Below are 57,671 nucleotides of genomic sequence, written 5' to 3' on the forward strand. Positions count from 1 at the left end.
TCGAACAGGCGGTAGCAGTACTCGATTCCAAAAAGGCAGCGCTTGCTAGCTCCTACCAACAGGAGGAATCGGCAAAGGCCGATATACGTTCGGCAGAAGCAGCCTTCACCAAATCGGAACTCAATTGGAAACGCGTCGAGCCATTAACGCAACGAGGCGTGTCATCGCAAAGCAGCGAAGATTCTGCCCGTGCCGACCGTGACCAGAAAAGTGCGGAACTGGAAGTCAGAGTGCAAGCTTTGAAAAAAATCCTTGTTGATCGGGAAGGTTTGAAAGCCGATGTTGAAAGCGCCGAAGCGGCCGTCGAACTTGCAAAAATAGATCTTGATCATACCAAAATCTATTCTCCACGCGATGGACGGGTTGGTGAAGTGGGTGCCAAACTTGGCCAATATGTCACAGCCGGAACCCAGCTTCTGGCCGTCGTCCCCGATGATGTCTGGATTGTCGCCAATTACAAGGAAACGCAATGCGCCAATATGAAAATCGGCCAACCTGTGGTGTTTTCGGTTGACGCTTTGGACGGATACAAAATGAAGGGGCATGTTGTCCGTTTTTCACCGGCTGCCGGTTCGGAATTTGCGGTTTTGAAACCGGATAATGCTACAGGAAATTTCACCAAGGTTGCCCAGCGTATTCCTGTCCGTATCGAGGTTGATCCCGACCAGAAATATATCGACCGGCTGATCCCCGGCATGTCGGTTATTCCTCACGTCGATACATCTGTCGATCCGGTAAAAGATAAGAAATAATATGCCACATTGAAGCACATTCCATAGATTCATTGATTGAAAACTTTAGAAAAATTAAAAAATGCTATGAAAGCGCGCACGATTGCGTTAATTCGTATTCCTGCCATTTGCTTTCAGCTTGACAGTTGGTATTGTGAAATCAGAAAAATAACATAGGGGACACACACTCAATGGATTATTTTTTTCAGCAACTGATAAACGGAGTTGCTCTGGGAGCTATTTATGGGCTGATCGCTATTGGCTACACCATGGTTTATGGCATTTTGGGCATGATCAATTTTGCTCATGGTGATGTTTTCATGATCGGCGCCTTTATTGCAATGATCGTTTTCATGATGTTGCTGACATTGCCTGCGGCGGTACCTATTGCCTTGGCACTGCTTATCATGCTGATTGTTTCAATGGTTTTCACATCTGTCTGGGCTTGGGTTATTGAACGGGTTGCCTATCGGCCGTTGCGCGGCTCTTTTCGTCTTGCACCATTGATCACAGCTATCGGAATGTCTTTTGTTTTGCGTAATTTTGTTCAGGTCGAGCAGGGCCCACGTAACAAGCCTATTCCTGAAATGATCAGTGGCGGTTTTGTAATCCCCGGAACAGATGTTTTTGTTTTGAACAAGCAGCTTCTTGTTGTTGTGGTGACCGCAGTTCTGCTTTTCATTTTTTCGCATATTGTCAGCAAAACACCTCTCGGACGTGCCCAACGCGCGGTCGAGCAGGATGGTAAAATGGCGGCTCTTTTGGGAATCAACGTGGATCGGATTATTTCGGTGACCTTCATTATGGGGGCAGCCCTTGCAGCAATTGCAGGCACACTTTATCTGATGAATTACGGCCAGATTCATTTTGCAGACGGTTTTATTCCCGGCATCAAGGCCTTTACTGCAGCAGTTCTTGGCGGAATTGGTTCTTTGCCCGGTGCTGTTTTAGGCGGTCTCCTTATCGGTTTGACCGAAGCCTTATGGCAAACCTATTTTCCTCCTGAATATAAAGACGTCGCAGTCTTTCTCATTCTTGCAATCGTTCTTGTGTTTATGCCATCCGGTATTCTTGGACGGCCCGAAGTTGAAAAGGTCTAGACTGCGGCTATGAACCAGATAAATTCCTTGCCAAACGCCGGAAGAGTTGACATCAAACGCGCTTGTCGCGAAGGTGTCGTCACGGCTTTCATCGCGTTTTTGCTCTTCGCCTTTATCGTCGGTTTCAGGGCTGATCTCAATTTAAGAAACGAGATGACGCTGACTCCACAAATCGGTTATCTCATCAATTATGTAATCATTGCCGGTGTCGGGCGTTTTACATGGTGCCTTTTCGGTGGTGGTACAAAAGGGGCGGTTTTTGCGCTTGTCCCTTCTGTCATATTGTTTATTGCCTATCGTGCATGGCTTTATTACGAAGAAGCCACGGCGCAATCGACCTATAATTTGTCGGCCCAAGCCCATCAGCTATTGATTGCCGGAATTGTTGTTGTTGTTTTTGTACTGCTTGCCATTGTTTTTCTTTATGCCAAAGGTCTCCAGCAAGCGATCAGAATAACGGTAAGGGAAGTAACGCCGGGTTTTCAGAAATATGCTCCGGGGTGCATTCTCGCCTTGTTGCTTGTATATCCGTTTTTTGTCACGACCTTTCTCGTTGATAATCTCGCCCAGTCACAAAAATGGATCGACAATTATGCGATCCAGATATTGATTTACGTCATGCTCGCTTGGGGACTCAATATCGTTGTCGGTCTTGCCGGCTTGCTTGATTTGGGATACGTCGCTTTTTATGCAGTGGGTGCCTATACGGTTGCACTTCTCGGCAATCATTTCGGGTTTTCATTCTGGTTGTGTTTGCCTCTGGCCGGTATTTTTGCAGCTCTTTGGGGAATGATGCTCGGCTTTCCTGTATTAAGACTGCGTGGTGATTATCTTGCGATCGTCACTTTGGCTTTCGGTGAAATCATCCGCACAATCTTGCAAAACTGGACACCGGTTACCGGCGGCGCTGCAGGCCTGTCGGTTCAAAAGGCAACCTTTTTCGGCATTCCCTTCACAAGGGGCGAAGGTGGATTTGCCGCACTCTTCGGATTAAATTTCCAGGCCGCCCATTATAAAATATTCCTTTATTACGTCATTCTTGTCATGGTTGTGATAACCGCCTGGGTCGTTATGCGGTTGCGTCGCCTGCCTATCGGGCGTGCATGGGAAGCCCTGCGGGAAGATGAAATTGCCTGTCGGTCACTCGGTATCAATACTGTTACAACGAAATTGACAGCATTTTCTATCGGCGCCATGTTCGGCGGATTTGCAGGAGCATTTTTTGCGGCAAGACAGGGGCGCGCCGATTATACCAGTTTCATTTTTGATGAATCGGCCATTATTCTGGCAATTGTTGTACTGGGTGGCATGGGGTCACTCGGCGGGATCGCTGTTGCTGCTGCTGTCATGATTGGTGGTACGGAACTGCTTCGCGATGTTCCGGCTTTGCAAATGATATTCGGTCCTGATTTCGACCCACCACAATATCGCATGTTATGGTTCGGTCTTGCCATGGTGTTTGTTATGGTCTGGAAGCCGCGCGGCTTTGTCGGAAAACGTGAGCCAAGTGCTTTTCTGAAAGTGAAGAAAGCTGTTTCAGGCGATTTTACCAAAGAAGGAAACGGCTGATGGCTGACGATAATACCCTTCTCCAAATCGAGCACCTCAGGATGCAATTTGGTGGCCTCGTCGCCGTTGATGATTTGAGCTTCAATGTCGAGCGGGGAAAAATTACGGCTTTGATCGGACCGAACGGTGCAGGTAAAACAACTGTTTTTAACTGTATTACCGGCTTTTATCGGCCAACCGGAGGGATGCTTTCTCTTCACACGAAAGGGGGAAAAACCTTTTTGTTGGAACGGCTTGCCGATTACGAAATCACCAAGAAAGCAAAAGTTGCCCGTACTTTCCAGAATATACGTTTGTTCACCGGTTTGACGGTTCTCGAAAATCTGCTTGTTGCCCAGCATAATGAATTGATGCGCGCTTCCGGAATGACTGTGCTTGGTCTATTCGGTCTTCCGTCTTATAAGCGGGCTGCCAAAGAGGCGATCAAAAAGGCCGAAACCTGGCTTGAAAAAATAAATCTTGTCCATCGCGCCGATGATCCGGCTGGAGATCTTCCTTATGGTGATCAAAGACGTCTCGAGATTGCGCGCGCAATGTGTACCGATCCGCAACTTTTATGTCTCGATGAACCGGCTGCCGGTCTCAACCCGAAAGAATCGCTTGAACTTAACGATCTTCTTTTGAACATACGGGATGTGGAGCATACGTCTGTGTTGCTTATCGAACATGATATGTCGGTGGTGATGGAAATATCCGATCATGTTGTTGTTCTCGAATACGGATCGAAAATTGCTGACGGAACGCCCGAAATGGTCAAGAACGATCCGAAGGTGATTGCAGCCTATCTCGGCGTTGACGAGGATGACGAAACCTCGGAAGCGGGGCTTCCGGACGATGTTGTTTCAAGTTCGGTCCAAATATCCGAAACGGAAATCATTACTGCCGACTCGAAAGAACAAGAGGGAAAGCGTTCATGAGTAGCGAAGCACCAGCACTTCTTAAAGTCGAAAATATTGAAACTTATTACGGTGCTATTCAAGCTCTCCGCGGCGTCAGTGTCGAAGTCCGGCAAGGCGAGATTGTCACTCTTATTGGTGCCAATGGTGCCGGTAAATCGACATTGATGATGACCATATTCGGCAAACCGCGCGTAAGGTCAGGTCGTATATTCTTTGATGGTCATGACATTACCTATATGGAAACGCACGAAATTGCGCGATTACGTATTGCCCAATCACCGGAAGGGCGGCGAATCTTTCCGCGCATGACCGTCCTTGAAAACCTGCAAATGGGCGCAAGCATTGATAACCTCAAATATTTTGATGAGGATGTCGAGAAAATGTTTACGCTATTTCCGCGCCTGAAAGAACGTTTGCAGCAACGTGGCGGTACATTGTCCGGAGGTGAACAGCAAATGCTTGCTATAGCGCGCGCCCTGATGTCGCGTCCGCGGCTATTGTTGCTTGATGAACCCTCGTTGGGCTTGGCACCTTTGATCGTCAAACAGATATTCGATGCTATCAAAGTCCTGAACGAGGAAACCGGTTTGACCGTTTTTCTGGTTGAACAGAACGCTTTTGGTGCATTGAAACTTGCCCATCGCGGCTATGTTCTTGTGAACGGTGTTGTTACAATGAGCGGAACAGGTGCAGAACTTCTGGCCAATCCGAAAGTTAGGGCAGCCTATCTTGAAGGTGGTCGACATTAATCAGGATCTTCAAAACTGTTGTGGGTGTTTCAAGCTTTAGGGAGAAAAAATGCAAGGTATCCTTTATGAAGAGTCTTCACTTTTTGTCTTTGTTCTGGTGACCTTAATCCTCGGTGGCTGGGCAGCGTGGATGACGGGGCGTGCTTGCGCGCTGACGTGGCACGGATTGAAAGTCGCTCTGATTTCAATGGTTCCGCTTGCCGCAGCTATCCGTTTTATCCATTATATTCCGCCCTTTAACGGCACATTATTGTCGCTCCACTATTATCTTGTCGATCTTGTCGTTTTGTTGATTTTCGCAAGTCTCGGTTTCCAGTTTACGAGGACGAACCAGATGGTTCGCCAATATAGTTGGCTTTACAAGAAATCTTCACCTTTTACCTGGCACAAGAAATAACAATTTCTTCTATGTTGTCTGGAAAAAATACTTTAGATGTTTTACAACTGGTGAAGAAAAAAGAGGAGAACGAATATGAAGAAGGCATTATTGGCAACAGTTGCAGCAATTGGTCTTGGCGCATTCATGAATAGTGCCTGGGCTGATATCAAAATCGGCGTTGCAATTCCGGCTACCGGACCGAGTGCAGCAATCGGGGCACAGATTCAGCATGGCGCCGAGATGGCCGTCAAAAATATCAATGACAAGGGCGGAATCAAGGGAGAAAAACTGGTCATTGAAATTGTCGATGATGCGTCAGACCCCAAACAAGCTGTTTCGGGTGCCAACAAGCTTGCCGGTGATGGCGTGCAATTTGTTGTAGCCCACTATAATTCGGGTGCTGCTCTTCCGGCTGCAACGGTTTACGATGAAAACGGCATGCTGGCAATTTCAGCCGGTGTTACCAATCCTAAATTGACTGAATCGGGATATCCGATGCAGTTTCGCGTTTGCGGACGCGATGACCAGCAAGGTTCCTTTGCCGGTGAATTCATAAAAAAACATGTCCCTGATCCGAAGGTCATGATTATCCATGATAAAACCGCTTATGGCATAGGAATTGCCGAAGAGGTTAAAAAGACGCTGAACAAGCTTGGCGTTACCGAATTGAGCTTTGACGGCGTTAATGTGGAGGACAAAGATTTTTCGGCCATTATTGCAAAAATGAAACAAAGTGGCGCAAATGTTGTCTATTTTGGCGGGCTTTATACGCCGGCCGGATTGATGTTGCGCCAAATGGCGGAACAGAAAGTTAAACCCGTCTATATCGGTGGGGATGCCTTTGCCAGCAACGAACTTGCGGCAACGGCACAAGATGCCGTTATCGGCGTCATGAATACGTTTAACGCCGATCCTCGTGGCAATAAGGACAATGAGGAATTGGTAAAATCTTTCCGGGCGAACGGATTTGAACCGGAAGCATTCACACTTTATTCCTATGCAGTTGTGCAGCTTATGGCCGAAGGCATTACTGCCGAAGGACAGAATCCGCAAAAAGTGGCTCAATACTTAAAAACAAAAGGGCCGTTCAAAACCGTTCTCGGACCCTTGGATTTCACCGAGAAGGGAGATCCCAAGGAAGGGGGTTTCGTTATGAACCGCTGGTACAAGGCTCCGGACGGAAGCTATAATTATTCGGAAGTTAAAGACTGAAGAAGAGGGTGAACGGGCAAATAAAAGGCCCATTCCGGTTTTGAAGGAAAATAAAAAGCGCGTCTAACGCGCTTTTTATTTTTATCAGTCAATCAATTTCTAACTCTATTGCAATTTTCAATTATATTAATTGACCGGATATTTGCAAAACGATGTGAAACCTCATTTTGCGGATTTTAAAAAACTTGCGTTCAGCGTTTTTTTCCGCGTGAACGCATATTGGAAGCTCTTAAATCGAGCCCGTTATTTGCGGCGTAACAAAAAATAAGCTGCCAGTCCCAAAACGCCAACCACGGCCAACGCAGTCTTCGGATAGTTCTTTGTCTGCCGTGTGATGTAGTGAGCTTGCTCACCGACGACATCAAGTGCCTGACGGCCTTTGTCTTTTATGGTTTCGGCAATTTCACCGGTATTTTCAAGGAAACCGTCGCCTTTTGTAAGTGATTGGGTAAGCGATTGGATTTCACTTTTAAGATCCTGAATGCGTTTTTCAATTTTTTCTTTTGCGTCGCCGCTGTTGAGAAGATTAAACATTGTTTTTTCCTTGCGCTAGAAGCCCCGTATAAGTCGAACACAAGGCTGTAACTACACCATATAGTAGAATAGATAATGCGCAGAAAAATTCCTTCCAGTACCAAAGATATTTTGTCAGCTGACGATTTTTAAGTGAAACAGGTTTTTAATTCGCGGCAAAAGATTGATTGTCAGACAGTTTATAGAAATATCGGGTGGAGGTTTAATTCTTTTGTTGTCCAGTTCTCACGTCGATCACACGATCGAAATCTTGATTGCGCGCCTGCGTTGCGAGCCTGAATTGTGAACATGGATTGTCAACTCGAAAAAGTGACAAGCTTTTTTAATTTCCGGTTGGGAAAATATCATTATAATAGTTATAACAATTGATGCGTTTATGTCGATCAGACAATAAAAGAGACACTATCCGAAAATGACCAAGCACGAATATTTTTCCAAACCGTTTCCTCGCCGCAAGTCTGTTGCCGTCAATGTTGGCGGTGTTATGGTGGGGGGGAATAATCCGGTTGTCGTGCAATCAATGACCAATACGGATACGGCAGATGTTGATGCAACAGTTGCGCAGGTTGCAGCGCTTGCCAAGGCAGGTTCGGAGCTCGTACGCATTACTGTCGATCGTGATGAATCGGCAGCCGCCGTGCCAAGAATAAGGGAGCGGCTCGACAATCTTGGTATTACAGTTCCGCTCATTGGCGATTTTCATTATATCGGCCATAAATTATTGGCCGAATTTCCCGACTGTGCGAAAGCCTTGGCAAAATACCGCATCAATCCGGGCAATGTCGGGTTTCGCGAAAAACGTGACAAACAATTCAGTGAAATTATCGAATTTGCGATTCGCTATGACAAGCCGGTCCGAATCGGCGTGAACTGGGGTTCGCTTGATCAGGAATTGCTTACGCGTCTGATGGATGAGAATGCTGAAAAAGGGGGGCCGCTTTCAACCGATGAAGTCATGCATGAAGCGGTGGTGCAGTCTGCACTTATTTCTGCGCATCTTGCTGAAGAAATCGGCCTTGGACGGGATAAAATTATTCTGTCGGCAAAAGTCAGTCAGGTACAGGATCTCGTTGCGGTCTATACCATGTTGGCCGAGCGCTGCGATTATGCTCTTCATCTGGGGCTCACCGAAGCCGGTATGGGAACGAAGGGCATTGTTGCATCGTCGGCAGCTCTCGGCATTTTGCTTGAACAGGGGATTGGCGATACTATCCGCATTTCCTTGACACCCGAACCGGGTGGCGATCGCCGCCGCGAAGTGCAGGTTGCAGAAGAACTTTTGCAGGTCATGGGATTCAGGCAATTTATACCCACTGTTGCTGCTTGTCCCGGTTGCGGGCGCACCACTTCTACGGTGTTTCAGGAACTTGCACAGAAAATTCAGGGTGATATTCGCAAAAACATGCCTGTCTGGCGGAAAAAATATCCTGGTGTAGAAGCACTCAATGTTGCGGTCATGGGCTGTATTGTTAATGGACCGGGGGAATCGAAACATGCCGATATCGGTATTTCACTTCCAGGTACTGGCGAGATGCCGGCTGCACCGGTTTTCATTGAGGGCAAAAAGGTCAAGATATTGCGTGGCGCGAATATTGCGGCTGAATTCGAGCAGATGGTAGCCGAATATATAGAAGAGCGTTTCAAATAGGTTTGGCTTCGATAATTTAAAAACCAAAGCGATGAAATTGACTCTTGAAATAAGCCTGCAGCTTTGAATGGCGCGTTTTGCTCTCGCGGTTTCACACAAGTAATGTGTATCTGTGCTTTTCAGTTGCCACCGAAAAACTTTAAAAATTCATGTAGCCTTACGGCAGGATTGCAAAAGCTTCGAAGTGTTTAAAGATTTAACCCGTGTTAAAAGCGTTGTTTCACTTCAGAGGATATTTTTTCTCATAAAACAGAAATAAAACAGATCAGAGGCAGATTGCAGAACAACCGGAACGGTTGTCTTTCAAGCGGAAGTAATCATCTTTCAAAGTGTTTTCTGATAGGTTTTTCTTCGATTGAGTGAAACCGGACAAAAGGTTGAAGCCACATTGGCGGAAATCTTGTCTTCGGCAAGAGCTTCTATAAAGATGTATCCGAGCAGGAGTTTTCGCACTCAATCAGGATTTTGCCGTTGCTCAGGTCTTTTATCCGGTCAATAAAGTTTTGTCGTTCAGCTTTTGGCAAACGGAGTGTCAGTTCACATCCTTTATCGTCAAAATGTCGATTTTCAATTTGTGCAAGGAAATTTTGAAGTTCATTTTCGATAATGGGTAAAAGATTGAAAGGGCAGTGAAAAGTCAAAATCTGCCAATCAACAAGTTCGACAAGTTCGGCCTTTTGGAGCGCTCTTGTTGCACCGCCCCCATAAGCACGAACAAGGCCACCAGTGCCAAGTTTTATCCCTCCGAACCAGCGCGTAACAATAACGAGAACACAATCGCAGTCTCTGCCTTCAATGGCATTAAGTATCGGTTTACCGGCAGTCCCTGTCGGTTCACCATCATCATTGAAGCGGTAATTTAAATGGAATTTCCACGCATAGCAGTGATGTGTCGCTTCTTCTTTGCGGATCGTTTCAATTATTGCTTCGGCTTCGGTTACGGAATTGATCGGAAAAGCACGCGTTAAAAAACGGCTTTTTTTAATTTCTTCCATAAGCTCGGTTGCAGAAGCAATGGTAAAGGCCATGAGTATTTTCCAAAGTCGTTAGTCTTGACAAAGTGGGTATATCGACAAATTTGGCGTTTTCAAAACATTGGGCTTTTTAGTGTTTAAAATGACAAATCGTTTGCGAAAGACGAATGCCGTTCTTGCAAATGTTTCGTTGTCATTAGCTTCTTTTCAGGCCACTTTTTCCGTCCCGTCAGTTTTTCCCCTTGTCAATTCTTTTGTTCACCTCTCAATTCTTCCGTTCTATGACAAATCTTGCTGTCGCCCTTAAAATATCGGCCTTGTTTCCGAATGGCTCAAGCAGGCCATCAGCCTGTTCCATCAGGCCTTCCAGTTGGTGTTTTGCCCAATCTACACCGTGCAGGGCTACCAAAGTTGCTTTATTGGCTGCAATATCTTTGCCGGCCGTCTTGCCGAGTGCGTTGGTATCGGAAGTTACGTCAAGGACATCGTCGGCAAGCTGAAAAGCAAGGCCAATTGCCGCGCCGAATTCGGAAAGTCTTTCGCGATCTTCTCGGGTTGCATTGGAAAGAATAGCACCGGCTTCACAGGCATAGCGGATAAGTGCACCGGTTTTCATCGCTTCCAATGTGATAATGCCGCTTTCATCAGGTTTTTTCGTCTCCGCTTCGAGGTCGAGAACTTGCCCGCCAACCATGCCACCAAGACCGGCACTGCGGGCAAGACCGTTTATCAGTTGAAGCCGGATTTTTGCATCAAGCTCGAGTTTTTCGTCGGAAAGAAAATCAAAAGCAATTGTCAATAATGCGTCACCGGCAAGTATCGCTGTCGCTTCGTCAAATGCTTTGTGGACAGTGGGCTTGCCACGTCGCAAATCATCATTATCCATGGCCGGTAAATCATCGTGTATCAATGAATAGCAATGGATTGCTTCAAGTGCTGCGCCAACGCATCGTGCCGCTTCGATATTGGCATCAAAAAGTCGCGCTGTCTCGATAACAAGAAAAGGCCGCAATCTCTTGCCACCATTCAAAACACCATGCCGCATTGCAGCGAGAAGACGTGGTGGGCGGGCAATTTCTCCGGACTCGATATGATTAGAGAGTTTTGCATCCAGCATTTCACCAATCTGGCGGGCATTTTTGGCAAGTAAATTGGTAAAATCTTCCATTGAGAATTCCTCTGATCTTTGCAAGATGGAAATGAAACATTCCAACGTCGCCGTCAACGCTTATGAGTTTGACACTATTGATATAAACGAAGGTTGTTTATTAAACGAGGCATAATTGTTGATTGAAAGCGAAAATCGGCAAATCCGCTCTGATAAAATGCGTTCAGGAAAACTGCGCTTGACGCTTTACATATTGGTGTTTTTGCTAGCTTTGCCGTTTTTAATGATGCTTCTTTATAAGCTGCCTTTTATTCACCCGCTTTCGACCTTGATGTTGCGCGATAAAATCACTCAGACACCTTATGAACGCCAGTGGACGCCTATCGAAGATATTTCTCCCCATCTTGTCAATGCGGTGATTATGTCGGAGGACGGGCAATTTTGTTTTCATAATGGCGTCGACTGGGGTGCTTTAAAAACAGTTATAACGCGCGATGGCGGGCCAAAAAGAGGTGCATCGACTGTTACTATGCAAATGGTGAAGAATTTGTTTTTGTGGCATGGTCGGTCTTACCTTCGAAAAGGTCTCGAGATTCCTTATGCCACAGTCGCCGATGCTTTTTTGTCAAAACGGCGGATTATGGAAATTTATCTCAATATTGCAGAATGGGGTCCCGGTATTTATGGTGCAGAAGCTGCTTCACGACATTTCTTTAAACGTTCGGCAAAAAATCTCACGCAAAGACAGGCCATCTATCTTGCAGTAGCATTGCCCAATCCGAAATTGCGCAACCCTGCGCGCCCTTCGATGAATATGACAAGACTTGGACGGTTGATCGAAAAACGCTTGCAGCAAGCGGGTACTTACACGCAATGTTTGCATGAATAAAGGCAGGTTTTGTAAAAATTAAAGGGAAGTTTGCTTAAAAACAAAAAGCCGGATGATGCTTGAGTCGGTGCGATCAGTCGTGTCGTTTTCACGTGGCAGAGTGACATTTATAATTTTTAAAAAAATTATGACTGAACCGTTTATTTTAAAATTTTTCCGCTCATAATGGGCACAATATCGGCCTATTTCATAAAAAATGCTGATTTCAGTCTGGTCAAAGCCTGATAATCAGTGTATAGGCACGCCAAACCTTCTATTATTTTGTCTGCCGATATAGCTTCGGGTTATGGTGGCAGATACGTTTTAAGCAAATTTGGAGTATATTTCCATGGCTGTACCTAAACGAAAAACGACCCCGTCAAAGCGCGGTATGCGTCGTTCTGCCGATGCCCTCAAGGCTCCGACCTATGTTGAAGACAAAACTTCCGGTGAGCTTCGCCGCCCGCATCATATCGATCTTAAAACCGGTATGTATCGTGGCCGTCAGGTTTTGACACCGAAAGACTGAAGTCTTTTTTGAATTTAAAGAAAAACCGGTCTATTGGCCGGTTTTTTTGTGTCCGGATTATACAAAGATTTTTACGATTGCGGTGAGCCGGTTTTGTGAAAATTTCTGTAACCGGTTTTTGTGAAGCTTTATTATTCGAGTGGCTTCAAATGTTATTGACAGCGTCGCCAAGTCATGGCCATCCGGATTAATCATAAAGGCTTTCCGGTAAAAATCGTCCGGTAGCCGGCGTTCGTCTTATGTTATTTTATTTCAGTCTTGACTGAAGTTAATTTCTTCAATGACCCGAATGATTTTCCTTGATAGGCTTTTTCTGTTTTCAAGCTTTTTAAGCTGACCAATCTTCAAAACTTCGACGCCGGTTATCGTTGGGCTCTCATCTCCCAAACACCTTGTTTTTAAAACCTGTCACAAAACCTTATTGCCCATATCGGAATATATTGCCAAAAACCATTTGCCGGCGACAAGCGCGGTTAGAGACACTGTAAGCGGGAGACAATTGAGCGGAGACACTTTACACTCGCGACATTCTAATCCGGCGTGCCAAAAAATCTATGGGTAGCTCGACTGGCCAACTTGCGATTCATCCAATATTACCGGTCTTGAACGGATATAGTGTGCCATTAAAGGAAACCTTTGGTGATTATAGGATATTTTGAGGCTTGATAGAATTATGACTGTTGAAGCTTCGTTGTGTTGCCGGATTATGGTTAATCGGAATGGCCCCGTTTTTCCGATTTAATCTTGACCTTATTGCTATATTTTGTTTTCTCATCTTGTAAGGACACAGTATCTGGTTAGAACATATCAAGAACATGATAATGTCAGCGATTCGTCGCTGATTCGTTCCGGTACTGTTCCAAAGGTTAAGAATTATGGTTAATGTTTTGTAAATGACGAAGCTTGCTTGTCGTTCGATAAGGCGTTAAGGCGTATTTTGGCGGCTATGTCCGGCAAAATTTGATAATTTGGAGTAGACGATGGCTAAAGCCCCTCTCATCCTTTCGGGGCGTGATGTAACAGCTGTTCTGGGGCCGACAAATACTGGCAAAACCCATTTGGCAATCGAGCGTATGCTTGCCCATGACAGCGGAATGATCGGGCTACCGTTACGACTTCTTGCACGGGAAGTTTATAATCGTATCAGCGAAAAAATTGGCCCCGACCGGGTTTCTCTCATTACGGGGGAAGAAAAGATTATCCCTCTTGGTGCCCCATATTCTGTTTGCACTGTCGAAGCTTTGCCACGTGAAACCAAAGCATCTTTTGTTGCCATAGATGAAGTGCAGCTTGCCGGTGATCTGGCGCGTGGCCATATTTTTACCGATCGGATTTTGCATTTACGTGGCACTCAGGAAACAATGCTGCTGGGTGCTTCGACGATGCAAGGGATTTTGCAAAAACTTTTGCCCGGTCTTAATGTTATTAGTCGTCCTCGTTTTTCCCAACTGCTCTATGCCGGTTCAAAAAAGTTGACCCGTTTGCCGAGTCGCACGGCAATAGTCGCTTTTTCTGCCGATGATGTCTATTCCATTGCCGAGCTCATCAAACGGCAGCGTGGCGGGGCAGCGGTGGTTATGGGGGCACTTTCGCCACGCACAAGAAATGCGCAAGTTGCCCTTTATCAATCGGGCGATGTGGATTTTCTTGTCGCGACCGATGCGATCGGCATGGGACTTAATCTTGATGTCGATCATGTGGCTTTTGCCCAGACAAGAAAATTCGATGGCTATCAGTTTCGCGATTTGACAGCAGCAGAAATGGCACAAATTGCCGGACGCGCCGGTCGTCACATGCGTGACGGTACTTTCGGCGTTACCGGTCGGGTAGCCGATCTCGACAAGGGTCTTGTCGAGCGGATCGAATCACATCACTTCGATCCTGTAAAAGTTTTGCAGTGGCGCAGCGAAGACCTCGATTTTACAACGCTTGACAGTTTAAGAAAATCACTGGAAGCGGCTGCCCCTGTAGAAGGGCTTGCCCGTGCTTTACCAGCTGTGGATGCACAAGCTCTGGATAATCTCTCACATGATTATGATATCGCCCGTCTTGCTGACCGGCCAGAACGCGTCGCATTGCTTTGGGACGCATGTGCACTTCCCGATTATCGCAAAATTGCACCGGCACAACACGCAGAAATTATTGCCAATATCTATCGTGATCTTGTAAAACGTGGCAGCGTCAATGAAAACTATTTGGCCGAGCAGGTATCCCAAGCCGATCGAGTCGATGGCAATATTGACACTTTATCGCACCGGATTGCCCAGATAAGAACCTGGACATTCGTGTCACATCGACCCGGATGGCTTACCAATCCGCAACACTGGCAAGAAAAGACGCGAGAAATTGAAGATAGATTGTCGGATGCGCTACATGAGAGGTTGACGAAACGATTTGTAGACCGCAGAACAAGCGTACTTATGAGGCGGCTTAGAGAGAATGTGATGATGGATGCCGAAATAGTTCAAACTGGCGATGTTCTTGTTGAAGGACATCATGTTGGAAAACTTGATGGGTTTCGTTTTATTGCCGATGTCAATGGCGAGGGTGCCGATGCAAAAGCTCTAAGGGCTGCTGCAGATAAAATATTGGCCGGTGAATTCGAAAAAAAGGCAGATCGTCTGGCCGCTTCGGCCAATAGCGATTTTGCGATCGGGTCGGATGGTGTGGTTCGCTGGATTGGCCAACCTTTGGCAAGTCTTGCTGCAACCGACGACATTTTAAAACCGCGGGCAGTGTTACTTGCCGATGAACAGTTGACCGGGCAGGCGCGTGAAACAGTTGCCGAGCGGGTTGACCGTTTTGTCAGCTTCCATTTTGAAACAGCATTGAAGCCGCTTTTTGATCTCATCAATGCGGATGCGCTTGTGGGTATGACACGCGGACTTGCGTTCCGTCTGGTTGAACATCTCGGGGTTCTGCCGCGCCGCGATGTCGCCGAAGAAGTCAAAAGCCTTGACCAGATTTCACGTGCAGCCTTAAGAAGGCTTGGTACGCGTTTTGGTGCTTTCCATATTTTTCTGCCGATGATGTTAAAACCGGCACCGGCACAAGCTATTACACTTCTATGGGCTTTGAAAAACCATGCACGGGATTTGCCGGGCTATGGCGATGTTCTGCAAGTATTGGCAGCCGGTCGAACTTCGGTTGTTGTCGACCCGACTTTCAACCCGACCTTTTATCAACTTGCCGGTTATCGGATTCTGGGCCGTCGCGCCGTACGTGTCGATATTCTTGAACGTCTGGCAGACCTTATTCGCAATGCAGTGAACTGGAAGCCTGGTAGCGGGCCGCGTCCGGACGGTGCTTATGACGGGCGCCATTTTCTGGTTACTCCGGCAATGATGTCGATACTTGGTGCAACAGCCGAGGATATGGAAGAAATTCTGAAAAGCCTGGGTTACCGTTTTGATAAAAAAGACAAGGCAGAGATTGACGCCAAGCTTCAGGAGCTTGATGCAACAAAAGATGAAGCAAAGCCTGCTGCAGTCGTCGAACGTCCGGCCGAACCGGTAGGTGATTTTGCAACTACGTCGGTGGTTGAAGAAGCCGCAGCAACGGAAGAAGTAAAAACACCGGATGCAGAACCGGTCGGGCCTCATTTCGGTAAGAAGACTACTGAAGAAGAGGAAAAACCTGTATTGCTTTGGCATTATCAGGGCCGTCACGATTACCGTCAGTCAAGGCAGAATGGTGACAAAAAGAAGCGTTCTGCACAGCGGTTTGAAAAAGCCGGTGAACGAACAGATAAATCGGGCGAACCACGGCGAGACAAACAGCGTCCGCGTAAAAATTCGTCTTTCAACAATCCGAAAGCGGATGCGTCTTACAGACAGCATAAATCGAAGTCGCAACCGAAGCCGATTGATCCTGATTCGCCTTTTGCAAAGCTTGCTGCTTTGCGCGACCAATTGAAAAAATGAACGAAGAGACCGTTTCGAGACAGCGTCTGGACAAGTGGCTGTTTTTTTCGCGAACGGTCAAAACGCGTAGCCTTGCTGCCAAACTCGTCGAGGGCAGCAAGGTCAGAGTTAATCGTGTGAAGATTGACAAGTCGAGCTATCCGATAAAAGTCGGAGATGTTCTGACTATCCGGCTGGAACGGTCAGTCGTTGTTTATAAGGTAGCTGGATTTGGCGTGCGTCGGGGGCCGGCAGCTGAAGCCCGATTGCTTTATGAAGATTTGACTCCGGACGAAGTTGTAACAGACAGGCAGAACATCATTTCATCGGGACCTCGACCGACAAAACGCGACAGACGGCAATTAATGCATTTTTTAAAACAGGAAATGTGAACAAATTGGTTCAAATGCGGGGTTGAAACCGCCCGTCAAAAACGTTAACTCATTGCTGTTATCGTTTCATTTCCGTTTAAAAGTGTGACAGGCTTTTGTCGGAATGCGCTTGACGTGAACACTGGAGATTGAACAATGACCTATGTTGTGACCGACAATTGCATTCGCTGCAAATACACTGACTGCGTTGAAGTTTGCCCAGTTGACTGTTTCTATGAGGGGGAGAACATGCTTGTTATCCACCCCGATGAATGCATTGATTGTGGTGTCTGTGAGCCGGAATGTCCGGCTGAAGCAATTAAGCCTGATACTGAACCCGGACTTGAAAAGTGGCTTGAACTTAACATGGAATATTCGGCCAAATGGCCAAATATAACGGTCAAGAAGGATCAGCTTCCTGAAGCAACCGAAATGGATGGCGTGACGGGAAAACTTGAGAAATACTTTTCTCCAAAGCCGGGAACCGGTGACTAGCCATATAAACAGTTGAACTTGACTGGCCAATGATTGATTTCTTTGGTTTTTTGTGTTATGGTTTTTTCGTTAAACCGATAACCGGATGTCATTGGCGTTTCTTTTTCTCATCGAAAGGTGTCTTAATCTGACGTAATTCGTGTCGAATAGTGGACGGCTTTATTGCGTCCAATTGAATTATGTCGAGGTTTGCGGATTTATTATCGCATTTGCTTTGCATTTGCGAAGAGGTGAAGTCCTCTTCTGCACCTTGAATCAAAAGTAACGTCCATTCTTCCGGAAATCGGATAAGGCTCTCTGTTTGCAGAGCTTTCAACCTGTGTTTGTCGGCAACAGTGCCGAGCACAAATGGAGTTGGTTAAGAATATGTCATCCCCCAAGAAAAAATCCCCGGCTCGGCAGGGGTTCAAGGCTCAAGAATACATCGTTTATCCCGCTCACGGTGTTGGCCAGATTGTTGCTATTGAAGAACAGGAAGTGGCCGGCGTAAAACTCGAGCTGTTTGTTATCCATTTCGAAAAAGACAAGATGCACGTCAAAGTGCCGGTTGCCAAGGCTATTTCTATTGGTATGCGCAAATTGTCAGAGACAGATTTTGTCGAACGTGCCTTGAAAGTTCTACAAGGCCGGGCTCGTATCAAGCGGACAATGTGGTCGCGTCGGGCTCAGGAATATGATGCAAAAATCAATTCGGGCGATTTGATTTCTATTGCAGAAGTCGTTCGTGATCTTTTCCGCGCTGAAAATCAGCCGGAGCAATCTTATTCGGAACGTCAGCTTTATGAGGCTGCGCTTGACCGGATGGCACGTGAAATTGCTGTTGTTAATAAAATTTCGGAAACCGAGGCTGTCCGTGCGATCGAGATCAATCTTGCCAAAAGCCCCAAGCGGAGCGTTAAAAGTGAGGCTGAAGGGGATAGCGAAATCGAAAGTGATGTTGATGGCGAAGACAGCGAAAACGTTGCTGCTTGATTAAAGTAAACAAACCGGATTTTATTTGTTAATCCCTTTTTTCAAAAGCCCGCTTTTATAGCGGGTTTTTGTTTTTTGACACTATACATTTATCAATCAGGTCAAAAATGGTCGTTAAAAAATATATCAAAAGTTGAAAAAATAAAACTTTTAGTTGTTTTTTACGGAACCAACCTTCGCGATGTGCGTTTCCCAATCTGAAAGCAACATAGGTGTTGCTCTTTAAGATTAACGAGTTTCTCATCGAGGGGGCAGATCATGGCCAGCATACCGACGTCAACGCAGTTAACGACAAATTTCAATGCCGGCACGGACAACACACTTGGCCGTAATATGATGCGTTCAGCAATGAAGGCACCCTATCTCGAGCGCAATGACGAACACGATCTGGCACTGCGCTGGAGAGACAAAAAAGATAGTGTGGCAATGCATCAGATTGCAGTTGCACACATGCGGCTTGTCATTTCAATCGCGGGGCGATTCAAACATTTCAAACTACCGCTGAGCGATCTTGTTCAGGAAGGCTATGTCGGACTCCTAGAAGCGGCAGCACGCTTTGATCCCGAGCGCGAGGTGCGTTTTTCTACCTATGCCACATGGTGGATCAGGGCTTCCATACAGGACTATATTTTGCGCAACTGGTCAATCGTACGTGGTGGTACCAGTTCGGCACAGAAAGCGCTTTTCTTCAATTTGAGACGGTTGCGTGCAAAGCTTGCCAGCGAAGACAGAAATATGAGCAAGCAGGATATATTCCGCAGCATTTCGGAAAAACTTGGTGTCTCTGTTTCTGATGTCGAAACAATGGATTTCCGTTTTTCGACGAGTGATAATTCCTTGAGTGCTCCGATGATTGCCGATGACGAGAGTTCGGGCAGTAAAATGGATACGCTGGTCGACGATCATCCTCTTCAAGACACGCTTGTCGAAGATGAAATCGACGGAAATCGGCGTTCGAAGTGGTTGCATGATGCGCTTCAAATATTGAACGACAGAGAGCTCCAAATTATTCGTTGCCGTCGTCTGAACGATGACGGGGCTACTCTTGAAGCATTGGGAGAAAAAATGGGAATTTCCAAGGAACGTGTACGCCAGATCGAAGCACGTGCCATGGAAAAATTGCGAAATTATCTTCTTTCTGTTAATAGTGTCGATGCTTATCAGGTTTAATCGCCAAGGGAATATGTGACGATTGCGTTTCGTTTTTTCGGGCGGTCGTGCCGGTAGCTAAAACCAATACCTAAAAGGCTTGCCCCGAAAAATTGGCCACGAGAACTGGCCTGGAGAAGTTGTTTGTCACCGTTTGATAGAAACGCACATATCGAACAAAAAATACTTGCATATTCAATTCTGGCTACAATCCTTCTGGCTGTTGCAGGTATTATTACCGGAATTCTGACAGGTGCATCATCTATTATTTTCGACGGAATGTATTCGTCGATTGATTGTGTCTTCAGCATTGCAGCGCTTCTTGTTGTTCGACTGATCGAAATCGACGTCAACCGGCGAAGCCGCAAAGCACCGAAATTTGTCGAGCGTTTTCAATATGGTTTCTGGCATCTCGAACCGATGCTTTTGGCAATCAACGGGTTATCCCTGATGATTGCCGTTATCTATGCGTTGTTCGAGGCTGTAGGAAAAATTTTGAACGGCGGCAAACTTCCGCATTTTGATGCTGCAATCTGGTTTTCGGTTTTCGCAGTCATCCTGTGTTTCGGAATGGCGTTTTACGAGCATTATTTCAATCGCCGTATAAAATCGGCCTTTATTACCATTGATGCGAAAAGCTGGATCGTATCGGGCGGAATAGGATTGGCTCTCTTATGCGCTTTCAGTTTTGCCACCCTCATTGAAGGTACAATTTATGAATGGGTTTTGCCTTATATCGATCCGGTTGTTTTGGCTTTTATTGCGATAATCATGTTGCCAATGCCGGTAAAAACGGTTCTGCATGCCATGCGGGATATTCTGATGATAACGCCCGTTGATTTGGACGAACATGTCAATGGTGTAGTTGACGAAATTGTCGAAAAATACGGCTTTGTCGGTTCCCAAAACTATCTTGCAAGGGTCGGCCGCTCCACAATGATTGAAATTCATCTCATTTTGCCGGAACATTACAAAATTGCCGAGGTCGAGGAGCTTGATAAAATCCGCACCGAAATTGGTGACCGAATAGGCCACGCAGGGCCGGATCGGTGGCTCACTGTTTCTTTCACATCAAGTCCGCATTGGGCGTTTTAATCGACCTCATTACGTTATCCCGATCAGGCTATTCCGAGATAATCTTGATTCTGTCACCTGCCGATAAATTTGCGGTTGGTGGCAAGGCATTGATGATACGCAACAGTTTTTCTTTTGCGTTGGTGCCTTGCATCCGTAGAGCAAGTGATGCGACAGTATCGCCCGAGCGAACATTGACAACGCGAATGCGCAAAGGTTTGAGAGAAGAAATCTCGCGCGACGATAATGTTTTGAATGACGAGGTTGTTGCATTCGACACAGCATCAAGTTCGTTCGAATTTTTGGGGGCTGCTGTTAAAAATCTGAAGACACGGTCTTTAACAAAAATAACCACGACATCGAATTGCCAACGATCATTGGCAGCATGGGCACGTGCAGCTTGAAGGCCGTTGATAGTGACAGGCACAATCGAAGTTTGGTCAAGTCCACTTACCCAGCCGCTTTTGATGTAGTCGACCGGAGTTAGTCCGCGGGGAAGTGCCACACCGTCGAAGCGCACAGCAATGTCATTATTGCCGCTTGCAATAACAGCATTTGACGAATTATCGATTGTGAAATTCTGCGGAACAGAAAAAGTAATCCCGAGTTTTGGGTGAATGAACTGGTTACCACGAATGTAACCTTCGTCGGCTGTATCACCAAAAATCATTCCGTCAATACCGTTGAGAAAATCATCTCGGTCGGTCTTTCCTACACCTGGAGCTCCCACTTTGCGTGCCTGATCGGTTGCGAGCTGGATCCGCTGCGGCGTGGAAGGATGGCTGGCCAGAAAGTCCAGGGTTGCATCGGTTGCTCCTGAAACATTGCGATAGGATGCATAAGCTTCCATTGATTGTAAAAAGCGTGGCGAGGCGAACGGGTCATACCCCGCCTGTCCTAACATTTTTATGCCGATTGCATCCGCCTGCAATTCCTGATTGCGCGAAAATTGGGCAAGGCGCAGTTTACCGCGAATAGCTGTTTCCCGCTCGGCCGAATGGTCTTCCAGAACTTCGCTAACAACCTGATTTGTAAGTTCTACCTCTGCCTCTTTCTGTTGACGCAAAATACCGTGATTGGCTGTGACGTGTGCCATTTCATGAGCAAGAACAGCCGCCACTTCGGACGAATCATTGGCGAGCGCAAGAAGCCCGCGCGTTACATAAACGTAGCCACCGGGAAGTGCGAAAGCGTTTACATTGGGCGAGTTTAAAATCGTAATCCTATAGGTCTGGGCGGGGTTATCGGAAACCGCTGTGAGCCTTCCGACAATTTTGGCAACCATGCGTTCAAGCTTCGGATCACTATATTCGCCGCCATAGGTTTGTAAAATTCGCGGATGCTGGGACGCACCCAATTGTGCAAGAGAATCCCCTTTGCTCACCTTGTCGACAGTGACCGGTGCGCCGGAAGGCATAAGGCCTCCATCGGGCTTATTGTAATCGACAAGTTGGCAAGCTGTTAAGCCGGAAAAAATAAAGCTTAAAAAAATGGTAAAACCTGTCGTTTTGACCACACGCTTGGAAACATGTGGCACTGAATGCAGGTCTGAAATGGCCATTGTTTTGCATTTACTCATCGCGACCGATGTTTGATCCTCATTGCGGCAAAATATAATCCCGTACTATAAGGCTGAAAAACTTTGAAAATAACAAGCTTTTTCAAAATTTCCCCTATAATAGAACGAATAGAAGCGAGTTGTTGTGACATATCAATGATCACAGAACAATCAAATAGATACCGATTAAAAATTAAAATGGGCTATTTACGTAAAAAAGCAAATTCGGGGTGGTCATGAAAACCTACACTATTCTTCTTGACGGTGATCTTCAGGTAACCCCGCGGCTTTTGGCAGAGATAAGAAAAAGCAATGTCATTGTTGCTGATGGTGCGATACGTTATGTCGGACCCCTTGGTGTAACACCCGAATTATGGGTCGGGGACTTCGATTCGGCCGATCCGGCGCTGATGGTAAAATATCGGAATATTGAGCGGCGGTCTTTTCCTGTTGCCAAAGATAAAACCGACGGTGAACTTGCAATCGACTTCGCTTTGGAAAGAGGGGCAAACCGTATTATTTTATGCGGTGCATTGGGGGGAAAACGGTCCGATCATGCATTTTTCCATTTCGTACACGCTTTGGCGATGAAACAGAACGACATTGATGTGCTACTCACAAGTGGTAACGAGGAAGGATATGCTATTCTTCCGGGTCACTATTCATTCGATTTTCCTGCAGGCACAATTTTCAGTATCATCGGTTTCGATGACCTTGGGGGCTTGACAATCGAAGGGGCAAAGTGGCCACTTTGTCGCAAAAACGTGCCCTTCGGCTCTTCATTGACACTTTCCAATGAAGTCGTTGGTCAATTGCATTTAACTCTTTCCTCGGGACGAGCAATTCTCGTTGCTCAATTCAATGCTCATTGACGGGCTTTAGAAGACATTCAAGGGTAGCTTTGTGAAAATAATTTTCTATATCCATATGTAATAGTAAGGATGAGGTCGAGTGTTCGTTTCCGCCTTATCTTGGTTTCGCCTTATTATTACGACACAGTATCGGGAAAATCATAAGAGAAAGAGTGAGGACATGTTTAAACGAATTTCTGTAATAGCCATGGTTTCGGCTTTGGGGTTGGCGACCGTTGCCTGTTCGCCGAATGAACAGCGTACTGCCGGATATGGCGTTGGTGGTGCAGCCTTGGGTGCACTTGCAGGTGGTGCTATCAAGGGGAATGGCAAAGGCGCTTTGAGGGGTGCTGCAATCGGTGCAGCTGCAGGGACACTGGTTGGCGTCGCAACAAAACGCAATGGCGTCCAGTATTGTAATTATCGCGATGCTTATGGTCAGATGTATCAGGCACCTTGCAATCAATACCAATAAGGTTTTAAAGACCTGAAAAATGAAGGGGTCGGTTCTGCTGGCCCTTTTTTATTTTTACGTGTTTTAAAGTTATATTTTGCTATTAAACTGATCAATAGCTACATGGAATCATAATGGCGCCTCCTCTTTTACGTCTTGATCATATTTCACTCACCTTTGGTGGTACACCATTACTCACCGACGCCGCACTATCCGTATCGAATGGCGATCGTATTGCGCTTGTTGGTCGTAACGGTTCGGGTAAATCGACACTTCTTAAAATTGCAGCCGGACTTGTCGAACCGACAGATGGCGAGATTTTCCGGCATCCCTCGGCAACAATCCGTTATTTGCCGCAAACACCCGATCTTGAGGGTTTTAAAAATGTGCGTGCCTATGTCGAAGCGGGCCTCGGGCCTTTGGATGATGTCCACCGTGTGAGCTATATGCTTGATCATCTGGGTTTGACGGGAGAAGAAAAGCCCGACCAGCTTTCCGGTGGTGAAGCGCGCCGCGCCGCGTTGGCACGCGTTATTGCACCCGCTCCCGACATTCTGCTTCTTGACGAACCCACCAACCACCTTGATCTCACGACAATCGAATGGCTCGAAGGTGAACTCAAAACAATACGTTCAAGCATCGTGTTGATTTCGCATGATCGCCGTTTTCTGGAAAACGTCTCGCAATCGACAATCTGGCTTGATCGGGGGGAAACAAAGCGTCTTGGTAAAGGATTTGCTTTTTTCGAGGAATGGCGTGACAAACTTCTTGAAGAAGAAGAAATGGAGCAACAAAAACTCGGCCGCCAGATTGTGCGTGAAGAGCATTGGTTGCGTTATGGCGTGACAGCACGGCGCAAACGCAATGTGCGTCGTCTTGATGAATTGCAGAAATTGCGGCAGAAATACAAGAGTTATCGCGGGCCGCAAGGCAATGCTGTCATGGAGTTAAGCGATTCACAGGAATCCGGAAAACTGGTGATCGAAGCCAAAAATATCAGCAAAGCCTATGGCGAACATGTGCTTGTCGATCATTTTTCAACCCGTATCCATCGTGGTGATCGGGTAGGACTGGTTGGTCCCAATGGCATTGGCAAGACGACATTGTTATCCATGTTGAGCGGGGTTTTGACACCCGATAGCGGAACAGTGAAACTTGGCGTCAATCTCGAAATCGCCACGCTTGATCAAAAACGTTCGCTTGATGAAAGTGAAACGCTTGCCCATTATTTGACTGATGGGCGAGGCGACAGTGTTATCGTCAATGGCGAACAACGTCATGTTGTCTCTTATATGAAGGATTTTCTGTTTTCGCCTGAACAAGCGCGCACACCGATCAAAGAATTGTCGGGTGGTGAACGTGCGCGGTTGATGCTGGCGCGCGTATTATCGCGTCCTGCAAACCTGTTAATACTCGACGAGCCTACAAATGACCTTGATATGGAAACGCTTGATCTTTTGCAGGAACTTGTAAGCAATTTTCCGGGAACTGTTTTGCTTGTCAGCCACGATCGTGATTTTCTTGATCGTACGGTTACCAGTATTATCGCTCCTGAAGGTAATGGTCGTTGGCTCGAATATGCCGGTGGCTATAGCGATATGATTGCACAACGAAAAGGTCGGGAAATCGAACAGAAAAAACTTGTGAAATCGTCTTCGCCGCAAACATCCGGCACAGCTGAACGGGGCAAACGGGAAACAAAACAGAAGCTATCCTATAAACAGAAATATGCTTTGGAAAAATTGCCATCGGAAATTGATGCGCTGCATCAGGAGATTGCAAAGATGGAACACGAATTTTCCGATCCTGACCTTTATTCCAAGGATGCCAAAAGATTCGAGGAACTTTCGCGCCTTCTCGAACAAAAACGCAAAGACCTTGAAACAAAGGAAAACGAGTGGCTGGAGCTTGAAATGCTGAAAGAAGAACTCGAAAAATAGCTTTATTTTTTAAAGCTATAAGATGAGCTTCAACGCGAATTTTTTGGCATTGATAAATGGGTTGAACCGTAAAATACAGATAGTGGTTTTAAGTGCCATATAATACCGGTAATCAGCAATAGATAACAAAAAGCCTTCCGGAAATGGAAGGCTTTCGAGTTTTTGGAAATTTAGAAATCAGCTCATGCCAAGCGCATCTTTATAGAGCTGGATCATGGCCTCTTCTTCCTGACGCTCATGGTCTTCCTTTTTACGCAAACGGATAATCGTGCGTACGGCCTTGCTGTCGAAGCCACTTCCTTTAAGCTCGGCATAAACCTCTTTGATGTCGTCGGAAATTGTTTTCTTTTCTTCTTCAAGGCGTTCAATACGCTCGATGAAAGAACGCAACTGGCCAACAGCCACTGCTTGTTTTTCGTCTGTCACTTCACTCATGGAAATGGCCTCCAGATAAATCGTGTTCGAACGAGTCGTTTAGTCGATCGTCCAGTTTCCTGTTGATGTCCGAGTCCTGCCCTCGGAGTCAAGATGGCGGCTTTAATTTTTCGCATCCGTCTTGCAGCGTCAATATCGCGCTTTAAGTGTGATGAAGTAAAATTACTTGTCCGCACGCGAGGGAAAAACCTGTTTCATGTGAATCATCGGCGCTGCATTTATTTTACGAAACAGGGGTTCCAGATAGTCAGCCCATTCGGTCACACCTTTTTCATTCCCGATCAAATCCTGCCTGACTTCAATCAGAATATGCGCAATGCCTTTTTTTGTACAATGGCGATACATTGTATCGCCTTTCAGCGCACCATCATAAGGTTCATTATCACCGACCTTGATATGTCCAATCCTGTTCAATCCTTCAAAAAGCGGATCGAATACGCGTCTGTCGCTATCCCATAAAAGGCCGATATGCCAAGGGCGGGCTTTGCCGCGCCAAACCGGTGTGAAAGAATGGACAGAAACCACAAAAGGGCTTTTTCCGCTTGCTTGCCCGACATTGGCAATGAGCTTGCCGATTGCCGTGTCATAGGGCTTGTAATAATTGTCAATGCGGCGTTGTCTTTCGTTTTCGCTCATCGGATAATTTTGTGCAATCACCGCGCCGTCGGATAATTGCATGATAAGTGTCGGGTCATCTTCACCCCTGTTAGGGTCAATCAAAAGTCGTGAAAAATGGCTGATAACTGCCGGTGCATCAAGGCGTCTTGCCAATTCACGGGTAAGTAGCTCCGCACCTATATCATAAGCGATGTGGCGTTTGAACTCGGCCGGGTCGAGCCCGAGTGAACCGTATTCAGCCGGCAGAACATTGCTTGCGTGATCACAGATTAATGCAAGACCCGTCTCCATATTGCCGGGGATTTCTTCAAAAGAATAGAAATTTTCTTTCTGTTTCATTTTTCTATCATCACTTTATAATATGAGCTGATTTGAAAGTCTCTGACATTGACAAAATTTACGAAACTAAACAAAACACAATTCAAGTGCAAAAGATGAACGGTCGCAACGAAATAAACCGAAGGTGCCAGAAATGTTGTTGAAAAAGATTCTGATTGTTCTCTTCGGTGGTATGTTTGCGTTCACCTTTCAAAACGCAACGAAAGCGGATTTTCGTGTCTGCAACACAACTCAGGAAGTTATTGGTGTGTCTATCGGATACCGTGCGAAAACCGGCTGGGTTTCCGAAGGCTGGTGGGTCGTCGGTCCCACGCGTTGCAAGACGATTATTGATGGGGCTCTGGCATCGCGCTTTTATTATCTTCATGCGGAAGATGCCAAAAATCACGGGCGTTGGGATGGGCCTATCAATATGTGTGTGAAAGATTCCGAATTTACGATTAATGGCGTGAACGACTGTTTTGCACGCGGCTTTCAAAAAGCTGGTTTTCAAGAAATCGATACAGGTACCCAGACAAGCTGGATGGTGCAGCTTACGGAACCGGTATCCAATAATCCGGCGTTGAATACGCCGCTTGTTACAGGAGCTCCTACAAAATGAAACGTAACCGTAAAGTAAAGATTGTTGCTACGCTCGGGCCTGCTTCGTCTGACGAAAAAATGATCGAAAAACTTTTTCTAGCGGGCGTCGACGTTTTTCGCATCAATATGAGCCATGCCGACCATGACACGATGCGTAATCTCGTAAAAATTATTCGTAATATCGAAAAAAAGCAGGGGCGGCCGATCGGTATTCTTGCCGATTTGCAGGGACCGAAGTTACGTGTAGGGGAATTTGCAAATGGTAAAGTCGATCTTGTAGCTGGTCAGACTTTTACGCTCGACAATAAAGATGTTCCGGGCGACAATACGCGTGTTTACTTGCCTCATAAGGAAATTTTCGATGCGGTCAAGCCGGGAGAACGGCTGCTCATTGATGATGGCAAATTGGAGCTTCTGGCACAGAAATGCTCGCATACCGCTATTGAATGCAAGGTTGTTGCGGGAACGCACATTTCCGATCGTAAGGGCGTAAGCCTGCCCGACACGCTGCTTGGCGTGGGTGCAATGACAGAAAAAGATCACAAAGACCTGCTCGCCGTTCTTGAACAGCCGATTGACTGGATTGCACTTTCCTTTATCCAGCGTCCTGAAGATATTGCCGAAGCCCGCAAAATTGCCAAGGGTAAAGTGGCGATCCTTTCAAAAATCGAAAAGCCGCAAGCGGTTCGCAGAATTAACGAAATTGTTGATTTATCCGACGCTGTTATGGTGGCACGTGGTGATCTTGGTGTCGAGATGCCGTTGGAAACAGTGCCCGGTATCCAGATGGATATTATCAAATTGTGTCGGCGTGCAGGAAAGCCGGTTGTTGTCGCAACGCAAATGCTTGAATCTATGATCTCGTCGCCGGTTCCTACCCGTGCAGAGGTTTCCGATGTTGCAACAGCAGTTTATGAAGGGGCTGATGCCATTATGCTTTCGGCTGAATCGGCTGCCGGCGCCTATCCGGAAGAAGCAGTGCGCACGATGGATAAAATTGCTTGCAAGATCGAACGGGATTCCAATTATGAACCGATGATTGATGCCCAACATCCGGATCCCGAACCAACCGGTGCCGATGCAATTTCACTTGCAGCAAGGCAGATTGCCGAAACGCTCAATCTTTCTGCCATTGTTGCTTATACGGCCTCTGGCGCAACGGGTATTCGTGCATCTCGTGAGCGGCCGATGCCATCAATTATTGCGCTTTCTCCGATTACCGAAACAGCACGGCGCCTTGCCCTTGTCTGGGGACTTCATTGTGTTGTCACAGACGACGCTCACAATCTTGACGATATGGTCGAAAGAGCCGCAGCCATTGCACTGCGCGAAGGCTATAGCGTTCCCGGAGACAGAATTATCGTAACGGCCGGTGTGCCGCTTGGAACACCTGGTGCAACCAATATGTTGCGCATTGCCTATGTGGAAAAGGAAGACGGCAAGCGCAGATAATAGGCGTTGAACCGGATCATTCCGGTTTTAAAAATAATGATTCAACGGCGGAACAGATTCATCATGTTCCGCCGGCACATGCCTTGAACCGCTTTGCATTCAAGAAAAACGTTTCAAATATTTTTTGAACCTGTCTGAAAGGCCGGCGGTCAAGCGCTGGTTCCTTGATGTATTTCTTGACCCCATGTAACACCGGCCAAATATATAGGCCGAAACATTCGATAAATGTCAAAACAGTTACTATAAGTCGCAACATTCGGGACAATAGCAGATTGCCGCATGTTGTTTTGCCAATAAAGTGATTTCTGCTCTCAGCCCGCATGAAAAAGCCATGTTTATTTATCCCGAGTGTTAGATAAATTTCATTGACACCTTGAATTCCGGTGACCTCTCAAGGAAAACGTGTTTTACTTTTATATACGGATTTGAAACCCGCTAGATTTATGAAGTTCACAAATTTTGAACGCTTCTGATTGTAAAAACAATCGACAAACGTGTTTCTCCGGATAAGCGGTTTTTAGCCAAATTGATACCGTTACTGGTTTTTTACGAGTTGGCGGGCAAGCGCATCAATATGACTGGCTGCACGATCAATCGCTTTGGCAGCAACGGTTTCATAGCGTTCGCAAGCATCTGTCAATTGTGCATTTTCCTGCTCTAAAGCTTCATTCTCCTGCTTCAGGCTTTTTAGCTGACGCCGCGCTTCGTCAAGCTCGTCCATAACCATGATGCCTGCCATAACAGAAAGACGATGATCACCGATCTCGCCGAAATTCGATTTCAAATGGCTGATGTATTGGTCAAGCTGATGGGCAAGACCGGCAAGATGGTCTTCTTCGCCTTCATCGCAGGCCATGCGGTAGGTTTTTCCATCAATCGTGACTGATACAGTTGCCATATTATTTGCCCTTTACCGGTCAACCACTGTTCGTATCGTTTCCATTGCAGTGATAAGGCGGCGAGATACTTCCTTATTGGCTTGTTCAAGACGTTCAGCGCGCGATTCAGATGTATCAAGTGCTTGTGCAAGACGGCTGCGATCTGCATTCATGCGCTGGATTTCTTCCTCGAGTTCGCTGGTGTCGTATGAATCTTTATTGTCATTGACAACAGCATTTTCAAGCGTTTTAAGAGCGTTTTCCAGACGATTGATCGCTTGATCGAGAATTGATGTATCTTGTGGCATCGAGTTCCAGATCCTTTTATAAAAGATAAATTCAAAAACGAATCATTCCGGCAAATTTTATCCTGTATTTGTCATTCTTAAATGTCTTCCGGCCTTGTGGCAAGAAATCCACCGCATCAAAGCTGGTGACAGTGGGATTTTATTGACTCGCACAGTTTAAGTGATATTTGTCAAAAGAAGCATTAGACCGAATTTTTTACCGATCAAAGAGTAGCCAATTCTCATGAAAAATACCGACAAGCAAAACCAGATGGCCAATGCTATCCGTTTTCTTTCCATTGATGCAATCGAGAAAGCAAATTCCGGTCATCCCGGTCTTCCGATGGGTGCTGCCGACATTGCAACAGTTCTTTATACCAAATTTCTCGCCCATGATCCGAAGAAGCCGAATTGGCCCAATCGGGACCGGTTTGTTCTTTCGGCAGGCCATGGTTCCATGCTGCTTTATTCGGCCATGTATCTTTCCGGATATGAGGATGTCACAATCGACGAGATAAAGAACTTTCGTCAGCTCGGTGCGAAAACAGCCGGTCATCCGGAATACCGGCATATCAATGGTGTCGAAACAACAACGGGTCCGCTGGGACAGGGCATAGCCAATGCCGTCGGAATGGCACTAGGCGAACGGATCATGAATGCGCGCTGGGGCGATCTGGTCGACCATTATACTTATGCACTTGTCGGCGACGGTTGTCTGATGGAAGGTATCTCTCAGGAAGCAATCGCTTTTGCCGGCCATATGAAACTCAACAAACTTATTGTCTTCTGGGATAATAACCATATCTCGATAGACGGTGCGATTACGATATCCGACAATACCGACCAATGCGCACGCTTTGAAGCGTGTCAGTGGAACACAATCAAGGTGGACGGTCACGATCAGGACGCAATTGCCAAGGCAATCGAAAAAGCAAAAACTTCTGATAAACCGACGCTTATTTCCTGCCGGACTACGATCGGCTTTGGTTCACCTCATAAAGCCGGTACCAACAAGGCTCACGGTTCACCGCTTGGCAAGGAGGAAGTTGCCGAGACACGTAAGGCGCTCGGGTGGGAAAGCGAGCCTTTTGTTGTTCCTGCCGAAATTCTTGATAACTGGCGTCTTGCCGGCCTTAATGCTGCAAAAAAACGTCAGGAATGGGATAAAAAATTCGAAGCCCTTGATCCGCAGAAACGTGCCGAATTCGAGCGTTTGATGCGTGGCGACCTGCCGGGAAATTTTGATAGTGTTATCAGCGATTACAAAAAGAAGCTTGCTGCCGATCAACCGAAAGTGGCAACGCGTGTCGCCTCCCAAATGGCACTTGAAGTGATCAATGGTGCTGTCAATGAAACAATTGGCGGTTCCGCCGATTTGACAGGTTCGAATAACACCAGAACCAGCCAGACCAATGATATTACGCCGGATGACTTTTCCGGCCGCTATATCCATTACGGAATTCGCGAACATGCCATGGGCGCCATTATGAACGGTTTGTCGCTTTATGGCGGCATTATTCCTTATTCGGGAACGTTCTTGTGCTTTTCCGACTACGCCCGTCCGGCAATGCGGCTTTCCTCATTGATGGGCATCCGTGTCATCTATGTCATGACACATGACTCAATCGGATTGGGTGAAGACGGTCCGACCCACCAGCCGGTGGAACATCTGGCAAGTTTAAGGGCAATTCCCAATCATCTTGTTTTCCGTCCGGCCGATGTCGTTGAAACAGCCGAATGCTGGCAGTTGGCGCTGAAATCCAAAACAACACCATCGACTTTGGCTCTGACACGCCAAGGGTTACCGACCTTGCGTAAAAATTATGAAGAAGATAATCTTTGTGCATTGGGTGCTTATGAGTTGATGACAGCCAGTGACGAAGCGAAAGTCACGATCTTTGCTTCGGGTTCGGAAGTCGAAATTGCTGTAAAAGCTCGTGAAACGCTTGAAAATAAAGGCATTCCGACAAGAGTTGTATCGGTCCCTTGTTTTGAACTGTTCGAGCGCCAAGTAGAGTCCTATAGAACGGCATTGATAGGAACTGCGCCGGTAAAAATTGCTATTGAAGCAGCTATTCGTCAAGGATGGGATCGTTTTATCGGATCAGATGGCCTATTTATAGGTATGCATGGTTTTGGTGCGAGTGGTCCTATCGGCGCACTTTACCAACATTTCGGGATTACACCCGAAGCCGTCGTTGCAGCGGCGGAAGCAAAGCTTTAATATTCAAATATCTCAATTAAAGGGAGAGATAATATGGCAGTACGTGTAGCAATCAACGGATTTGGACGTATTGGGCGTAATGTTGTGCGCGCAATCATTGAAAGCGGTCGCAAAGATATTGACATCGTTGCAGTTAACGATTTGGGGCCTGTTGAAACAAATGCCCATCTGTTGCGCTATGATTCAGTCCATGGACGTTTCCCTCATGAAGTAAAGGTATCGGGTGATACCATTGATGCCGGCCGCGGGCCGATCAAAGTTACGGCTGCTCGTGATCCTGAACAATTGCCATGGAAAGAACTTGGCATTGATATTGCGATGGAATGCACCGGCATTTTTACAGCCCGCGAAAAAGCTGCTGCCCATCTTGATGCAGGTGCCAAGCGTGTTATCGTTTCCGCACCGTCAAAAGGTGCTGACCTGACGGTTGTCTATGGCGTCAACCATGACAAGTTGACCAAAGAGCACAAGGTCATTTCGAACGGATCCTGCACCACCAATTGCCTTGCTCCGGTTGCCCATGTCCTCAACAAAACTGTTGGCATTGAAAAGGGCTTCATGACGACTATTCACTCTTATACCGGCGATCAACCGACATTGGATAAATTGCACAAAGACCTCTACCGCGCACGCGCTGCAGCTTTGTCGATGATTCCGACATCAACCGGTGCTGCCAAGGCAGTCGGTCTGGTCTTGCCGGAACTTGCCGGCAAGCTTGATGGCGTTGCTATCCGCGTTCCGACTCCGAATGTTTCGGTTGTCGACTTTACCTTTATTGCAAAGCGTCCGGTTACGCCGGAAGAAATCAATGAAGAAATCCGTGCTGCTGCAAATGGTCCCATGAAGGGCATCCTCGGCTATACCGATGAAAAGCTTGTCAGCCATGATTTCAACCATGATCCACACTCTTCGATTTTCCATACCGAGCAAACAAGGGTTATGGATGGAACCTTCGTTCGCATTCTTTCATGGTATGACAACGAATGGGGCTTCTCTAACCGTATGGCGGATGTAGCTGTCGCATTTGCAAAGACCATCTGATGAAAGCAATTCGGGGGCGTGAAGCCCCCGAATTCGTTTGAAATGCGAGGCTTTGCCGAGCACTTGTTTTTAGCCTTGCTATGAAAAGTAAATGAGCGGACTGTTTGTGAAGAAGAACGGTCGTTTCTTGGAAAAATCTGGAGAAAAATATGGCTTTTCGCACCCTTGATGATGTTGATGTAAAATCGAAACGCGTTCTCTTGCGGGTCGATCTCAATGTGCCGGTCGCGGACGGGAAAGTAACCGATACCACCCGTATCGAACGGGTAAGACCAACCATCACTGAATTGAGTAGAAAAGGTGCTAAAGTTATTTTGCTTGCCCATTTCGGGCGTCCGAAGGGCAAGATTGTTGCTGAATTTTCATTGAAGCAGATTGTGCCGACTGTGGAAAAGGTATTGGGCAAACCGGTTGCTTTTGCTGAAGATTGTATCGGCGAAAAGGCCAAGGCTGCTGTTGATACCCTGAAAGATGGCGATATTGTTCTTTTGGAAAATACACGCTTTCATGAAGGCGAAGAAAAGAACGATCCGGCATTTGTCAAAGCATTGGCTGAAAACGGCGATATTTACGTTAATGATGCATTTTCGGCTGCCCACCGTGCCCATGCGTCGACCGAAGGGCTTGCCCATGTTTTGCCAGCCTATGCCGGTCGTTCAATGCAGATGGAACTCGAGGCACTGGAAAAAGGCCTTGGTCATCCTGCTCATCCGGTTGTCGCCATTGTTGGTGGCGCCAAAGTTTCGACGAAAATCGATCTTCTGAACAATCTGATCGAAAAAGTAGATGCACTGATTATCGGTGGCGGTATGGCCAATACATTTCTTGCAGCCAAAGGAACAGGCGTTGGCAAATCGCTTTGTGAACATGAACTTGGTGAAACTGCCCGTTCTATTCTAACCAAAGCAAAAACCGAAAACTGTTCAATCATTTTGCCGGTTGATGCCATTGTTGCCGAAAGTTTTGAAGCAAATTCTCCCAACCATTCTTATGGCGTTGATTCAATTCCCGCCGATGGAATGATTCTTGATATTGGAGAAAAGTCTATCGAACGCATCAATGCAGCCATTGACGATGCTGCAACACTGGTCTGGAATGGACCACTCGGAGCTTTCGAACTGCATCCTTTTGATGCCGGTACCGTCGCTGTTGCCAAGCGTGTTGCTGCACGCACAAAACAAAAGAAGCTCATTTCTATTGCCGGTGGTGGTGATACCGTTTCAGCTCTTCATCACGCCGGTGTTGCTTCCGATTTTACCTATATTTCGACGGCAGGTGGTGCCTTCCTCGAATGGATGGAAGGCAAGCCATTGCCCGGAATTGTCGCACTGGAAAAATAGGTCGAGAGAGCGGGGGTTCTTTTCATGAGGAATTTTCCGCCTGCACACCAGAATATTCGAAACGGGGGTCACCGTTTCACTTTGCATGTAATGTTATTATTGTCTGGCTATTAAAAAAGAGGAGCCACCCCAATGAGTGAACGTATTGAGGATATTGCAATTGCTATGACGGCAGGAGGAAAAGGTCTGCTTGCTGCTGATGAAAGCACCAGTACTATTAAAAAACGCTTTGACACGATCAAACTGGAATCGACCGAAGAAAACCGTCGCGATTATCGCGAAATGCTGTTTACGACCAAAGAAGCCATGGAAAAATATATTTCCGGCGTCATTCTTTTTGACGAGACAATCCGCCAGAAGGCTTCTGATGGCCGCATGTTGACCGATATCATCAAAGCTGCCGGCTCAATTCCCGGTATCAAGGTTGACGAGGGAGCAAAGCCGCTTGCAGGCTTCCCCGACGAGACGATTACGGAAGGGCTTGATGGCTTACGCGGGCGTTTGAAAGAATATTATGAATTGGGTGCCCGTTTTGCAAAATGGCGCGGTGTCATTTCTATTGATAAGAGCAAATTGCCGAGCTGGGGTGCGGTTCGTCAGAACGCCCAGGCTTTGGCTCGCTATGCTGCACTTTGTCAGGAAGCACAGATTGTGCCGATCGTCGAACCAGAAATCCTTATGGATGGCAAGCCCGGCGACCATTCTATCGATCGCTGTTATGAAGTGACAGAACATGTCTTGAGGACAGTTTTTGATGAGCTGTTTGCCGCCCGCGTCAAGATGGAAGGCATGATTTTGAAACCCAATATGGTGATTGATGGCAAAAAAGCCCGTAAAGCCTCGGTTGAAGAAGTGGCGGAAAAAACCGTTCGGGTTTTGAAAACGACAGTTCCTGCTTCGGTTCCCGGAATTGCATTCCTTTCTGGAGGCCAGTCGGACGAAGAAGCAACAGCCCATCTTTCGGCAATCAACGCAATAGGCAATCTTCCTTGGAAAGTTACATTCTCTTACGGGCGCGCTCTTCAGGCTGCAGCGATCGAGGCATGGAGCGGCAAAAAGCAGAATGTTGCAGCCGGTCAACGTGCTTTTGCCCATCGTGCAAAGATGAATTATCTGGCAGCACTCGGGAAATGGACACCAAAAGACGAAAAGGCAGCCTGATTTTCTTGAAACCTTATTTTAAAGCGTTCGATAAAAGCCCGAAGCTACGGTTTCGGGCTTTTATCAGATTAAGTGTATCATATTTGTTACAGATTGTTTTTTAAAAAGCCGATACAACTCATATGACGATTAAAAACTTGAATAACTTGTTCAAGTTTGTATAGATGCACAACGTTATAGATTTGCCCGTTGCAATTTGCATGGACATGACGGGCGAGGGAACAGAAATGTCCATATCAATCAGTGGATTCTTGATGGATCGCAGTCGATAAGCAAATTTTCGGGGCAGTTATGAAAAAAATTTTTCAAGTGTTACTGGTAACATCAGCAACTATCGGAATTGAAACAACAGTGGCAAAGGCAGCAGATGTCGCCTTACCTGAAGCAGAGCCGGTTGAATATGTTCGTGTTTGTGATGCTTACGGAGAAGGATATTTCTATATCCCCGGAACAGATACATGTTTGAAACTTGGTGGTTTTGTCTATGCGCAGGCAAAAGGCGGAGATGATGTCTATGCCCGCTCGCGCAAAGATCGCGATATGAAAACATGGCGCGATGAAGTGCGTGCCCATTTGCTGGTTGCAACAGCATCCGAAACCGAGCTTGGAACCTTGAAAACCCATATCGAATTGCGTTCGGATTTTGATGATGGGTCGGATGCATCCTCTTCCGAATTGCGTTTCGGTTATATTGATCTTGGCGGTTTGCATATCGGTGTTGATGAATCGGCATTGAATACGTTCTTCGATTATTATGGCAACTTCATCAATGATGATGTTGTTCTGGGCGGTGCCTATCGTACCAATATGATCCAGTATCAACATTCATTTGCCAACGGTTTGACTGCGTTGGTTTCGATTGAACAGGGCGGCGATGAGGATACCGACTTTAATGGAACGATAAAGGATTATACGCCGGACGTTATTGCCGGTTTGAAGTTCGAACAAGGTTGGGGATCAATCACCGGTGCCGGTGCCTACGATGCCGTCAATGAAGCCTGGATTGGCAAGGCCAAAGTCAATCTGAAGATTACCGATGCATTCAATCTATGGGTGATGGGTGCATATAAGGACCTCAAAGACACCTACTATGACGATATCGAAGATAAGGATTCAATCATCCGTGATGGTCATCGTGGTATTCGTGCGGTTGACAGTTTCTATGGTACATGGGGTGGAAAATGGGTTGGTTGGCTCGGCGCGTCTTATAAATTCACGCCGAAAACAACAGGTAACTTACAGTTGACTTATGAAGGCGTAGGCAACACCTACACGGCTGCCAATGTTGCTTATGAAATGCTTCCCGGTCTTACCGTTATGCCTGAAGTCAACTATCGTAAATGGAACGATGTCCATTCCGATTTGCATGATCAGGATGCTATTGGTGGAGCTATCCGGATCCAGCGTGATTTCTGATTATTCGAAACGTTTTGATAAAAGCCCCGAAAGGGGCTTTTTTTATTTAAGAAGAATGATTTTGCTTGATGCCCGGTTATCAGGCGACAGGTATGACGGGCGAAGACCAATGCAGCCGGTATTTCAACCTTGGCATTCTGTTCCGCTGGTTTGTTTTATCCGGATTGTTATTTCCATAAAAAGAGCTAGAGGAGAAAGTAGGGTTTGACAACTGTTAGCAGCAATAACCGAAGGTAACATATGTGGTTATACGTGTTTGTTATAAAATGACGATCGAATATCAATAAGCTCAACGCAAATACGATTGACGATCAATATTATAGTTTAAACCGACAAGGTCTTCGGGAATAATGGTTTTCACAACAAAAGAGCTGTCATTTGTTTTTAAACTCGCTCATCAAGAATTTTCAAAATAACGGCATTCGTTCAAAAGCGATTGGAACGAAAATGTCTTTGGAATATTTGCCTATCCCGATATTTGAATCGAGCGAGCAATAAAATTTCCAGCGGATAAGCTAGTTTGTTGAATGTTCCGAATTGAACAGAATTTCAAGTGCAAATTGCCGACTGTAGAACGATTTTCACAATAATGGCGGACAAAATGAAATAACGCCTTTGTTGCGGGTTTGAAGAACTCATAGTTCAATTTTTTAACGATCTTGCACCGCAAGACATTAATCTTCGGAGAGATATTGGCATTCGGGAGAGGTGTAATGGGGTGTATGAGTGTGGACCCGTTTCAATGAAAAAGCCCTAACCGCATGAATCTAATTTTTAGGGAAAATAAAAAACGTCGGTCAGAGTAGGAAAACTCACGCCGATGAATGTCTAATTAAAACTGATACCAAACCGAATTCAGTAATTCAGGATTTCAATGCGGATCAATGCCGAACCATTTTTTATAAATCGTCGCATAGGTACCATTGTCTTTCAGATGTTTGAGTGAAAGATTGTAACGTTCAAGCAATTGACTTCCTTGTGGGAAAGCCGCTCCATACGTTTGTTCTTCAATATCTGTGCCAACGGTTTTTACTTTGCCTTTGCCCGTGGTGGCGGCATAATGCAATACAGCCGGCGTATCAAACAACACAGCATCGACATTGCCTTCGGCAAGATCTTCATATGCTCCGTCTATTTCAGGAAATAACCGGCGTTGGGTGTTTGGCAAATGCTCGATCGCATAGGGAAAAGCGCTTGTCCCCATTTTTATGGCAAGGGTCTTTCCCTTTAAATCTTCAATAGATTTGATATTGCTATCATCGCGAACCAATAACATCAGGCCGCCTTCATAATATGGTTTGGAAAAATCGACAACGTTCGAGCGTGTTCTGGTAATAGTAAGCCCAGCCATGGCGACATCAATCTGCCCGATATGCACATCCGACATAATTGTCGAGAAATCCATAGGCGTGATTTTGTATTTGACACCCATGTCATTGGCAATCGCTTGCCATAGTTCAACATCGAAACCTACAAGTTTTCCATCTTGCATAAAGCTGAAAGGAATATGATTATTATCAGTTGCAAATCGGATTTCTTGAGCTTCCGCAAGCCTCACAAAGCTTAAAGTTGCCAATAAAATGACAACTCTAAACATAAATTTGATAATCATTAGCCACCCCCTCATTCACGAATCTATTTAAAGTGTTCGAAAAGTACGCCTTTGCTTCTAAAGAATTTTTCAACATTAAAGTTTCACAGTATAGAAACGGAAACGAACAAAAATCTACATCAACAAACATTAAGATTATACTTATACCCTTAAAAAACTAACACCTTAAAACGCCTTGCTCGCATCCTGAAACCGGTTCAATGTCCTTATCACACGCTAAATGTTATGTCCCGATTAAAATTATTTGTCCATTGTGGTGTTTTCCCAACTTTCGATAAACTCGTCCGGTATGCGAGTCGGCCGACCTTCGGAATTGACCAAAGCCAATTGAACATCTGCAGAGACAAGTAATAGGTCGTTGCGAATAATTTCCTGCGCCATGACAATTCGTGCGCCTGTCACTTTTGTTATCTTCGTCCGTATATCAAGTATATCGTCAAAGCGGGCAGATTTATGGTAGTTGACGGCTATTTTATGTACAACCCAACCTAATTTTTCGTTTTCTTCGGTGTCGTGCGGTTGTTGGTGTTGAGCCCTGTTCAATCTTATAAATTCCGATCTCCCACGTTCAAAAAATTCCAGATAACGGGCATGGTAGACGACGCCGGTAAAATCGGTATCAGCATAATAAACACGGGCGAAAAGATGGTGTACATTACCGATAAATTCGCCACAAAAAGGAACATTCTCAATCATCAGATTCGCCAAAAAGGTTTGCTTGCATTTGGTCTGCAGACTTCGGGGGATTTAACCCCATATGCGTCCACGCTTTTGCCGTCATTATTCTTCCCCTCGGTGTTCGTTGAATAAAACCTTGCTGGATCAGATAAGGTTCAATGATATCTTCGATCGCATCACGAGGTTCGGATAAGCCGGCAGCTATTGTTTCAATTCCGACCGGTCCGCCGCCGAAATTTTCGGCAATCATTCCAAGATAGCGCCTGTCGAGTTGGTCGAGGCCGAGCTGGTCGACTTCTAGACGCAACAAAGCCTTGTTGGCAATGTCTCTGTCTATTGTGCTCGCTCCCGCAACAGAGGCAAAATCCCTGACGCGACGCAAAAGACGGCCGGCAATACGCGGTGTTCCGCGTGCACGACGTGCAATTTCTCTTGCGCCATCTTCGGCAATCGGCATTTGCAAAATATGGGCGTTGCGTTTGACAATATGTTCAAGCTCTTCGACCGTGTAAAAATTGAGTCTGATCGGAATACCAAAACGATCACGCAAGGGTGTTGTCAGCAATCCAAGTCTCGTCGTTGCTGCAACAAGGGTAAATTTTGAAAGATCAATTTTGACAGAACGTGCGGCAGGCCCTTCACCGATAATAAGATCAAGCTGGAAATCTTCCATGGCAGGATAGAGGATTTCTTCAACGGCGGGACTTAACCGATGAATTTCATCGATAAAAAGAACATCGCGTTCCTCAAGATTTGTTAAAAGCGCGGCAAGGTCGCCAGCCTTGGCAATAACCGGCCCCGAAGTCGAATGGAAATTGACACCAAGTTCTTTGGCCATAATTTGCGCGAGCGTTGTTTTCCCGAGGCCGGGGGGGCCGACGAACAGAACGTGATCCAAAGCTTCATTACGACTTTTTGCTGCTTCGATAAAAACCTTCAGATTTGCCCGTGCAACTTCCTGACCGACAAAATCATCAAGACATTGCGGGCGTAGCGAAACATCGCCATCTTCATCGCGTTTATCCGCCGTAATCAGGCGTTCGTTGTTTTCCATGCCGCCAGTTTACCTTGAAAGTTCTTTTAAACCAAGCCGTATCAGTTTGGCTGAATCGGCATCGTTGCCAGCCTCACGTAACGCGCTCGCAATTGCATTTGCAGCCTGATCGCGCGAATAGCCAAGATTTTCCAATGCCGACACCGCATCCGATATTGCTTGAGAGGCGCTTCCTTCGCCAATTTCCTGTTTCAGTGCTATGTTCTTGTCATTGCCGCTGAATTCGGGAACCTTGTTCTTAAGTTCACTGACAATGCGTTCGGCAACTTTCTTACCAATCCCCGGTGCGCGGCAGATCATTGCAATGTCTTTGAGCGCAATTGCATTGCCAATTTCAGCCGGTGATAATGTACCAACCAGTGCAAGCGCGACCTTTGCACCAACACCCTGAACTGTTTGTAAAAGTGCAAACCATTGTTTTTCGGCTTTTGTTGTAAAGCCGAAAAGCTTGATGGCATCTTCCCGCACTTGTGTTTCAATAAAGAGTGTCACGGGCTCGCCAATTTTAGGCAGGCTTCCCAGAACGCGGGGACTTGCGAAGACAATATAGCCGACGCCATTCACATCGACGATCAGATGATCAGTGTTGATTTCGTCAACTATGCCTTTCAGTTTTCCAATCATGCCAAGGCTTTCAAACGGTTTTCAAGGCTGTTGCGATTATGGGCGTGGCAAATTGCAATAGCGAGAGCGTCAGCTGCGTCACTTGAATCGAAATTGGCTCGCGGCATCAAAACTTTCACCATCATATGGATTTGCTGCTTTTCGCCGTGCCCCACACCGATAACCGCTTTTTTTATCGAATTCGGCGCATATTCGGCAACCGGCAAACCAGCCTGTGCCGGCGCCAATAATGCAATGCCACGGGCTTGCCCGAGTTTCAATGTGGCTGTCGCGTCCTTGTTGACAAAAGTTTGCTCGACAGCTGCTTCTTCGGGCATATAGGAATGGATAATTTCCGAGAGCCCGTCATAAAGCGTCGATAATCTTGCTGCCAAGCTCAACCGGTCATCCGACCGGATTGTGCCGGATGTGATAAACTTCAAACTGTTTCCCGCAGTTTCTATGACGCCATATCCTGTCCGTCTTAGACCGGGATCTATACCAATAATACGAATCGCTTCTGCCATAACCAATGCATAAAAGTTTTCACTTCGTTTTTGTAGCAGAATGTGAACAAAAAGGAAACAAAATGAAAAGCTGGTTAATTATGCTGAAAGGCCGCTTTGATCCGGTCTATTTGTTTGCTCACCGGATTGGTGGAGCCATTCTGTCCGCTCATAACGCCTTCAACATCGTGGTCCATATGGCGCACACGTTCTTCTATGCGTAGTGACAGTTCTACCAGCTTCTTGAATTTTTCCGGAAGTTCTTGAAAATGTGCATTTTCTCCGATCAGCGAAGGAGTGTCGAGACAGACTTTTGCTTTTTCCTGTGCAATCTGTTCTTTGGACATTTCTTTTTCGCGTGCCGCCCGAAACAATAACAACCAGGAAGCCACCTGCATAAGGCGTGTGCTCATGCGCATGGCTTCGGCTGCATAAAGTGATGAAGCCTCGCCTGAGAGAGTGCGTGAAGCGATTTTACCTTCGCCGTCGATATAGGCAGCTGTTTGTTCGATTAATGACATTCCCTCATCATAAAGGTGGGAAAATGCATTATCGAATGCTCCATGCTCGAACATGACAATCATGTTGTCGTTATGAGAATTTTGCGGTTGCAACCCACTTACTCCGACTTTTCTTAATCAATGGATACAATAGCAGATTAAAGATCTTTTCGGCCCATTGTTCCATCCGGTTTTTGCAGCAACGGAAAATTGCACTTTTATTGGCGTTTTCGCAACGAAATCCTTAATGCAAGGTTAACAAGCACAAAGCTATAGTTAAGACGGATGTTTGAAAGATTTATCCGAACCATGTCGGGCTTTTGGGCATCTATCGGCTTTAATGACCGGCACCCAAGTTTATTTTGTGGGTGGTTGGTTACCCATCACCTGATGTTTTATCCGGCACTTTTTTGAAGGGCAATTTTTATCCGCATTGTTTCAGCAAAATCATCTTGCTCAGGAAAATATTTGGGCAATCATTTTCAAGCTTTTTGCCAATCGTTTCCGGTGATGTTCGCGTTTATAAGATTTGCGGGCTCGGCTATGCCAGGTGCTTTCACGTCAGCGGGAGTGGAAGAAACGACTTCGAGCCGCTTTGTCGCAAATTTTATCCATTCGAAATAATAGGCAACTGCGAACTGGATAACAATGCCGGTGGTCAACAACAGTGTGTCATAGGAAAGACCGCCAGGATTGACGACTTTCAAAACCTGACCGGCCATTGCAAGAACTGTACCGGTTACAAAAACCGCAAGGCTATGTTTGCCGAGTATGGCAAGCGGATGGTTGGCATCTACTTTTGCTATCCGGTTCAACGGATAAATGGCAACAATAAGATAGGCGAGAGCGAGAATATGAAAAAGACGAGGCAGAGAAAGAAAAGTTTTATTGAAACCGGCAAGCGTTGAGGGAAGTCCCATTGTCGGATTAATCCACCACCAGCCAAGGCGAACCCATAGACATGAAATGACAAGATAAGCGCCTGCAATTACCAGAAACAAAGGGTGACGGGGCAAATATCCGCCCCTTTTGACATAAAGCGTCACCGAAAAACCGATGACAAATAATAATTGCCACGAAAGCGGATTCAAAAACCATACACCTTTTGTCGGGTAATTATGTGGTGCAATGCCGTAAAACCCTGCAATAATATAGATTGCGACAGATAAAATTATCAATAATTTGAGTGATTTATTGGCAAGATAGAGTATGAAAGGTGTCGCAAGAATTAAAACCAGATAGAGCGACAGAATATTATTATAACCGAGTTGGTGGCCAAGTGTTACGAGCCCCAGCAATGACTGTGCAGGATCTTTCAACAAGGATGGTATATTGTTGACATTCAAAAATTCCGGCCGGTGAAAAAATGTAGCCGCACTGACGAAAATGGCCAGACTGACCAGAGTTGTCAGAATATGGGCGGAATAAAGGGTTACCGAACGGCGCAAAAGTTTCAATGAAATAAGTAGGCGATTTTGGCCAAAAAATTTACTGCCATAGGCCAGAGCAACCGAAATTCCCGAAATCAGGACAAAGGCTTCAGCAGAATCGGAAAAGCCGAAATGTTTATGGGTGAGCCATTCAAAGATCGTACCTGGCACATGATTTATAAAAATCGTTAACAACGCCAATGCGCGAAACACATCAATACGGGTGTCTCTTTTGGACGTTGTCATTTGCGCCATGGAATTGAAATCCCTATTTACTGCTATTAATCAGATAAAAAACGTTTCTGCGTCATTATCCGATTTGTAGCCAAATTGGAGTCGATATTGAGGAAAGCACAATCACATTTCTTTCCAGACTGAAATCATTGTAAGAAATGGTTAGGGGGAAAATGCTACAATCGCCCTAATTCGTCCTTTTTATAGACCTAAACGATATTGCTATGAGTAAAGATACAAATCGCCTATTTCCTAGACTTGTGATGACGCTTGATATGCGCCGCAATATAAAAGCGGATTTTCTCATGGATGTTCTGGATAATGGCGATTTTGCCAGTCTCATTGTTTATGATTCGCAAAATGACCCTACATTTTTGCAACAACAGGCAGAATTGCTTGTTGATAGAATTGAAGCAAAATCTGTCGCTTTTCTTGTCGCCAATGATAGCCGGATTGCCGGACGTATTCATGCTGATGGTATCCATCTTGAAGGCAAGGTTGAAGAACTCCGCTCCCTTCTTGATCGCCGTCACGATTCGATGATTGTCGGCTTTGGAAATTTGCGCGACAAGCACACAGCAATGACAACCGGTGAATGCGAGCCTGATTATCTCATGTTCGGCAAACTCGGTGCCGATAAAAAACCGGCTCCCCATCCGCGTAACATCACACTTTCATCCTGGTGGGCGGAAGTTATGGAAATTCCGGCTATTGTCCAGGCCGGTTCCGATATTGCCACTTTCCCTGAAGTTCTTGCAACGAAAGCAGAATTTATTGCGGTGGAAGAGATGATCTTCGGCCATGACAACCCACAACATATATTACGCGAGATTACCCGCCTGATCGAAGAGAGTGGCGGCTTCGACGGGGAGCTTGTTGAATGAAGTTATTCGCAAGTAAACTGTTGGGGCTTTTTTTGTTGGTGTCTTTGGCCGGTTTTCAATTGGCTGAAGCTCAGGAAGCACGTTCCGATAAGGGGGCGAAACCCGTTTTACCCAAACAGACAGGTGAAGATTATCTTAAAGCCGGCCAATATGACAGTGCTTATGATAATTATATGGCGGGAAATTATAAAACAGCATTTCTGGAAGCCTTGAAAAGGGGTGAAGAAGGTGATGCTACCGCTCAAACCCTTCTGGGTCGGATGTATATGGAAGGTTATGCCGTTGCAATTGACGGGGCACGGGCGGCATTATGGTTTGGAAGAGCAGCTAAACAGGGCGACCCGCAGGCAGAATTGCGTTACGGGCTTTTGCTTATTAACGGAACTTATGTTCCGAAAGACCCGTCAACAGGCGAAGAATATATCAAACGCGCGGTTGATGCCGGTGTACCGGAATCCTATTTTTATTACGGCCAATTATTGTTGAACAAATCCCAAGACGATGATGCTTTGGAAACAAGCCTCGGTTATTTCCTGAAAGGGGCTTCACGCGGTGATCCGGATTCTGCTTTCGCAGCGAGCCAGATTCTTGCACGAGGTACACCGAAACGCCCGCGTGATGATGATAGTGCGCGCAAATTGCTGGAAACAGCTTCGGCAAAGGATCATGTTCCCGCACAAATTACATTGGCCAAATGGATGGTTGAAGGACGCGGTGGTCCGCAAGATTATGAGGGTGCATTCAACCTGTTGCTGATGGATGCAAGCAGGATGATTGCGCCGGCCCAGATTAATCTTGCAAGGCTCTATCGCGACGGGATCGGAACCGAAGGGGATATTGTAAAAGCCGCAGCTTGGTATATGGTAGCCAAACAGGCTAAAATGGAAGCCCCCGATCTCGAAACTATGTTGGAAGGCATGTCAGATGAGCAATTGGCAACAGCCCGCCAAAAAGCTGAACAGCTTATGCCGACACTTTAAATTTCAGGCATGTCCTTAAATTTGAAGCCGCCCCTTGCTTAAAGCCTTTTTTTATGGTCTTGAACACGTTAATTGAGGGCATTTTCAAATGTCCTTATTCCACAATAATCTAATGTCGGATGAAAAATATGAAGATTAATGGCAATGAAATTCGCCCGGGCAATGTGATTGAACATAATGGCAGCCTCTGGGTTGCAGTCAAATGCAATGCAGTCAAACCGGGAAAAGGTGGTGCATTCAATCAGGTCGAATTGAAGAACCTGCTTGATGGAACAAAATTGAATGAGCGTTTCCGCGCAGCTGAAACTGTTGAAAAAGTAAGGCTCGAACAGAAGGACTATACTTTCCTTTACGAGCAGGGTGACGCACTTGTTTTCATGGATTCGGAAACTTTCGAGCAACTTGAATTGCAGAAAGATTTTGTTGGCGAGCGTGCAGCGTTCCTTCAGGATGGCATGAAGGTCACGGTTGAACTTTATGAAGAAAAGCCGATCGGCATTGATTTGCCCGATCAGGTCACATTGACGATTACTGATGCAGATCCGGTCGTTAAGGGGCAGACAGCTGCTTCTTCCTATAAGCCGGCCGTTCTGGAAAATGGTATCCGTATTCTTGTTCCTCCGTTTATTTCGGCAGGCGAGAAGGTGGTTGTCGATACAAACGAGCTTAGTTATCTGCGTCGTGCAGATTAAGGATTGGTCTGATGGCGCGTTCAGCGATAATGAATGTCATGGTACAAGCGGCAATGAAAGCGGGGCGGTCGCTTGCCCGTGACTATGGTGAGGTACAAAATCTTCAGGTGTCTTTGAAAGGCCCGGCCGATTATGTGAGCCAGGCCGATCGGCGCGCCGAAGATATTGTCAGGACAGAGCTTTTGAAAGCGCGTCCGGATTATTGTTTTCTTATGGAAGAATCGGGCGAGATTAACGGTAGCGACTCCCAACATCGTTTTATTGTCGATCCGCTTGACGGAACAACCAATTTCCTTCATGGCATTCCTTTCTTCGGCGTGTCGATTGCATTGGAACGTCAGGGGCAGATTGTTGCCGGTGTGATTTATAATCCGGCATTGGACGAACTTTTCACTGCCGAACGCGGTGGTGGCGTGTTTTTAAATGACAGACGCATGCGTGTTGCCAATCGTCGCAAGCTTGAGGATTGTGTTATCGGAACAGGTATTCCCCATCTTGGTCGTGGCCACCACGGTGAATATCTTGTCGAATTACGCAATGTGATGGCCGAAGTGGCAGGTATCCGGCGCATGGGTGCTGCTGCAGTCGATCTTGCCTATGTTGCAGCCGGTCGTCTTGACGGTTTTTGGGAAGATAACCTCCAGCCATGGGATATGGCGGCTGGCCTTTTGATGGTTCGGGAAGCCGGTGGCTTTGTCAGTGACAAGGATGGCGGGCAGAATATCTTCGGGAAAAAGAATATCGTTGCCGGAAACGAGCTTATTCATAAAGCACTGATGAAGACGATCAAAAAACCGATTTGAACAGTAAGCTTTGTTGAAAAATTTTTATCAGGTTTTATTCCCGCTTTTTTGAAAGCGGGAATTTTTTTTAAGCTAAATCCTGCGCACACTTAGTTCTTGCAAGTTACGCCCACCTCATAAATCACCGCCAGCAGCGGCCTGTTCTTTTTTCAAACGGTATCGGGCAACAAGCGAACGTATCGGATCGGGCACAATAAAGCTCGGATGACTGTTCTCGCGGATGAAGCGGATTTCTTCATTATCATCACCAGAAATAAAGTCCGCCGCATAAAATCCGAGATATGTACCTTTTGCCACGCCAACGCCGTTACAACCATTCAAAACCATGATGTTTTCGGCAGGTTTATGGAAAACATAATTCTGGTTAAGAGTAACGGCAATCATTCCGCCCCATGTGTATTCAAACGGAATATAGGTTAGCGCGGGAAAACGGCTCTCGAACGAATGCCTGTGGTGGGTCAAGGCGGAGTTGAGATCATCTTTTGAAGTCGTCAATGTCGGGGCAAAACGCAATATATTACGAATAAAAATGCGGTGGTCGGGAGTATAGCGCACTGTTGTACCTGCCGGATGAGCCGAGGTAATGCCCCACGGTTTTACATTGGAAAAATGCTGTTCCAAATCGTTGGCAGAAAGCGGTTTTGTCAGGCTGGCATAAGTATAAACGGGCGCAAGACGGTGCTTTTCATAGCCGAATTCACTGTTGAAAATATTGCCTGCCTCAAAGATAAATTTTGCCGTAATAGGCCCGCGGGTGGTTCTAATCACATGCTTGGAACCATAAGTGATTTCTGTAACGGGCGTTTGTTCATAAAGGCTGACAGAAGGTGGCAAGGCTTTGGCAATACCGCGGACCAGTGCGGCAGGATTAACAAGAACATTGCCCGGTGTATAGATTGCCCGTTGATAATAGGTAGTTCCCAATCGTTTCGACAAATCGTCTCCGGCAATATCTTGATAGTCGAACCCGTCATTTTTGAGTTGGTTTTCAAAATGGTCAAGATTGCCGAGGTTGCTTGTTTCATGGGCGGCCATATATTTACCGCTCTCTTGCCAATCACAGGAAATGGCATAATGGTCTTTAAAATCACGCAAACGCTTTATGGCAAATTTATTCAATGCATAAAGCCGCCGGTCATGATCAGGAGTTGTTTTGCCGCCATCCACATTGTGTGGAACATCAATGATAAAGCCGGCATTTCGTCCCGAAGTTCCTTCGCCGATTCTGAGTGCATCAATGACAGCAATCTTTGCGTCCGGTTGCCGTTCGGAGAGCCGATGAGCCAATGAAAGGCCGATAAAGCCTGCTCCGATAATCACAAAATCAAAGTCTTTATTTTCTTCAAAATTTTTGCCCATCGTTATTTCATGATCGGGCGATGTGGCAAACCAACCTGAAACGCCGTCGATTTTCGGCTCCACGCGAATCTGAACCATAATCTGGCCTGTTTTTAAATTCCTGTATTTTCTTTTCCCGTAATTGTCGTCAATGCGAAAATTGTAGTTTCGCCAAGCGCGCATAAAGGCCGTTTTGAGCAACCAGTTCGTCATGCGTGCCTTCTTCGACAATAGCACCTTTATCAAGAACAACAATTCTGTCAGCTTTTAAAACTGTTGCCAAACGGTGGGCAATAACCAGCGTTGTGCGATTTTTCATTAAGCCTTCAAGTGCTCTTTGTACAAGCATTTCGTTTTCCGCGTCGAGTGCAGATGTTGCTTCGTCAAGCAAAAGAAGCGGTGCATTGCGCAAAATTGCACGTGCAATGGCTATGCGTTGTTTTTGTCCGCCTGAAAGAGTGATGCCTCGCTCGCCGACTTGCGTGTCAAAACCATCTCTCAAATTGTGGATGAAGTCGAGTGCATGGGCAGCCTCTGCCGCTTCTTCGATAGCTTTATTATCGGCCAAAGGATTACCAAAAGCGATATTTTCCCGCAACGTTCCATCAAAAATGGCGACATCCTGCGGTACATAGGCAATGCGTGAGCGTAAATCCTCAAGCTTGACTTTGGAAATTTCTGTACCATCAAAAGTAATATTGCCGCTATCGGGATCATAAAAACGCAAGATCAATGAAAAAATTGTACTTTTGCCGCCGCCGGACGGGCCAACAAAAGCTACCGTCTCTCCGGCTTTGATGGAAAATGTCAAATTGTGTAAGACAGGTTGGGATTTTCTGGTCGGATAGGCAAAATCGACATGATTGAAGTCGATCGCACCCCGTGCCGGTTCCGGCAGTTTCAACGGGGCGGCGGGAACAGTAATTGTAGTTTTTTCAACAAGCAATTCGGCAAGTCTTTCGGCAGCCCCTGTCGCCTGTGCGAGCTCCGCACCAACTTCCGATAACTGACCGAATGCACTTGCACCGAAAACCGCATAAAGAACGAATTGCCCTAATGTTCCGGCAGTCATGGTTTTGTCCAGAACATCATTCGAGCCAATCCATAACACGGCTACAACACTACCAAAGACAAGAAAAATAGCAAAAGCGGTTAAAAATGCACGCGATAAAATCGACCCGCGTGCCGATTGGAAAGCGCGTTCGATCAATTGGGAAAACCGTTTATTGACATTTTGTTCAGCCGTAAAAGCCTGAATGGTGCGGATAGCGCTTACCTGTTCGGAAGCAAGTGCTGTCGCGTCGGCAAGACGGTCTTGTGCAAGGCGGGTTCTTTTGCGCACTTTGCGACCGAAAACAATGAGCGGAATAACAACAATGGGAATTGCCACAAGCACCATTGCCGACAGTTTCGGACTGGTTACAATCATCATGATAATGGCGCCAACAGCCATGATAATATTGCGTAAGAAAACCGAAGCTGTAGCACCGACAGCCGATTTTACTTGTGTTGTATCGGCTGACAAGCGCGAGATAATTTCACCGGAACGGGATTTATCAAAAAATTCCGGTGACAGACTGATAATATGGGAAAAAACATCACGCCGGAGATCCGCCACCACATGTTCACCCAAAGTAATCACCGAATAATAACGACCGGCTGAAGCAAGAGCCAGAATTGCAGCAAGCAGAAAGAGCACCGCAAAATAGGAATTGATCATGGTTCCGTTGCTTAAACTAAAGCCATGATCGAGCATACGGCGGATTGCAATGGGAAGCGCCAGCATGACAAGGGCAGCAACAATCAAAGAAACAGCAGCCGAAAAGGCAAGTTTTTTATAGCGGAATACATAAGGTTGCAGTGCTGATAATGGACGCAAACTATGTTTTTTCGGGGCAGATAGTCTTTTTTCGCCATTTTCCATGCTGTTCTTCTTATCCATATTCTATTGTGCCCTTGTGCTATCGTTCGTGCTGTTGTATAGGCAACACCAGATTTTTATCGAAGTCCGGCCACGCCCGGGCTTTGTTTACCAAATTGATGAACGGATGGCATCATGAAAATACACCATGTAACCGTTCGTTACCGTTAGAAGCAGGAAGTTCGCGTCATGAAAGCTGATATTCATCCCGATTACCACACCATCAAGGTTGTGATGACAGATGGCACCGAGTATTTCACCCGCTCCACTTGGGGCAAAGAGGGTGATACCATGAATCTTGATATTGATCCGAGAACACATCCGGCTTGGACTGGTGGTTCACAGACTCTCGTTGATCGCGGTGGTCGTGTTTCCAAGTTCAAAAACCGTTTCGGCAATCTCGGCCTTTAATAAGTTTCTATTTCCCTTTAAAACCCGCCAATCTGGCGGGTTTTTTATTTTTTTAAACATCACAGTTATTCTGATAGTTACGGTATTGTCTAACTGCACATCTGAAACGGATGTTGAAAGACTTGGTTGTCACCGCAGACAAGAAACTAAAGGTCGAGAAAAATTATAACTATCTTGAGGTAAAAACCTGCTCTCGAAAAGAAGCTACTTTTTAAAAAGCAACCGACTTTTGAGCAGGAGATAAATCCGACGATTGGAAGATAAATTCACCGCCTCAATAAAATCCTGTGAACGGGAGATAAATCCGTCGCCTCAATAAAAAACCGGCTTTCAGGGGGTACCCCCCCGAAAGCCGGTACAATTCAGTTTGAAAAACTTAAAGAATAATTTATTCGGCGGCAAGCTTTGCCATGACTTCGTCACTAACCTCGAAATTGGCATAGACGTTCTGGACGTCATCATCTTCTTCCAAAGTGGAAATCAGACGAAGAACCGATTCGGCTTTTTCTTCATCAATCGGCGTTGTTGTTGTCGGCTTCCAGACAACTTTGACCGATTCGGCTTCGCCAAGTGCGGCTTCAAGTGCTTTGGAAACTTCGCCGACATTTTCAAAAGCACAGGTAATGACGTGGCCATCTTCATCAGACTGGACATCATCGGCACCGGCTTCAATAGCGGCTTCCATAACTTTATCCGCGTCACCGGCTTCCGGTTTATAAACAATTTCGCCAACGCGATTGAACATGAAGCCGACCGAACCTGTTTCACCCAACGCACCACCTGCTTTGGTGAAAGCGGCACGAACATTGGAGGCTGTACGGTTGCGATTATCTGTCAAAGCTTCGACAATAACAGCAACGCCGGCCGGGCCGTAACCCTCGTAGCGGACTTCTTCATAATTTTCACCATCATTACCGGCAGCCTTTTTAATCGCCCGTTCGATATTATCTTTCGGCATAGACTGGGCTCTCGCATTTTGCACAGCCAAGCGTAAACGGGCATTCATCGCAGGATCCGGCACACCAAGCTTGGCCGCAACTGTAATTTCGCGGGCGAGTTTGGAAAACATCTTCGAGCGCATCGCATCCTGACGACCTTTGCGATGCATAATATTCTTAAACTGTGAATGGCCTGACATAGATCACCTTTCGGTTTTCACCGACAGCGAGCCTTGGAATGATCGAAGTATCCTGTCGGACAATGTTCTAATAAAAATCTGAATGAGCGCCTTATACGGAAAACGAGTGAAAAGGTAAAGAGTTGCGCATCTTTCACCAAAAATCCGGCAAGCATTCTTCCAATCGCGGTCCAAGTCGCAAGGCGGATACTTTTTCTGCAAGCCCTGTACGGTCGGAAATTTCAACCGCAAGTCCACAAATGGTTGCAGGCCCGCTTGCCGGTTCATAGCGGCCACGCGATATTTTGGTAACAAAACGGTTGAGCGGCTCTTCTTTATCCATACCAAGTGACGAATCATAATCACCACACATACCGGCATCCGACATAAACGCCGTACCGCCGTTAAAAATCTGATAATCGGCTGTCGGAACATGGGTATGAGTGCCCACCACCACACTGGCGCGGCCATCAAGAAAATGGCCAAAACATTGTTTTTCGCTTGTTGCTTCGGCATGGAAATCAAAAATCACGGCATCGGCCTGCTCGCCGAGCGGACATTCGCCGACAATGCGTTCGGCTGCCTCGAACGGGTCATCAAGATCAGGATGCATGAATACCCGTCCCATAACATTGGCAACAAGGACACGCGCACCGTTTTTGGCAATATAGACACCTGAACCTTTACCTACAGTCCCTTTCGGGAAATTTGCGGGTCTTAAAAACCGGTCGGCATGATCGGCATAATTTAAAGTTTCTTTCTGGTCGAAAGCATGGTTACCGGTGGTAACAACATTTGCACCGGCTTCCAGTGTTTCATTATAGATTTTTTCGGTAATGCCAAAACCGGAAGCAGCGTTTTCTCCGTTGACGACGACAAAGTCGAGTTTAAGACCGGATATCAGGCCTGGTAACTTCTGGAACACTGCCGTGCGGCCGGATTTACCAACCATGTCACCTAAAAATAAAAATCTCATAATTCTACTCTAAACATCTCTTAAAACGATCTTAAACCACTTTCGGTGAGTATCATTGCCAATTTTTGATCGTGTGGTTCGGCTGGAATTGACAAAACTTCCTGACAATCGAAAGCAAGTCCTATCAATAAAGGGTTATGCCCGTTTTCTCGCATGCTTGCAATTGCCCGATCATAGTAACCGGCACCATAACCAATCCTGTTTCCTGTGCTATCAAAAGCCGAAAGCGGAACGAGAAGTGTTTCGGGCTCGACGATTTTTGCTTCTTCAGAGGGTCCCACCGTACCAAAGCCCATATCAATGAGTTTTCTGTCATCATCGAAGATTCTGAAAACCATTGTTGTTTTATCAATGATCGCAGGTAAAGCCAGTGTAAAGCCATGTTCTTTTAGCGCCAACATGATCGGACGCGGGTCGATTTCGCTTTTGATTGGCCAGAACCCTGCAACAGTTTTGCCTTTTAAAATGGCAAGCAGCTTTTGAAGCTCATCGACAAGCTTTTGTGAAATGATAGTGCGTTGTTCTTGCCGCATCCGGTCGCGTCTTGCCAGTGCTTCCTGTCGAAGTGTTTTTTTGCTGATTGTCATATTTCCAGAAACTATTTGCATTTATGACGATTTCTTCAAAACCTGCCGGATGATTTGCAGGTCAAAATTCGGTTTAACGTTAACGATAATGGACGATCATCCGGTTTTGTCAAAGCTGTTTTACAAAATCTTGCCAAGAGAACAGTGGAAACCGGCAACGCTTATTGAATGATTGGTCATACAACATTGTTAGTTGGCAGGTGTTCCGGACATTACGATGGTGTCACAAAGCGGACAACTGTCTGGCAGCAAGCCGCATAATATTCCATCATTTTGGAAGACAGTAATTTTTAAACGACACTCGAATTATTTGTTTCGACAAACATAAAAGGGAAATTTGTTTATTGTTTTGAATGTTTTTTCATAAATTTCGGAATTCTCTCAAGAAATACCGACAAGAAAATAATCGGAAAATTGGCAATTCGATGGATAATTACGGCAATGGATAATGATGACAGGACGGAACAGCCGGTTACATAAAGTGCCTATGGAAAACATCAAGGTTCAAGTGAGCGGATAGAAGAAAACTTACGGAACCTGAAACGGGAAAGAATCTATGAGGGTAACCGAATGATTGCTTGTAAGGAGAGCGATTTAGAGAGAAGGAAGTGGCGATCCGCAGCAACCGGTGGAATGTATTTGATCCCGGGAAACCTACAACGTAGGTGGGCGCCATATGAAAAGGCCCACGAGCCTAATCAGGGACAGCTCCCTTAGAGATCAATAAGGCCCCGGGGATGCAGTTATTCCTGTCGAGAAGAGCAGAACGCCTCGGCCAATATAGGTCAAGTCAATGCTTGTTACCAGTCTGCTATGATGTTTTTGAAGAGTAATTTTCATTCGCCTCTTCACCTTGTCTGATTTGACGGAAAAATCAAATGGCTTGTCCTGTCTGGTCTTCAAGAATATCGGCAACATGTTTTTGTGCGCGTTGCATTTGCGGATAAATTTTCAAGGCATCTTCATAAGCGTGAAGCGCAAGTTTATTGCGTCCGGTCATTTCCAGAATCGATCCGACAAGAAACAGAGCGTTGTAATTTCGGGGTTCCAGTGCAAGTGACCGTTGTAAATCACTCATTGCGAGTTTCAGGTCATTCAATTGTACATGAACTGCCGCACGACGCGCCCATCCTTCGGCATAATCGGGCTTCAAGGCAACCACATTATCAAGAAAATCAAGCGCCATGGCGTAATCTTGTTCGTTAATTGCATCTTCCGCCCATTGCATCAGAAGATCAATCGTATCACTTCCCGATTGCGCCCATAGGCCCTGAATCTGGCGGCTTAACTTTGCCGCTTCCTTGTAATTGGGGGTTCGTTTCAAAACAGCAAGCAAACGGTCAAGCTCGGCCTGTTTTTTTTGTGCCGCGTTCTGATCTTTCCCAAGATCAGGCAATGCTTCTTCCTGAGACGGCTTTTCGGGAATCATATCCTCCGGTGACAAAGGCGGAGAATCAGGGTCTTCTTGTGGCGGCAGTTCCGGCAGACCTTGAGAAAAAGCGAAAGAAGGCGACAAAGAAATCGCGATTGATAGCGACATAATGAAAAAACGAATTTTCAATCTGTTCAACATCATTTCCTCTGTCGCAGCCGTTTCTTTCCAGGTTGTATGAAACCCGTGGCATATGATTTTGCCATAGAAAGTTTGCAGCAATATCAAGGTCTGCAACTATATCTGGCTGCGATCTTATATGGAGGAAAGAATCGAAGCAATGCTTGAAAAATCGAGCGTAATAAAAAAGGCTCCCGAAAGGAGCCTTTTTTAAACAATATATCAAATAATTAACCCTGACGGGCTTTAAAGCGCGGGTTGGTCTTATTAATGATGTAAATACGACCTTTGCGGCGAACCATGCGGTTGTCGCGGTGACGACCCTTAAGCGCTCTGAGCGAATTTTTAATTTTCATTTCAATCACCGTTTGTATAACCCGTCGCCGGGTAAAAGGATTGGACCCTTGACAGGGCTTGAATTTCGTCGGTCAAATAGCCTGACGATAGAGGGTTTGTCAACTGCAAATCACGCAAAAATAGTGTTTCTAGTGTCAAACTCTATCAAGAATTAAGCTTTTGGCGCGTTGATGCGTGCCTTTTATCCATTATCAGGCACGACCGGTCAGCCGGACGATATGGCCCATTTTCCTTCCGCTTCTTACCTCCGCTTTACCATAAAGGTCGATGAAGGTTTGCGGTTCGGCTAATAAATCGGGCAAGCGTTTCACATCTTCGCCAATCAGATTTTCCATAACACAATTGCTATGCCGCGTTGTTTTCCCCAAGGGAAGACCGGTGACCGCCCGTATATGCTGCTCGAATTGCGAGACAAGGCAGGCAGCCTCTGTCCAATGGCCGGAATTGTGAACACGCGGTGCCAATTCATTGGCTATGACCGAGCCATCTTCCAGAACAAAAAATTCCACCCCGATCACACCGATATAATCAAGTTCGTGAAGAATCGTTTCTGCTGCCTTTTGCGCCGCGTCAGCGGTTTTTTTGTCAATAGAAGCGGGAACGGTGGATGTCCTTAAAATTCCATCACGGTGAACATTTTCAGGGCAATCATAAAAGGCAACGTGTCCGTTGAAATCACGTGCTGCAATAACCGATATTTCTTTTTTGAATGGAACGAATCCTTCAAGAATGGCAGGCGCATTGCCGATATCGGCAAGGGCTTTATCAATTTCTTCCTCGGTTGGATTATCAAGCCGTACCTGTCCCTTGCCATCATAACCGAATCGGCGTGATTTCAGAATGCCTTTGCCGCCGACATTGCCAAGACCGGCAATCAGCATTTGCCGATTATCAACGAGAAACCAAGGGGCGGTTTTAATGCAGCTTTCATTCAAAAATTTCTTTTCGGTAAAACGATCCTGAGAAACTTCGAGCGCCGCCGGTTGAGGTAAAATAACTGCTTTTTTTGCCAGCCGGTCGAGGGAGCGAGCCGGAACATTTTCAAATTCGTAAGTAATGACATCGCATAGCTTGGCGAGTTCATCCAAAGCTTTTTCGTCGTCATAAGGTGCAACGATTTGACGATTGGCCGTCTGGGCTGCAGGACAATCCGGCGTGGGTTCAAGAATAATCGTATGAAATCCAAGCCGTGCAGCAGCACTCGCCATCATCCGCCCGAGCTGACCACCACCGATGATGCCGATTGTATCCCCTGGTTCAAGACTTTTCATTTTTTTACCTCATCGACTGGAAATTCCGGAACATTTGCTGTCTGATTGGCACGCCATTCGTCAAGCCGTTCGGCGAGTGCTTTGTCACTCAAGGCCAACACCGAGGCGGCAAGGAGTGCCGCATTAATGGCACCGGCTTTGCCAATGGCGAGTGTTCCGACAGGTATTCCTGCTGGCATTTGCACAATTGAAAGGAGCGAATCCTGCCCTGATAATGCACGCGATTGAACAGGAACGCCAAATACCGGCAGACTTGTCATTGCTGCAGTCATTCCCGGCAAGTGGGCAGCTCCACCGGCTCCGGCAATAATAATCTTGAAACCGGCTTTTTTGGCGCCTTTGGCAAAATTGAACAAACGATCGGGAGTGCGGTGCGCCGAAACAATTCTTGCTTCATAGCCAATATCGAGACTTTTTAGTGTATCAGCTGCATGATGCATTGTCTCCCAATCGGATTGGCTCCCCATAATAATGGCTACATCATGTTGTTTCGCGCTCATGGCTTTTCCTGTTACTTTATTTTATGCGATGATATCGGGAATAATACGATCTTCAAGTTTTTGCAGCTGATCTTTAATTGCCAGTTTTTTCTTTTTCATCCGCTGGATTTGCAATTGGTCACAGCCTGCTTTTACCATTGCATCAATAGCTGCATCATAATCAGCATGTTCCTGCTTCAGTTTGGCAACGGCCAACTTGACATCAACCTGTTCCTGTTCTGACATTCTATGGCCGTCCTATTTTGGCATGGAGCTTGTTCATCGGGCAGTCTTTAAAGCTTTCCATCAATTTTTTCGCCTATACCACGAAAGGAAAGTTGCGGAAATGTTTAATTGTCAAAATCTGTGGCAATTGATTTTGAAGTCGACAATTAATCTTAAAGATGCCAAGTTGTTTTTTGCCGATTGAAAAAGGCTTCGCAAGAAATATGAAGTTAATATCAAAGAATAAGGAGCATGGTTATGGCAACTGAAGCACATCTGGAATCTTTGGAACGCAAACACCAGCAGCTTGAAAGCGAAATTGACAAAGCCATGGCTTCGCCTTCTGCCGATGATCTTGCTATCAACGAACTCAAGCGCAAGAAGCTTGCACTTAAAGACGAAATTGAAAAGCTGAAAAATTTGTAAGCTCCATTATTGGCTTCTCTCTAACGGGGCACGAAGTTGTGTCCCGAACAAGATATGCCTGAAACAAACGGCATAGGCCGAAGCATGGACTTGGAACATGTTAGATTTTTTAAAGTTGAACGATATTTTCCAATAGCCAAGCCGAGGGTCTTGAAAAATTTCACAAATCACCCGATTCGAGGGATGATCGGGGTGG

The 57,671-nt window shown here is 46.2% G+C and carries 56 protein-coding genes, 1 other RNA gene and 2 pseudogenes (1 of these 59 only partly in view); 33 read left to right on the top strand and 26 right to left on the bottom strand.

Features of this window, described 5'->3' with window-relative positions:
• The 7 genes and pseudogenes from PEB0122_RS02830 to PEB0122_RS02860 all read left to right on the top strand — a co-directional run.
• A protein-coding gene (locus PEB0122_RS02830; protein ID WP_075915434.1) for an HlyD family secretion protein crosses the window boundary here: on the top strand, positions 1-752 show its 3' portion. It extends 265 nt beyond the left edge of the window; 752 of the gene's 1,017 nt are visible here — the last part of the coding sequence; the start codon falls outside the window, past its left edge; its stop codon occupies positions 750-752.
• A 170-nt stretch (positions 753-922) separates the two neighbouring features.
• Positions 923-1,831 carry a branched-chain amino acid ABC transporter permease gene (locus PEB0122_RS02835; protein WP_075869356.1) on the top strand — a complete coding sequence of 303 codons (909 nt, stop codon included), beginning with the start codon at positions 923-925 and terminating at the stop codon, positions 1,829-1,831.
• A gap of 9 nt (positions 1,832-1,840) precedes the next feature.
• The gene (livM, locus tag PEB0122_RS02840; RefSeq protein WP_075869355.1) at positions 1,841-3,400 is read left to right on the top strand and encodes a high-affinity branched-chain amino acid ABC transporter permease LivM; all 1,560 of its coding nucleotides are present in this window, start codon (positions 1,841-1,843) and stop codon (positions 3,398-3,400) included.
• Positions 3,400-4,201: pseudogene (locus tag PEB0122_RS02845) on the top strand (ABC transporter ATP-binding protein); the annotation flags it as partial. The gene livM and the pseudogene PEB0122_RS02845, both read left to right, overlap by 1 nt.
• Positions 4,202-4,313: 112 nt before the next feature.
• Entirely contained in the window at positions 4,314-5,048 is a 735-nt protein-coding gene (locus PEB0122_RS02850; RefSeq protein ID WP_075869354.1) for an ABC transporter ATP-binding protein, read from the top strand.
• Between the two features lie 49 nt (positions 5,049-5,097).
• On the top strand, positions 5,098-5,445 hold the full coding sequence (locus PEB0122_RS02855; protein WP_075869353.1) for a DUF6867 family protein: 348 nt from the start codon (positions 5,098-5,100) through the stop codon (positions 5,443-5,445).
• A 75-nt stretch (positions 5,446-5,520) separates the two neighbouring features.
• The gene (locus PEB0122_RS02860; protein WP_075869352.1) at positions 5,521-6,639 is read left to right on the top strand and encodes a branched-chain amino acid ABC transporter substrate-binding protein; all 1,119 of its coding nucleotides are present in this window, start codon (positions 5,521-5,523) and stop codon (positions 6,637-6,639) included.
• A 243-nt stretch (positions 6,640-6,882) separates the two neighbouring features.
• On the opposite strand, the gene PEB0122_RS02865 is transcribed toward PEB0122_RS02860, so the two are convergent.
• On the bottom strand, positions 6,883-7,173 hold the full coding sequence (locus PEB0122_RS02865; protein WP_075869351.1) for a hypothetical protein: 291 nt from the start codon (positions 7,171-7,173) through the stop codon (positions 6,883-6,885).
• A 412-nt stretch (positions 7,174-7,585) separates the two neighbouring features.
• Here PEB0122_RS02865 and ispG point away from each other — a divergent pair, with 412 nt between their 5' ends.
• Positions 7,586-8,821, top strand: coding sequence for a flavodoxin-dependent (E)-4-hydroxy-3-methylbut-2-enyl-diphosphate synthase (gene ispG, locus PEB0122_RS02870; protein WP_075915435.1), 1,236 nt, complete (start codon positions 7,586-7,588; stop codon positions 8,819-8,821).
• A gap of 419 nt (positions 8,822-9,240) precedes the next feature.
• Here the strand turns inward: ispG and PEB0122_RS02875 are convergent, their stop codons facing one another.
• Together PEB0122_RS02875 and PEB0122_RS02880 are read right to left on the bottom strand one after the other, a co-directional pair.
• Entirely contained in the window at positions 9,241-9,849 is a 609-nt protein-coding gene (locus tag PEB0122_RS02875) for an IMPACT family protein (protein WP_075869349.1), read from the bottom strand.
• A gap of 211 nt (positions 9,850-10,060) precedes the next feature.
• Positions 10,061-10,963 carry a polyprenyl synthetase family protein gene (locus PEB0122_RS02880; RefSeq protein WP_075869348.1) on the bottom strand — a complete coding sequence of 301 codons (903 nt, stop codon included), beginning with the start codon at positions 10,961-10,963 and terminating at the stop codon, positions 10,061-10,063.
• Between the two features lie 157 nt (positions 10,964-11,120).
• On the opposite strand from PEB0122_RS02880, the gene mtgA reads away from it, so the two are divergent.
• The 8 genes from mtgA to PEB0122_RS02925 all read left to right on the top strand — a co-directional run bounded on the left by mtgA (position 11,121) and on the right by PEB0122_RS02925 (position 20,284).
• Entirely contained in the window at positions 11,121-11,792 is a 672-nt protein-coding gene (gene mtgA / locus PEB0122_RS02885) for a monofunctional biosynthetic peptidoglycan transglycosylase (protein ID WP_178391774.1), read from the top strand.
• A 328-nt stretch (positions 11,793-12,120) separates the two neighbouring features.
• On the top strand, positions 12,121-12,300 hold the full coding sequence (rpmF, locus tag PEB0122_RS02890; protein WP_075869347.1) for a 50S ribosomal protein L32: 180 nt from the start codon (positions 12,121-12,123) through the stop codon (positions 12,298-12,300).
• A gap of 980 nt (positions 12,301-13,280) precedes the next feature.
• Positions 13,281-16,223 carry a DEAD/DEAH box helicase gene (locus PEB0122_RS02895; protein ID WP_075869346.1) on the top strand — a complete coding sequence of 981 codons (2,943 nt, stop codon included), beginning with the start codon at positions 13,281-13,283 and terminating at the stop codon, positions 16,221-16,223.
• Positions 16,220-16,594: an RNA-binding S4 domain-containing protein gene (locus PEB0122_RS02900; RefSeq protein ID WP_075869345.1), complete on the top strand. Its 375-nt coding sequence runs from the start codon at positions 16,220-16,222 to the stop codon at positions 16,592-16,594. Before PEB0122_RS02895 ends, PEB0122_RS02900 begins: the two co-directional genes overlap by 4 nt.
• 135 nt (positions 16,595-16,729) lie before the next feature.
• Positions 16,730-17,068, top strand: coding sequence for a ferredoxin FdxA (fdxA, locus tag PEB0122_RS02905; protein WP_075869344.1), 339 nt, complete (start codon positions 16,730-16,732; stop codon positions 17,066-17,068).
• 366 nt (positions 17,069-17,434) lie between these two features.
• Positions 17,435-18,040 (top strand): CarD family transcriptional regulator, encoded by a 606-nt coding sequence (locus PEB0122_RS02915; RefSeq protein WP_075869894.1) that lies wholly within the window; start codon positions 17,435-17,437, stop codon positions 18,038-18,040.
• Positions 18,041-18,298: 258 nt separating this feature from the next.
• Entirely contained in the window at positions 18,299-19,210 is a 912-nt protein-coding gene (locus tag PEB0122_RS02920; RefSeq protein ID WP_075869342.1) for an RNA polymerase factor sigma-32, read from the top strand.
• 123 nt (positions 19,211-19,333) lie between these two features.
• Positions 19,334-20,284, top strand: coding sequence for a cation diffusion facilitator family transporter (locus PEB0122_RS02925; RefSeq protein ID WP_075869341.1), 951 nt, complete (start codon positions 19,334-19,336; stop codon positions 20,282-20,284).
• Between the two features lie 28 nt (positions 20,285-20,312).
• Here the strand turns inward: PEB0122_RS02925 and PEB0122_RS02930 are convergent, their stop codons facing one another.
• Complete coding sequence (locus PEB0122_RS02930) at positions 20,313-21,842, bottom strand: M48 family metalloprotease (RefSeq protein WP_225867781.1); 1,530 nt, start codon at positions 21,840-21,842, stop codon at positions 20,313-20,315.
• Between the two features lie 215 nt (positions 21,843-22,057).
• Here PEB0122_RS02930 and PEB0122_RS02935 point away from each other — a divergent pair, with 215 nt between their 5' ends.
• From PEB0122_RS02935 to PEB0122_RS11995, 4 genes and pseudogenes are all read left to right on the top strand, one after another.
• Entirely contained in the window at positions 22,058-22,693 is a 636-nt protein-coding gene (locus PEB0122_RS02935) for a thiamine diphosphokinase (RefSeq protein ID WP_075915436.1), read from the top strand.
• Positions 22,694-22,853: 160 nt separating this feature from the next.
• Positions 22,854-23,147: a glycine zipper 2TM domain-containing protein gene (locus tag PEB0122_RS02940; RefSeq protein ID WP_075869339.1), complete on the top strand. Its 294-nt coding sequence runs from the start codon at positions 22,854-22,856 to the stop codon at positions 23,145-23,147.
• A 113-nt stretch (positions 23,148-23,260) separates the two neighbouring features.
• Positions 23,261-24,746, top strand: a pseudogene (locus PEB0122_RS02945) (ABC-F family ATP-binding cassette domain-containing protein); the annotation flags it as partial.
• Positions 24,725-25,066 (top strand): hypothetical protein, encoded by a 342-nt coding sequence (locus PEB0122_RS11995; RefSeq protein WP_404801500.1) that lies wholly within the window; start codon positions 24,725-24,727, stop codon positions 25,064-25,066. The pseudogene PEB0122_RS02945 and the gene PEB0122_RS11995, both read left to right, overlap by 22 nt.
• A 177-nt stretch (positions 25,067-25,243) precedes the next feature.
• Here the strand turns inward: PEB0122_RS11995 and PEB0122_RS02950 are convergent, their stop codons facing one another.
• Positions 25,244-25,501 (bottom strand): DUF2312 domain-containing protein, encoded by a 258-nt coding sequence (locus PEB0122_RS02950; RefSeq protein ID WP_075869337.1) that lies wholly within the window; start codon positions 25,499-25,501, stop codon positions 25,244-25,246.
• Between the two features lie 162 nt (positions 25,502-25,663).
• Positions 25,664-26,458 (bottom strand): N-formylglutamate amidohydrolase, encoded by a 795-nt coding sequence (locus PEB0122_RS02955; protein ID WP_075915437.1) that lies wholly within the window; start codon positions 26,456-26,458, stop codon positions 25,664-25,666.
• Positions 26,459-26,591: 133 nt separating this feature from the next.
• Here PEB0122_RS02955 and PEB0122_RS02960 point away from each other — a divergent pair, with 133 nt between their 5' ends.
• On the top strand, positions 26,592-27,059 hold the full coding sequence (locus PEB0122_RS02960; protein ID WP_075915438.1) for a DUF1036 domain-containing protein: 468 nt from the start codon (positions 26,592-26,594) through the stop codon (positions 27,057-27,059).
• Entirely contained in the window at positions 27,056-28,492 is a 1,437-nt protein-coding gene (gene pyk, locus PEB0122_RS02965) for a pyruvate kinase (RefSeq protein WP_075869334.1), read from the top strand. The genes PEB0122_RS02960 and pyk overlap by 4 nt, the downstream gene beginning before the upstream one ends.
• Positions 28,493-29,027: 535 nt before the next feature.
• On the opposite strand, the gene PEB0122_RS02975 is transcribed toward pyk, so the two are convergent.
• On the bottom strand, positions 29,028-29,390 hold the full coding sequence (locus tag PEB0122_RS02975) for a cell division protein ZapA (RefSeq protein WP_075869332.1): 363 nt from the start codon (positions 29,388-29,390) through the stop codon (positions 29,028-29,030).
• Between the two features lie 12 nt (positions 29,391-29,402).
• A complete protein-coding gene (locus PEB0122_RS02980) occupies positions 29,403-29,678 on the bottom strand; it encodes a DUF4164 domain-containing protein (RefSeq protein ID WP_075869331.1) in 276 nt (91 codons plus the stop codon).
• Between the two features lie 223 nt (positions 29,679-29,901).
• Here PEB0122_RS02980 and tkt point away from each other — a divergent pair, with 223 nt between their 5' ends.
• The 5 genes from tkt (at position 29,902) to PEB0122_RS03005 (ending at position 36,839) form a co-directional block, all read left to right on the top strand.
• Entirely contained in the window at positions 29,902-31,881 is a 1,980-nt protein-coding gene (tkt, locus tag PEB0122_RS02985) for a transketolase (protein ID WP_075869330.1), read from the top strand.
• Positions 31,882-31,914: 33 nt separating this feature from the next.
• Entirely contained in the window at positions 31,915-32,922 is a 1,008-nt protein-coding gene (gap, locus tag PEB0122_RS02990) for a type I glyceraldehyde-3-phosphate dehydrogenase (RefSeq protein ID WP_075869329.1), read from the top strand.
• A gap of 149 nt (positions 32,923-33,071) precedes the next feature.
• Positions 33,072-34,262 (top strand): phosphoglycerate kinase, encoded by a 1,191-nt coding sequence (locus PEB0122_RS02995; RefSeq protein WP_075915440.1) that lies wholly within the window; start codon positions 33,072-33,074, stop codon positions 34,260-34,262.
• Positions 34,263-34,394: 132 nt separating this feature from the next.
• On the top strand, positions 34,395-35,423 hold the full coding sequence (locus tag PEB0122_RS03000) for a class I fructose-bisphosphate aldolase (protein ID WP_075915441.1): 1,029 nt from the start codon (positions 34,395-34,397) through the stop codon (positions 35,421-35,423).
• A 291-nt stretch (positions 35,424-35,714) separates the two neighbouring features.
• Complete coding sequence (locus tag PEB0122_RS03005) at positions 35,715-36,839, top strand: porin (RefSeq protein WP_075869326.1); 1,125 nt, start codon at positions 35,715-35,717, stop codon at positions 36,837-36,839.
• Positions 36,840-37,710: 871 nt separating this feature from the next.
• On the opposite strand, the gene PEB0122_RS03010 is transcribed toward PEB0122_RS03005, so the two are convergent.
• The 7 genes from PEB0122_RS03010 to PEB0122_RS03040 all read right to left on the bottom strand — a co-directional run bounded on the left by PEB0122_RS03010 (position 37,711) and on the right by PEB0122_RS03040 (position 43,477).
• Complete coding sequence (locus PEB0122_RS03010) at positions 37,711-38,451, bottom strand: transporter substrate-binding domain-containing protein (RefSeq protein WP_143238485.1); 741 nt, start codon at positions 38,449-38,451, stop codon at positions 37,711-37,713.
• A 240-nt stretch (positions 38,452-38,691) separates the two neighbouring features.
• Complete coding sequence (gene ybgC, locus PEB0122_RS03015; protein ID WP_075869325.1) at positions 38,692-39,147, bottom strand: tol-pal system-associated acyl-CoA thioesterase; 456 nt, start codon at positions 39,145-39,147, stop codon at positions 38,692-38,694.
• A complete protein-coding gene (gene ruvB / locus PEB0122_RS03020) occupies positions 39,140-40,183 on the bottom strand; it encodes a Holliday junction branch migration DNA helicase RuvB (protein WP_075913880.1) in 1,044 nt (347 codons plus the stop codon). Before ruvB ends, ybgC begins: the two co-directional genes overlap by 8 nt.
• A 9-nt stretch (positions 40,184-40,192) precedes the next feature.
• Positions 40,193-40,807: a Holliday junction branch migration protein RuvA gene (ruvA, locus tag PEB0122_RS03025; RefSeq protein ID WP_075913881.1), complete on the bottom strand. Its 615-nt coding sequence runs from the start codon at positions 40,805-40,807 to the stop codon at positions 40,193-40,195.
• The gene (ruvC, locus tag PEB0122_RS03030; RefSeq protein WP_075869322.1) at positions 40,804-41,313 is read right to left on the bottom strand and encodes a crossover junction endodeoxyribonuclease RuvC; all 510 of its coding nucleotides are present in this window, start codon (positions 41,311-41,313) and stop codon (positions 40,804-40,806) included. The genes ruvA and ruvC overlap by 4 nt, the downstream gene beginning before the upstream one ends.
• 74 nt (positions 41,314-41,387) lie before the next feature.
• Positions 41,388-41,876, bottom strand: a complete 489-nt coding sequence (gene rcdA / locus PEB0122_RS03035; RefSeq protein WP_075869321.1) for a protease adaptor protein RcdA — start codon at positions 41,874-41,876, stop codon at positions 41,388-41,390.
• Positions 41,877-42,274: 398 nt separating this feature from the next.
• Entirely contained in the window at positions 42,275-43,477 is a 1,203-nt protein-coding gene (locus PEB0122_RS03040; protein ID WP_075913883.1) for an OpgC family protein, read from the bottom strand.
• A 203-nt stretch (positions 43,478-43,680) separates the two neighbouring features.
• Between PEB0122_RS03040 and PEB0122_RS03045 the strand changes: the two genes are divergently transcribed.
• The 4 genes from PEB0122_RS03045 (at position 43,681) to PEB0122_RS03060 (ending at position 46,815) form a co-directional block, all read left to right on the top strand.
• Positions 43,681-44,340, top strand: a complete 660-nt coding sequence (locus PEB0122_RS03045; protein ID WP_075915442.1) for a thiamine phosphate synthase — start codon at positions 43,681-43,683, stop codon at positions 44,338-44,340.
• Positions 44,337-45,320, top strand: a complete 984-nt coding sequence (locus PEB0122_RS03050; protein ID WP_075915443.1) for a tetratricopeptide repeat protein — start codon at positions 44,337-44,339, stop codon at positions 45,318-45,320. The genes PEB0122_RS03045 and PEB0122_RS03050 overlap by 4 nt, the downstream gene beginning before the upstream one ends.
• 128 nt (positions 45,321-45,448) lie before the next feature.
• Entirely contained in the window at positions 45,449-46,012 is a 564-nt protein-coding gene (efp, locus tag PEB0122_RS03055) for an elongation factor P (protein ID WP_075869891.1), read from the top strand.
• Between the two features lie 11 nt (positions 46,013-46,023).
• Complete coding sequence (locus tag PEB0122_RS03060; RefSeq protein WP_075915444.1) at positions 46,024-46,815, top strand: inositol monophosphatase family protein; 792 nt, start codon at positions 46,024-46,026, stop codon at positions 46,813-46,815.
• A gap of 114 nt (positions 46,816-46,929) precedes the next feature.
• Here the strand turns inward: PEB0122_RS03060 and PEB0122_RS03065 are convergent, their stop codons facing one another.
• Together PEB0122_RS03065 and PEB0122_RS03070 are read right to left on the bottom strand one after the other, a co-directional pair.
• Positions 46,930-48,366, bottom strand: a complete 1,437-nt coding sequence (locus PEB0122_RS03065) for an NAD(P)/FAD-dependent oxidoreductase (protein WP_198935981.1) — start codon at positions 48,364-48,366, stop codon at positions 46,930-46,932.
• Positions 48,302-50,095, bottom strand: coding sequence for an ABC transporter transmembrane domain-containing protein (locus PEB0122_RS03070; RefSeq protein ID WP_075915446.1), 1,794 nt, complete (start codon positions 50,093-50,095; stop codon positions 48,302-48,304). Before PEB0122_RS03070 ends, PEB0122_RS03065 begins: the two co-directional genes overlap by 65 nt.
• Positions 50,096-50,263: 168 nt before the next feature.
• Between PEB0122_RS03070 and rpmE the strand changes: the two genes are divergently transcribed.
• Positions 50,264-50,485 carry a 50S ribosomal protein L31 gene (gene rpmE / locus PEB0122_RS03075; protein ID WP_075869314.1) on the top strand — a complete coding sequence of 74 codons (222 nt, stop codon included), beginning with the start codon at positions 50,264-50,266 and terminating at the stop codon, positions 50,483-50,485.
• 388 nt (positions 50,486-50,873) lie between these two features.
• Here rpmE and PEB0122_RS03080 read toward each other — a convergent pair whose 3' ends face one another.
• The 9 genes from PEB0122_RS03080 to PEB0122_RS03120 form a co-directional block, all read right to left on the bottom strand.
• A complete protein-coding gene (locus tag PEB0122_RS03080; protein ID WP_075869313.1) occupies positions 50,874-51,623 on the bottom strand; it encodes a YebC/PmpR family DNA-binding transcriptional regulator in 750 nt (249 codons plus the stop codon).
• A 133-nt stretch (positions 51,624-51,756) separates the two neighbouring features.
• Positions 51,757-52,578, bottom strand: coding sequence for a TIGR00282 family metallophosphoesterase (locus tag PEB0122_RS03085; protein WP_075915447.1), 822 nt, complete (start codon positions 52,576-52,578; stop codon positions 51,757-51,759).
• A gap of 20 nt (positions 52,579-52,598) precedes the next feature.
• Positions 52,599-53,165: a 5-formyltetrahydrofolate cyclo-ligase gene (locus tag PEB0122_RS03090; RefSeq protein ID WP_075915719.1), complete on the bottom strand. Its 567-nt coding sequence runs from the start codon at positions 53,163-53,165 to the stop codon at positions 52,599-52,601.
• 609 nt (positions 53,166-53,774) lie between these two features.
• Positions 53,775-53,936: non-coding RNA, 6S RNA (gene ssrS / locus PEB0122_RS03095), on the bottom strand.
• 103 nt (positions 53,937-54,039) lie between these two features.
• Entirely contained in the window at positions 54,040-54,726 is a 687-nt protein-coding gene (locus PEB0122_RS03100; RefSeq protein WP_225867782.1) for a tetratricopeptide repeat protein, read from the bottom strand.
• Positions 54,727-54,947: 221 nt separating this feature from the next.
• Entirely contained in the window at positions 54,948-55,073 is a 126-nt protein-coding gene (gene ykgO, locus PEB0122_RS03105) for a type B 50S ribosomal protein L36 (RefSeq protein ID WP_075869311.1), read from the bottom strand.
• A gap of 192 nt (positions 55,074-55,265) precedes the next feature.
• Positions 55,266-56,345 carry a 5-(carboxyamino)imidazole ribonucleotide synthase gene (locus PEB0122_RS03110; protein WP_075915448.1) on the bottom strand — a complete coding sequence of 360 codons (1,080 nt, stop codon included), beginning with the start codon at positions 56,343-56,345 and terminating at the stop codon, positions 55,266-55,268.
• Positions 56,342-56,845, bottom strand: a complete 504-nt coding sequence (gene purE, locus PEB0122_RS03115) for a 5-(carboxyamino)imidazole ribonucleotide mutase (protein ID WP_075869309.1) — start codon at positions 56,843-56,845, stop codon at positions 56,342-56,344. The genes PEB0122_RS03110 and purE overlap by 4 nt, the downstream gene beginning before the upstream one ends.
• A 21-nt stretch (positions 56,846-56,866) precedes the next feature.
• Positions 56,867-57,070, bottom strand: coding sequence for a YdcH family protein (locus PEB0122_RS03120; protein ID WP_075869308.1), 204 nt, complete (start codon positions 57,068-57,070; stop codon positions 56,867-56,869).
• Between the two features lie 231 nt (positions 57,071-57,301).
• Here PEB0122_RS03120 and PEB0122_RS03125 point away from each other — a divergent pair, with 231 nt between their 5' ends.
• The gene (locus PEB0122_RS03125; protein WP_371809429.1) at positions 57,302-57,475 is read left to right on the top strand and encodes a YdcH family protein; all 174 of its coding nucleotides are present in this window, start codon (positions 57,302-57,304) and stop codon (positions 57,473-57,475) included.
• Positions 57,476-57,671 lie beyond the last annotated feature (196 nt).

This window comes from Ditibartonella apis, from assembly GCF_001952075.1.
Classification (GTDB): Bacteria; Pseudomonadota; Alphaproteobacteria; order Rhizobiales; family Rhizobiaceae; genus Bartonella; species Bartonella apis.

Coding starts and splice junctions, on each gene's coding strand:
- PEB0122_RS03005 (WP_075869326.1), top strand. CDS start 35,715: ATGAAAAAAATTTTTCAAGTGTTACTGGTAACATCAGCAACTATCGGA.
- tkt (WP_075869330.1), top strand. CDS start 29,902: ATGAAAAATACCGACAAGCAAAACCAGATGGCCAATGCTATCCGTTTT.
- pyk (WP_075869334.1), top strand. CDS start 27,056: ATGAAACGTAACCGTAAAGTAAAGATTGTTGCTACGCTCGGGCCTGCT.
- PEB0122_RS02980 (WP_075869331.1), bottom strand. CDS start 29,678: ATGCCACAAGATACATCAATTCTCGATCAAGCGATCAATCGTCTGGAA.
- PEB0122_RS03040 (WP_075913883.1), bottom strand. CDS start 43,477: ATGGCGCAAATGACAACGTCCAAAAGAGACACCCGTATTGATGTGTTT.
- efp (WP_075869891.1), top strand. CDS start 45,449: ATGAAGATTAATGGCAATGAAATTCGCCCGGGCAATGTGATTGAACAT.
- PEB0122_RS02940 (WP_075869339.1), top strand. CDS start 22,854: ATGTTTAAACGAATTTCTGTAATAGCCATGGTTTCGGCTTTGGGGTTG.
- PEB0122_RS02995 (WP_075915440.1), top strand. CDS start 33,072: ATGGCTTTTCGCACCCTTGATGATGTTGATGTAAAATCGAAACGCGTT.
- PEB0122_RS03045 (WP_075915442.1), top strand. CDS start 43,681: ATGAGTAAAGATACAAATCGCCTATTTCCTAGACTTGTGATGACGCTT.
- PEB0122_RS03050 (WP_075915443.1), top strand. CDS start 44,337: ATGAAGTTATTCGCAAGTAAACTGTTGGGGCTTTTTTTGTTGGTGTCT.
- PEB0122_RS02900 (WP_075869345.1), top strand. CDS start 16,220: ATGAACGAAGAGACCGTTTCGAGACAGCGTCTGGACAAGTGGCTGTTT.
- ykgO (WP_075869311.1), bottom strand. CDS start 55,073: ATGAAAATTAAAAATTCGCTCAGAGCGCTTAAGGGTCGTCACCGCGAC.
- PEB0122_RS03125 (WP_371809429.1), top strand. CDS start 57,302: ATGGTTATGGCAACTGAAGCACATCTGGAATCTTTGGAACGCAAACAC.
- PEB0122_RS02935 (WP_075915436.1), top strand. CDS start 22,058: ATGAAAACCTACACTATTCTTCTTGACGGTGATCTTCAGGTAACCCCG.
- PEB0122_RS03010 (WP_143238485.1), bottom strand. CDS start 38,451: ATGATTATCAAATTTATGTTTAGAGTTGTCATTTTATTGGCAACTTTA.
- fdxA (WP_075869344.1), top strand. CDS start 16,730: ATGACCTATGTTGTGACCGACAATTGCATTCGCTGCAAATACACTGAC.
- ruvB (WP_075913880.1), bottom strand. CDS start 40,183: ATGGAAAACAACGAACGCCTGATTACGGCGGATAAACGCGATGAAGAT.
- PEB0122_RS03000 (WP_075915441.1), top strand. CDS start 34,395: ATGAGTGAACGTATTGAGGATATTGCAATTGCTATGACGGCAGGAGGA.
- PEB0122_RS02920 (WP_075869342.1), top strand. CDS start 18,299: ATGGCCAGCATACCGACGTCAACGCAGTTAACGACAAATTTCAATGCC.
- rpmF (WP_075869347.1), top strand. CDS start 12,121: ATGGCTGTACCTAAACGAAAAACGACCCCGTCAAAGCGCGGTATGCGT.
- PEB0122_RS03060 (WP_075915444.1), top strand. CDS start 46,024: ATGGCGCGTTCAGCGATAATGAATGTCATGGTACAAGCGGCAATGAAA.
- PEB0122_RS02895 (WP_075869346.1), top strand. CDS start 13,281: ATGGCTAAAGCCCCTCTCATCCTTTCGGGGCGTGATGTAACAGCTGTT.
- PEB0122_RS03110 (WP_075915448.1), bottom strand. CDS start 56,345: ATGAAAAGTCTTGAACCAGGGGATACAATCGGCATCATCGGTGGTGGT.
- PEB0122_RS03070 (WP_075915446.1), bottom strand. CDS start 50,095: ATGGATAAGAAGAACAGCATGGAAAATGGCGAAAAAAGACTATCTGCC.
- ispG (WP_075915435.1), top strand. CDS start 7,586: ATGACCAAGCACGAATATTTTTCCAAACCGTTTCCTCGCCGCAAGTCT.
- PEB0122_RS02930 (WP_225867781.1), bottom strand. CDS start 21,842: ATGAGTAAATGCAAAACAATGGCCATTTCAGACCTGCATTCAGTGCCA.
- PEB0122_RS03085 (WP_075915447.1), bottom strand. CDS start 52,578: ATGAGATTTTTATTTTTAGGTGACATGGTTGGTAAATCCGGCCGCACG.
- PEB0122_RS02850 (WP_075869354.1), top strand. CDS start 4,314: ATGAGTAGCGAAGCACCAGCACTTCTTAAAGTCGAAAATATTGAAACT.
- ybgC (WP_075869325.1), bottom strand. CDS start 39,147: ATGATTGAGAATGTTCCTTTTTGTGGCGAATTTATCGGTAATGTACAC.
- PEB0122_RS02950 (WP_075869337.1), bottom strand. CDS start 25,501: ATGAGTGAAGTGACAGACGAAAAACAAGCAGTGGCTGTTGGCCAGTTG.
- PEB0122_RS02915 (WP_075869894.1), top strand. CDS start 17,435: ATGTCATCCCCCAAGAAAAAATCCCCGGCTCGGCAGGGGTTCAAGGCT.
- ruvC (WP_075869322.1), bottom strand. CDS start 41,313: ATGGCAGAAGCGATTCGTATTATTGGTATAGATCCCGGTCTAAGACGG.
- PEB0122_RS02875 (WP_075869349.1), bottom strand. CDS start 9,849: ATGGCCTTTACCATTGCTTCTGCAACCGAGCTTATGGAAGAAATTAAA.
- ruvA (WP_075913881.1), bottom strand. CDS start 40,807: ATGATTGGAAAACTGAAAGGCATAGTTGACGAAATCAACACTGATCAT.
- PEB0122_RS03065 (WP_198935981.1), bottom strand. CDS start 48,366: ATGACGAACTGGTTGCTCAAAACGGCCTTTATGCGCGCTTGGCGAAAC.
- PEB0122_RS02960 (WP_075915438.1), top strand. CDS start 26,592: ATGTTGTTGAAAAAGATTCTGATTGTTCTCTTCGGTGGTATGTTTGCG.
- PEB0122_RS11995 (WP_404801500.1), top strand. CDS start 24,725: ATGATTGCACAACGAAAAGGTCGGGAAATCGAACAGAAAAAACTTGTG.
- PEB0122_RS02955 (WP_075915437.1), bottom strand. CDS start 26,458: ATGAAACAGAAAGAAAATTTCTATTCTTTTGAAGAAATCCCCGGCAAT.
- PEB0122_RS02975 (WP_075869332.1), bottom strand. CDS start 29,390: ATGGCAACTGTATCAGTCACGATTGATGGAAAAACCTACCGCATGGCC.
- PEB0122_RS03120 (WP_075869308.1), bottom strand. CDS start 57,070: ATGTCAGAACAGGAACAGGTTGATGTCAAGTTGGCCGTTGCCAAACTG.
- rpmE (WP_075869314.1), top strand. CDS start 50,264: ATGAAAGCTGATATTCATCCCGATTACCACACCATCAAGGTTGTGATG.
- purE (WP_075869309.1), bottom strand. CDS start 56,845: ATGAGCGCGAAACAACATGATGTAGCCATTATTATGGGGAGCCAATCC.
- PEB0122_RS02880 (WP_075869348.1), bottom strand. CDS start 10,963: ATGGAAGATTTTACCAATTTACTTGCCAAAAATGCCCGCCAGATTGGT.
- PEB0122_RS02835 (WP_075869356.1), top strand. CDS start 923: ATGGATTATTTTTTTCAGCAACTGATAAACGGAGTTGCTCTGGGAGCT.
- PEB0122_RS02860 (WP_075869352.1), top strand. CDS start 5,521: ATGAAGAAGGCATTATTGGCAACAGTTGCAGCAATTGGTCTTGGCGCA.
- PEB0122_RS03080 (WP_075869313.1), bottom strand. CDS start 51,623: ATGTCAGGCCATTCACAGTTTAAGAATATTATGCATCGCAAAGGTCGT.
- PEB0122_RS03090 (WP_075915719.1), bottom strand. CDS start 53,165: ATGACAATCAGCAAAAAAACACTTCGACAGGAAGCACTGGCAAGACGC.
- mtgA (WP_178391774.1), top strand. CDS start 11,121: ATGCGTTCAGGAAAACTGCGCTTGACGCTTTACATATTGGTGTTTTTG.
- livM (WP_075869355.1), top strand. CDS start 1,841: ATGAACCAGATAAATTCCTTGCCAAACGCCGGAAGAGTTGACATCAAA.
- rcdA (WP_075869321.1), bottom strand. CDS start 41,876: ATGATTGTCATGTTCGAGCATGGAGCATTCGATAATGCATTTTCCCAC.
- gap (WP_075869329.1), top strand. CDS start 31,915: ATGGCAGTACGTGTAGCAATCAACGGATTTGGACGTATTGGGCGTAAT.
- PEB0122_RS02865 (WP_075869351.1), bottom strand. CDS start 7,173: ATGTTTAATCTTCTCAACAGCGGCGACGCAAAAGAAAAAATTGAAAAA.
- PEB0122_RS02855 (WP_075869353.1), top strand. CDS start 5,098: ATGCAAGGTATCCTTTATGAAGAGTCTTCACTTTTTGTCTTTGTTCTG.